Here is a 56,833-nt window from a genome sequence, read left to right on the forward strand (position 1 = left end):
CCCGCCGCGGGCCTGACCTGCTGACTTCCCGAAAGGTTTGCGGCGCGTCTCGTTCTGGACTGAGTGGAGCGGGGGAGCGAAGCGGAGGAGCGGAGGGAGGGAAGAACGAGACCTCCAGCGCCGCAAATCCCGCCCGGAGCGAAGCGGAGGGCAATTAAACAGAGCACTCGCCGCGCCTGCTGACGTTTATGTAACACGGATTTAACTCCCGGCCCCTACAGTCGCGGACATGGACCGTCAGAAGGAATTCGTCCTCCGTACGCTCGAAGAGCGCGATATCCGCTTCGTGCGACTGTGGTTCACCGATGTCCTGGGCTATCTGAAGTCTGTCGCGATCGCGCCCGCCGAGCTGGAGGGCGCGTTCGAGGAAGGCATCGGCTTCGACGGATCGGCCATCGAAGGGTTTGCCCGAGTGTCCGAGGCGGACATGGTGGCCAAGCCGGACCCCTCCACCTTCCAGGTGCTGCCGTGGTCCACGTCGAAGGGGCATCAGCACTCGGCGCGCATGTTCTGCGACATCGCCATGCCGGACGGTTCGCCGTCCTGGGCGGACCCGCGGCACGTGCTGCGGCGGCAGCTGAACAAGGCCGCCGACCTCGGTTTCAGCTGCTATGTGCACCCCGAGATCGAGTTCTTCCTGCTGAAGCCGGGCCCGCACGACGGCTCCCAGCCCGTCCCGGCCGATAATGGCGGCTTCTTCGACCAGGCCGTGCACGACGAGGCCCCGAACTTCCGCCGCCACGCCATCGACTCGCTCGAATCCATGGGCATCTCCGTGGAATTCAGCCACCACGAGGGCGCGCCGGGCCAGCAGGAGATCGACCTGCGCTACGCGGACGCGCTGTCCATGGCCGACAACGTCATGACCTTCCGCTACCTGATCAAGGAAGTCGCCATCGACGAGGGCGTGCGGGCGTCGTTCATGCCCAAGCCGTTCGCCGAGCACCCGGGTTCGGCCATGCACACCCACATGTCGCTGTTCGAGGGTGAGCAGAACGCCTTCGCCGACCCGGATGATCCGGACAACCTGTCGGAGACGGCGCGCGCCTTCATCGCGGGAATCCTCGAGCACGCGCCCGAGATCAGCGCCATCACCAACCAGTGGGTGAACTCCTACAAGCGCCTCGTGCACGGCGGCGAGGCCCCGACGGCCGCGTCCTGGGGCCGCTCGAATCGTTCTGCCCTGGTTCGGGTTCCGATGTACACCCCGAACAAGGCGTCCTCGCGGCGGGTCGAGATCCGCAGCCCCGACAGCGCCTGCAACCCGTACCTGACCTTCGCCGTGCTGCTGGCGGCCGGTCTGCGCGGCATCGAGAAGGGCTACACGCTGCCGCCGGAGGCCGAGGACGACGTGTGGTCGCTGACCTCCGCCGAGCGTCGCGCCATGGGCTTCCGCGAGCTGCCCGCGTCGCTGGACGAGGCGCTGAAGAACATGGAGAAGTCCGAGCTGGTCGCCGAAACCCTCGGCGAGCACGTCTTCGACTTCTTCCTGCGCAACAAGCGCCGCGAATGGGCGGGCTATCGCAACCAGGTGACGCCCTACGAGCTCAAGGAATACCTCGGGCTGTAATCGCTTCGACCCGGACGGGCCGCGAACACCTCGGTGCTCGCGGCCCGTCCGCGTTCCGGTGCGCGACCCGGTTCATTCGAGCGGACGGAAGCGCTCCATCAGGTGGACGTGGCGGGGTTCGAGCTCCTCGACCGAGCCGACCCCGAGCAGTCGCATCGTCCGCACCAGCTGCGTGCGCAGGATCTCGATGGCCCGGTCCACACCGGCCTCGCCGCCCGCCATGAGGCCGTAGAGGTAGGCGCGGCCGATGAGGGTGAAGCGCGCGCCGAGCGCGAGGGCGGCGGCGATGTCCGCGCCGTGCAGGATGCCGGTGTCGAGGTGGATCTCCAGGTCGTCGCCGACCTCCCGGACCACCTGCGGCAGCAGGTGCAGCGGCACCGGGGCCCGATCGAGTTGGCGGCCACCGTGATTGGACAGCACGATGCCGTCCACGCCCAGCCCGGCCAGCCGTTTGGCGTCGGCGACGGTCTGGACGCCCTTCACCAGCACCCGCCCGGGCCACTGCTCGCGCACCCAGGCCAGATCGTCGAAGTCGACGGTGGGGTCGAACATGGAGTCCAGCAGTTCGGCGACGGTGCCGGACCAGCGGTCCAGGGAGGCGAAGGCGAGCGGCTCGGTGGTCAGGAAATCCCACCACCACCAAGGTTTCCGGAGCGCGTCGAGCGCGCCGGTGACGGTGATCGACGGCGGCACGGTCATGCCGTTGCGGACATCGCGCAGCCGATTGCCCGCCACCGGGACGTCGACCGTGACGACCAGGGTGTCGAATCCGGCCTTCGCGGCCCGCTCGACCAGGGCGATGGAACGGTCGCGGTCCTTCCACATGTAGAGCTGGAACCAGTTGCGCGCGCCGGAACCCGTTGCTGCCGCGACGTCTTCGATGGCGGTGGTGCCCATGGTGGACAGCGTGAAGGGGATGCCCGCCCGTTGCGCGGCGCGCGCGCCCGCGATCTCGCCCGCGGTGTGCATCATGCGGGTGAAGCCGGTGGGGGCGATGCCGAACGGCAGCCGCGCCTGTTCGCCCAGGACGGTGACGGCGGTGTCGGTGTCGGCCACATTGCGCAGGATCTCCGGGCGGAATTCGATGTCGCGGAACGCCTGCCGGGCTCTCGCCAGGGACAGTTCGGCGTCGGCGGCCCCGTCGGTGTAGTCGAAGGCGACCTTCGGGGTGCGCTTGCGGGCGAGCTCGCGCAGGTCCCAGATGGTCTGCGCCCGTGCGAGTTTGCGGTCCCGCCCGCCGAACGGCCGATCGAACTTCAGCAGCGGGGCCAGGTCTCGGGGCTTGGGGATTCTGCGCTCGGTCACCGTTCGATACTTTCCACGGTCTCGGGGGCGCGCAAGCGCAGCGAATGCATGCCGCCGTCCACCTCCAACATCGTTCCGGCGGTGGAGGATGCGCGGGGGCTGACCAGATAGAGCACGGCGGCGGCGACCTCCTCGGCGGTGACCAGCCGCCTGTGGGGCTGGCGGGCGCGCAGGGCGGCCAGTTCGGCGGCGGGATCGTCGGCGGCGGCGAGCAGCCTTTGCACCCACGGCGTGTCGACGGTACCGGGGTTGACGCAATTGACGCGGATGCCCTCGGCCAGGTGGTCGGCGGCCATGGCGCGGGTGAGAGCCAGGATCGCGCCCTTGCTGGCGCTGTAGGCGACGCGGTTGGGCAGGCCGGTGGTGGCGGCGATGGAGCAGGTGTGCACGATGGCCGCGGCGGGGGAGCGGCGCAGGTGCGGCAGCGCGGCCCGCGAAACCCGCACCGCGCCCAGCACATTCACCTCGAGGACCTGCCGCCATTCGGCGTCGGTGGTCTCCTCGACGGTGCCCTGTGCCCCGATGCCGGCGTTGTTGACCACGATGTCGAGGCGGCCGAAGGCGTCCACGGCGGCGGCGACGGCGGCGCGCACCGAATCATCGTCGGCCACATCGCAGTTCAGGGCGGGGCCGTCGGGCCGGGCGGGACCGGGGTTCAGGTCGAGGACCGCGACGCGTGCGCCCGCCGCGCGCAGGGCGGCGGTGACGGCCCGGCCGATGCCCGATCCCCCTCCGGTCACGACCGCGGCGAGTCCGTCCAGCTCGGGGTGTTGCATAGCCACCTCACGCTATTGATCCGATGTTTGGCTTCCCGAAGGTAGCACTGCGGGCGAGGGGATCGCTTGAATATTGCTCGGATTAGCCAAGACTCGGGGATTTGCCAAACCCATTGCGCTTCTAGACATCGGATGTATAGTCGTGATCCAGATCACTGGCAGATGGGAAACCGCATGGTACGTATCACCGCGTTGGACACCTACGATGTCCGGTTCCCCACGTCGGCGCAACTAGATGGCTCGGACGCGATGAATCCGGATCCGGACTATTCGGCCGCCTACGCGATCTTGCGCACCGACGACCGGGGCGGGCCCGAGGGGCACGGTTTCGTGTTCACCATCGGCCGCGGCAACGAGGTGCAGCAGGTCGCCATCGAGGCGCTCGCGCACCACGTGGTGGGCCGCCGGGTCGACGAGATCATCGGCGATCTGGGCGGATTCGCGCGCGAGCTCACCGGCGATTCCCAATTGCGCTGGCTGGGGCCGGAAAAGGGCGTCATGCACATGGCGATCGGCGCGGTCGTCAACGCCGCCTGGGACCTCGCCGCGAAATACGCCGGAAAGCCAGTGTGGCAGTTGATCTCCGAGATGTCACCGGAGCAGATCGTCGACCTGGTCGACTTCCGCTACCTCACCGACGCGCTGTCACCGGCGGAGGCCCTCGACATCCTGCGCCGCGCCGAATCCGGCCGCGCCGAGCGCACCGCCCAGCTGCTGGCCGCCGGATACCCGGCCTACACCACCTCGGCGGGCTGGCTCGGCTACTCCGACGACAAGCTCGCCCGGCTCGCCCGCGATGCCGTGGCCGACGGCTTCCGCACCATCAAGATCAAGGTGGGTCGCGATGTGGACGAGGACCTGCGCCGGGTGAAGATCGCCCGCGACGCCGTCGGCCCCGGCATCGGGCTGGCCGTGGACGCCAACCAGCGCTGGGGCGTCGACGAAGCGGCGGAATGGATTTCGCGGCTCGCGCCCGCCGGGCTGGCCTGGGTCGAGGAGCCCACCAGCCCCGACGACATCCTGGGCCACGCGGAGATCCGCCGCCGCGTCGCCGGGACGCCCATCTCCACCGGCGAGCACGGGCAGAACCGGATCCTGTTCAAGCAGCTGCTGCAGGCGGGCGCGGTGGACATCCTGCAGATCGACGCCACCCGGGTCGCGGGCGTCAACGAGAATCTGGCGATCCTGTTGCTGGCGGCCAAGTTCGGCGTCCCGGTCGTCCCGCACGCGGGCGGGGTCGGGCTGTGCGAACTGGTGCAGCATCTCGCGATGATCGACTTCGTCGCCATCTCCGGCACCATGGCCGAGCGCGCCATCGAATTCGTCGACCACCTGCACGAGCACTTCCGCGATCCGGTGCGGGTGGCCGACGGCCGCTATCTCGCGCCGCGCGCACCGGGTTTCAGCGCCGAGATGCTGCCCGAGACCCTGCGCGATTACCGCTATCCCACCGGCGCGGCCTGGCGGTCCCCGGTCGAACTCGCACCCACAGCCCAGGTTTCGGCAAAGGAGCTCGAAAACTCATGAACACCAGAATCATCGGCGCGGCGCTGGCCGCCGCGCTCGTCGTGGCCGCGGCGGCGGCCTGTTCCCGCGAATCGACCGGCGGCTCCGGCGCGCCCGCCGCCGTCAACGTCGGCAGCGGAGCCGCCGACGGCGTCCTGGTCGGGGCCGATCAGCCCCGCTCGGACACCGACTTCTGGAGCGCCTACGCCGGATACCTCGGACCGAAGGCCGCCGCGGCCGGGGTGAAGCTCGAGAACACCAGCTCCGACAACGACGCCAACCGGCTCAAATCGAATGTGGACACGCTGCTGGCCAAGAACGTGAAGGCCGTCATCATGGCCCCGCAGGACACCGCGGCGGTGAAGCCCGCGCTGTCGGCGGCCGCCGCCAAGCACGTGCCGGTGGTCAGCGTCGACACCCGGCCCGACTCGGGCGGGGCCTACATGGTGGTGCGCGCGGACAACCGCGCCTACGGCACCAACGCGTGCGTCTATCTCGGCGAAACACTGCACGGCAGCGGCAAAGTCGTGGAATTCCAGGGTGATCTGAGCTCGATCAACGGTCGCGACCGCTCCCAGGCGTTCGCCGACTGCATGCGCACGCGGTACTCGGGCATCAAGGTGATCGAGATCCCCACCGAGTGGAAGGGCGACCGCGCGGTCTCGGGCCTGCAGGACAAGCTGCTCACCGATCCCGATATCAACGGCATCTACATGCAGGCGGGCGGCGCGTTCCTGCAACCCACGCTCGCGCTGCTCGAGCGCACCAACAAACTGGTGAAAGCCGGTCAGCCGGGCCACATCACGATCGTCTCCAATGATGGCATCAAGGCCGAGCTGGACGCCATCGACAACGGCGATATCGATGCCACCGTGTCCCAGCCCGCCGATCTCTACGCGCAGTACGCGGTCTTCTACGCCAAGGCGGCGACCGAGGGCCGCAAGTTCACGCCCGGACCGACCGACCACGGCTCGGTCATCGTCGACGCCGGCAACGGCCAGCTCGAGGATCAGCTGCCCGCGCCGGTGGTGACCAAGAGCGGCGGCAAGGTGGGTGAGCTGAACACCCTCGCCAGCACCGATCCCGCGCTGTGGGGCCGGGGTCACTGACCGGCACCGGGTGGAAGCGGTCTTACCGATGACGGAAACAACAGTGCCGGACCTGGAAACCTCAGTGCCGGACCATGATTCGACGGTGGCCGAGGCGATCGGCGTGTCCAAGCGCTTCGGCCGCACCACCGCCCTGGATCGGGTCGGGCTGCGGGTGACCGCGGGCCGCACCCACGCCCTGGTCGGCCGCAACGGCGCGGGCAAATCGACGCTGGTGTCGATCCTGACCGGACTCGCAGCTCCTGATGAGGGGGAGGTGCGCTTCGCGGGCAGGCCCGCGCCGCCGACCGCCGACCGCGACGCCTGGCGGTCCCGCGTGGCATGCGTCTACCAGCATTCGACGATCATTCCGGACCTGACCGTGGCGGAGAACCTGTTCATCAACCGGCAGGGCTTCGGCGGCCCGATCGTGCGGTGGCGCGCGGTGCGCGCCCGCGCGCGGGAACTGCTCGACACCTGGTCGGTGCCGGTCGCGGAAGACACACCGGCGCGGGAGCTTTCGGTCGAGCACCGGCAGCTGGTGGAGATCGCGCGGTCGCTGTCGTACGGGGCCCGCTTCATCATTCTGGACGAGCCGACCGCGCAGCTCGACGGTGCGGCAATCCGGCGGCTGTTCGAACGCATGCGGGACCTGCAGGCGCAGGGCGTGACCTTTCTGTTCATCTCCCACCATCTGGACGAGACCTACGAAATCTGTTCCGATGTCACGGTTTTCCGCGATGCCCGGCACATCGTCACCGCACCGGTGGCCGAGCTCGGCAAACGCGAGCTGATCGCCGCCATGACCGGCGATTCCACCGAACTGGAACAAGCGGTCCCGCGCCTGCCCGCCGACCCGCACGCGCGGCCGGTGCTACGGGTGGAGAAGCTCACCCGGCCCGGCGAATTCGGCGCGGTGACTTTCGACGTGCGGCCCGGAGAGCTGGTCGGGCTGGCGGGCGGCGGCTCCAGCGGCCGCGTCGAGGTGGCCGAGACGATCGTCGGATTACGCCGCGCCGCAAGCGGAACCGTGCACGTCGGCGAGCGTGAGTTACGCGGTGGCGGCGTGCCCGCCGCGCGGGACGCCGGGATCAGCTTCGTCCCCCGCGACCGTCACGACGAGGGGCTGGTCCTGACCATGAGCGTGGCCGACAACGCCACCCTCACCGTGCCGCGTCGGCTCGGCCGCTTCGGCCTGCTCTCGCGCCGTACCCGGGATGCGCTGGCCCGCACCGCGATCGCGGATCTGGACATCAAGGTCGACGGACCCGAGCAGGGCGTCGCCGAACTCTCCGGCGGCAACCAGCAGAAGGTGGTGTTCGCCCGCGCCCTGGCCACCGGACCCTCCGTGCTGATCCTCATCACCCCGACCGCCGGCGTGGACGTCCGTTCCAAGGAGACCCTGCGCGCCGTGGTGCGTACCGCCGCCGATCGCGGCACGGCGGTCCTGGTGGTCTCCGACGAACTCGACGACCTGCGCGACTGTGACCGGGTGCTGGTCATGGTGCAGGGCGCGGTGACCGGCGCATACGAGAAGGGCTGGGCAGACGGGGAACTCGTCGCCGCCATGGAAGGACTGACATGAGCACGGCCGGAACCGAACCGGTGACCGCCGCGACACAGGCACTGCGCGCCGCGGCCGCCCGCGGCACGGGGATCCTGGCGGCCTCGGATGAACTCGACGATCCGCGTGATTGCGACCGGGTGCCGGTCGTGGTGACCGCTGAATGCGGAAATGGCTGGGACGACCGGGAACTCGTCCCCGCCATGGGAGGACTGACATGAGCACGACCGGAACCGAGCCGATGACCGCCGCGACCGATGCGGCGGAGCCCGCGGGCGTGGCAGTGCGGCGGACGCGAATACCAGTGCGCTGGAGCTCATTACGTGACTTCCTATTGGTGCCGCCGATCCTGCTGGTGCTGGTGGTCGGCTACTTCATCAACACCAGCTTCGTCTCGGCGGACAACCTGGTGAACGTGCTCACCACCATGAGCGGCATCTCGCTGCTGGTGCTGGCCGAGGTGCTGGTGCTGGTGGTGGGTCGGATGGATCTGTCGCTGGAGTCCACGTTCGGTCTCGCTCCGGGAGTGGCCATCTGGGTGACCATGGGGACATCCAAGGTCGGGGCGTTCACCTGGGCCTCACCGTGGATGGCCATACCCATCGCGTTGCTCACGGGTCTGGTGGTGGGGTTGGTCAACGGGCTGCTGATCGTGCGGTTCGGGCTCAACGGGTTCATCGTCACGCTGGCCATGCTGATCGCGCTGCGCGGGCTGCTGACCTTCCTCACCGGCGGCTTCACCCTCACCAAGATTCCGGACGCGGTGGCATGGCTGGGCAATGCGCGGGTGCTCGACGTACCGGTGAACATCATTGTGTGCCTGCTGCTCTTCGCGGCCGGCTATCTGGTGCTGAACTACACCACAGCCGGTCGAGCCCTGTACGCCGTGGGCGGCAACGAGGCCGCGGCGCGGGCCGCGGGCATCCGCACCGATCGGGTGGTCATCACGGTGCTGGTGATCGCCGGGGTGCTGGCGGCGGTGGGCGGGCTGATCTATACCGGGCAGTTCGCCAGCGTCCAGGTCAGCCAGGGCGACGGGATGATCTTCAATGTCTTCGCCGCCTGCGTGATCGGCGGGGTCTCGCTCAATGGCGGGCGCGGGTCGGTGCTGGGCGCCTTCTTCGGCATCGCGATCCTCACGCTCATCCAGAAGCTGCTGTCCTACGGCGGGGTCAGCGCCGACTCACTGAAGTTCATCAATGGCGCACTCATCCTGGTGGCGCTCGTCATCACCCGGATCGCCGGTGGCCGCCGACAGGAGTGACATGCGAATCGCCTTGCACACCAAGCTGAAACCCGGCGCCGAAGCCGACTACGAGGCCGCCCACCGGCAGGTGCCCGCGGAACTGGTCGCCGCGATTCGCGCGGCCGGGGCCACCGACTGGACGATCTGGCGCAGCGGGCTGAACCTGTTCCACGTCATCGACTGCGAGAGCTACGACAAGCTGCTCGGGGAACTCGCCGGACTGCCGGTGAACATCGAGTGGCAGCGCTACATGGGGGCGTTTCTGGCAGTGCCGCACGACTATTCGGACGGTAACGCCGAACTGCCGGTGGTCTGGGATCTCGCGGGGGAGCGCGGCGATGCTTAGCCGATCCGCTGCCCGGCCGCAGCCGCTCACCTTGCCCGGCCTGCCCGGGGTCGTCCTCGGCGGCGCGGGATACGCCGGGCTGTTCCGGCCGGTGGGCGCCGCGGCCGCCCGCGAGGCGCTGAACAATGCCTGGCAGACGGGAATTCGCGCCTTCGACACCGCGCCGCACTACGGTGCGGGACAGGGGGAGGAACGGCTGCGGCCGTTCCTGCGCGGCCGCGAGCGCACCGACTACTGGGTGTGCACCAAGGTCGGCAGGCTGCTGCGCGAGGATCCGCTGGCCGTCGACGGCACGGACGGGTTCTACGGAGCGCCGAAACGGTCACGGCGCAGGGACTATTCGGCGCTGGGCGTGCGCAGATCCCTCGCAGATTCGCTGGCGCGGCTCGGCCTCGACCACGTGGACATGCTGCTCGTGCACGATCCCGAGGACCACCTGGAGCAGGCGCTGCGCTCGGCCGTGCCGGAAATGGTCCGCATGCGCGAGCAGGGGCTGACCGCGGGGATCGGCGTGGGCGTCAACACGGTCGAGACCGCTCTGCGTTTCGCGCGCGAAGCCCCGATCGACTGCGTGCTCATCGCCGGTCGCTACACCCTGCTGGACCGGCGCGCCGAGGCCGAACTCCTCCCCGAATGCGCACGCCGCGGCATCGCCGTTCTGGTCGGCGGTGTGCTCAACAGCGGGATCCTCGCGGATCCGTTGCGCCGCACCACCTTCGACTACGAGACCGCCGATTTCCAGGTGCTCGCCCGGGCCCGGGACATGGCCCGCGTCTGCGCCGATTACGGTGTCCCGCTCCGCGCCGCCGCCCTGCAATTCCCCCGGCGGCACTCCGCCGTCACCGCCACCGTGCTCGGTGCCGGCACCGCCGCGGAGATCGCCGACAGCTTCGAGATGCTGAACACGCCCGTGCCGGAACGACTCTGGCACGACCTCGGATGCGCGTGACAACCAGCGTGGGCTCGGGTGGCGCGCCGGGTTCAACCGGTTACGCGGGCCTCACCGGGCGCGTGGGTTCAGCGGGTGGTGCGGGCTCAATCGGCCGCGTGGACTCATTCGGCGGAGCAGGCTCCATCGGGCGTGTGGGTTCAGCGGGTGGTGGGGGCTCGGTCGGCCGCGTGGACTCATTCGGCGGGGCGGGCTTCATCGGGCGCGTGGGTTCAGCGGGTGGTGGGGGCTCGGTCGGCCGCGTGGACTCAACCGGCGGGGCAGGCTCAACCGGCCGCGCGGGCCAGCCATTCCATGACGCCCGCGACGTGGGCGAGGGCGCGGGCGTGGGCGAGTTCGGGATCGTGGGCGGCGATGGCGTCGCAGATGGCGCGGTGCTCGGCGACGGTGCGCTCGAACGCGCCCTCCTCGGTGACGCCGCGCCAGATGCGGGCCCGGGTGGTGGGCATGGACAGCGAATCCAGCAGGGAGGCCAGGACTTTGTTGCCGGAGGCGGTGGCGATGGCCGCGTGGAAGCTCAGGTCCAGGGCCAGCAGGTCGGTGACCGAGGAGCTGGGCGGGGGCTCGGCCAGCGCGCGCAGGTGCTCGATCTCGGCCTCGGACATGCGCTGGGCGGCCAGCGCCGTTGCGGCGGGTTCCAGGATGCGGCGCACCCCGAGGATGTCGAGCACCGAATCGTCCTGGTGGAATTCGAGCAGGAAGCTCATGGCGTCCAGCAGCGAATTCGGTTCCAGGCTGGAGACATACGTGCCGTCGCCCTGACGGACGTCCAGGATGCGCACCAGCGACAGCGCCCGCACCGCCTCCCGCAGCGAATTGCGCGAGACCCCCAGTTCGGCGGCGAGGTCGGCCTCGCGGGGCAGTCTCGAACCCGGCCGCAGATCGCCGGAGACGATCTTGGCCTTGATTCGCGCTATCGCATCGTCGGTGACCGACAAGACCGATTCCCCACTTTCCAGGATGGGACTGCATGCCTCCGATGACTGTAGACGCTCACGTGCATATTTGGGACATCGACGGTGGAAAGTTCGACGTCGAGTACGACTGGCTCGAGAAAACATCGGATGTCTTGTACCGGACCTACACCCTCGACGACCTCGCGCCGCAGCTGTCCGAATTCGAGGTCGGCGCACTCGTGCTGGTGCAGGCCGCCGACTCGCTCGCCGAGACCCGCACCCTGATCGACGCCGCCGAGCGCGCGCCGCTGCCGACCGCCGTCGTCGGCTGGCTGCCGTTGCACGACCCCGCCCGCACCGCCGCGGAACTGGACGGCCCGCCACCCCCGGCGCTGGTCGGCGTCCGGCACCTCATCCACCGCGACCCCGACCCGGTATGGCTGCTGCGCCAAGAGGTTTCGGAGAGCCTGGCGCTGCTCGCGGACGCCGGGCTGGTCTTCGACGCGGTCGCCGAACGACCCGATCTGGTGGCGCAGATTCCGGTGATCGCCGCAGCGCACCCCACGCTCACGATCGTCCTCGACCATCTGGGCAAACCGCCGATCGCCGAACGCGGCTGGCAGCCGTGGGCCGATCTGCTGGCGGAGGCCGCGGCCTGCCCGAACGTGGTGGCCAAGCTCTCCGGCCTGGCGACGGTCTCCGCGCCGGGCTTCACGGCCGCGGACTGGCAGCCCTACGTCGATCACGCGCTGTCGGTGTTCGGGCCGGATCGAATTCTCGCGGGCGGGGACTGGCCGTTCACGCTCACCGCCGCCACGTATCGCAAGGTCTGGCGGACCACCCTCGAAACCCTGACCACACTGTCTCCCGCCGACCGCACCGCGGTGCTGACGGAGACCGCCCGCCGGATCTACCGGCTGCCCTGACCAATTCGACAGAATCCGGAGAACACGAATGAAGCTGCAGCGCGTGGGGGAACCCGGCCGGGAACGGCCGATCCTGCTCGGCGCGGACGGGCAGGCATACGATCTGACGCCCGTGACCGCCGATATCGACGGCCACTTCCTGGCGGGCGGCGGCATCGCGGCCGCCGCCGCGGCGCTCGACGCCGGTCGCCTGCCCCGCATCGACATCACCGGCCGTCGCGTCGGTGCGCCGGTGGCGCGGCCGGGAGCGGTGTGGTGCATCGGCATGAACTATGCCGCGCACGCCGCCGAATCCGGTGCGCTGCCGCCGGAGACGCCCGTCGTCTTCTTCAAGACGCCCAATACCGTGGTGGGCCCGTACGACGAGGTCCTCATCCCGCGCGGTTCGGACCGCACCGACTGGGAGGTGGAGCTCGCGGTGGTGATCGGTTCGCGTGCCCGCTATCTCGACTCGCCCGAGGAGGCATGGAAGTGCATCGCGGGCTACACCATCTCCAACGATGTCTCCGAGCGCCGCTTCCAGCTCGAGGAGTCCGGCGGGCAATGGTCCAAGGGCAAGTGCTGCGAGACCTTCAACCCGCTGGGTCCGGCGCTGGTCCCCGCCGCCGAACTCGATCCCAAGGATCTGCGGCTGCGCTCCTTCGTCAATGGCGAGCCGCGCCAGGACTCCAGCACCGCGGACCTGATCTTCGACGTCGCGTATCTGGTCTGGCACCTGTCCCAGTTCGCGGTGCTCGAACCCGGTGACATCCTCAATACCGGCACCCCCGAGGGGGTCGCGCTGTCCGGCCGCTTCCCCTACCTGCGCCCCGGCGATGTCGTCGAGCTCGAGATCGAGGGCATCGGCCGCATGCGCCAGCGCCTGCGTGCCGCCGACCAGCCCGCGGTCACACCCTGAACGCCGCGGGCTCGCGAAAGAATCGGTGCGGCTGCGGGCGGGCAACAATGTCTGGTTTCGGAGGGTTCGGCCGCATGTCGGATCTGCGTGACATGTAATTTGAAAGAATGGTTCGGCCACCGACTGCTCGTTCCGCTGTGCCCGGTGTTGGACGGCTCGGTTTGCTCGAGCCGTCGGCTGCCGACTCCCTGCGGGAGTTGGCCTGGGACAATGTGGACAGCGTCCCGCTGCTGTGGGCGCTGTCTCGTTCCCCCGACGCCGACCTGGCGCTGCTGACCCTCATCCGGTTGCGGGAGCAGCTCGGGAGCGACTGGGCCGCACTGGATTACGAGCTGCGGCGCAATGCCGCGCTGCGGGGGCGGCTGTTCGCGCTGATCGGGTCGTCGAGCGCGTTCGCCGATCACCTGGTGGCCGATCCGCCGGCGTGGCAGCTGCTGAAACGGCCCACGCTGCCGGGGCGCGCGGAGTTGCTGGCGGATCTGCTGGACTCGGTCAAGGCCGAGCCCGAGAACGGGCCCAACGCCGGGCCCATGCTGTATCGGGCGCAGGTGACGGGGCCGGAGGCGATCGCCTTGCTGCGCAAGCGGTATCGCGATCAGCTCATGCTGCTGGCCGCCATCGACCTGGCCGCCACCGTCGAGAACGAGCCCGTGCTGCCGTATCAGCAGGTGGGGCAGCATCTCACCGATCTGGCCGACACGGCGCTCACCGCGGCGCTGTCGGTGGCGGTGGCGCGGGTGTGCGCCGAACGCGACGTGCCGGTGCGGCTGGCCGTCATCGCCATGGGCAAATGCGGTGCGCGGGAACTCAATTACGTCTCCGACGTGGACGTCATCTTCGTCGCCGAACCCGCCGACACCACCGCCACCCGGCTCGCCGCCGAGATGATGAGCGTGGGCAGCGCGGCCTTCTTCGAGATCGACGCGGCGCTGCGGCCCGAGGGCAAGGCGGGGGCGCTGGTGCGCACCCTGGAATCGCACATCGCCTACTACAAGCGCTGGGCGCGGACCTGGGAGTTCCAGGCGCTGCTCAAGATGCGGCCCGCCAGCGGGGATCTGGAACTGGGCGAGCAGTATCGAGAGGCGCTGATGCCCATGGTGTGGGCGGCCTCCGAGCGGCCCGACTTCGTGGCCGACGTGCAGGCCATGCGGCGGCGGGTCGAGGACCTGGTCCCCGCCGATCTGCGCGAACGCGAGCTCAAACTGGGGCACGGCAGTCTGCGCGACGTCGAATTCGCCGTGCAGCTGCTGCAATTGGTGCACGGCAAGGCCGACGAATCGCTGCACGTGCAGGGCACCGTGGAGGCGCTCACGGCGCTGGCCGCGGGCGGCTACGTGGGCCGCGACGACGCCGCCAACCTCACCGCCTCCTACGAATTCCTGCGCCTGCTCGAACACCGTTTGCAGCTGCAGAAACTCAAGCGCACCCACACCCTGCCCGCCCCCGAGGACGAGGAGGGCATGCGCTGGTTGGCCCGCGCCGCGCACATGCGGCCCGACGGGCGCCAGGACGCGGTCGGGGTGCTGACCAGCGAGATCAAACGCAATGCCATGCGGGTGCGACGCCTGCACGCCAAGCTGTTCTACCGGCCGCTGCTGGAATCGGTGGCGCGGCTCGACGCCGACAATCTGCGGCTCAGCCCCGAGGCGGCGGTGCGGCAGCTGGCCGCGCTCGGTTATGTCGCACCGGAGAACGCGCTCGGGCATCTGAAGGCGCTGACCGGGGAGGTCGGGCGCAAGGGCCGGATTCAGGCGCTGCTGCTGCCCACCCTGCTCGAATGGCTCGGCGAGACACCGAATCCCGACGCGGGCCTGCTCGCCTACCGGCGGGTGTCGGAGGGCCTCGACAACGAGATCTGGTTCCTGCGCGAACTGCGCGACGAAGGGGCCATCGCGCAGCGGCTGATGATCGTGCTCGGGTCGTCGGCGTATCTGCCCGACCTGCTGATCAACGCGCCCGAGACCATCCGCATGTACGCCGACGGGCCGGACGGGCCGCTGCTGCTGGCCACCCAGCCCTCCGATGTGGCGCGTGGAATCCTCTCCGGCGCAAGCCGTTACGACGACCCGAAGCGGGCCGTCGCGACGGCCCGGTCGCTGCGCCGCCACGAACTGGCGCGGGTGGCCTCCGCTGATGTGCTCGGCATGCTCGATGTCGCGCAGGTGTGCGAGGCGCTGTCCTCGGTGTGGATCGCGACCTTGGAAGCCGCGCTGCAGGCCGTGATTCGGGCCAGTGAGGCCGAACTCGGCAGGCCCGCGCCCGCGGATTTCGCGGTCATCGGGATGGGGCGTCTGGGCGGGATGGAACTCGGCTACGGCTCGGACGCCGACGTGATCTTCGTCTGCGACCCGCGCCCGGGCGAGGACGAGACCGTCGCGGTGAAGTGGGCGATCGGCGTCGCCGAACAGGTGCAACGATTGTTGGGCGCACCCAGCACCGATCCGCCGCTGCAGGTCGACGCCGGGCTGCGGCCCGAGGGCCGCAACGGCGCACTGGTCCGCACCCTGGCCGCCTACGCCGCCTACTACGAGAACTGGGCGCAGTCCTGGGAAGTCCAGGCGCTGCTGCGCGCGCATCAGGTGGCGGGCGACCGCGACCTCGGAATCCGCTTCCTGCGCACCATCGATCCCATCCGCTACCCCGAGGGCGGCATGTCCCCCGAGGGCGTGCGCGAGATCCGCCGCATCAAGGCCCGCGTCGACTCCGAACGCCTCCCGCGCGGCGCCAACCCCGCCACCCACACCAAACTGGGCCGCGGCGGCCTCGCCGACATCGAATGGACCGTCCAACTCCTGCAACTGCTGCATGCCAACGAGGTCCCCGCACTCCACAACACCTCCACCCTCGAATCCCTCGACGCCATCGAACGCGCCGAACTCATCGACGCCGCCGACGCCGCCCTCCTCCGCGACGCCTGGCTCACCGCCACCAAGGCCCGCAACGCGCTGGTCCTGGTCCGAGGCAAACCCGCCGACCAACTCCCCGGCCCCGGCACCCTGCTGTCGGCCATCGCCCGGGTGGCGGGCTGGCCCACCGACGACGGCAGCGAATTCCTCGACCACTACATGCGCGTCACCCGCCGCGCGAAAACAGTGGTGGAAAGAGTCTTCGGCGGCGAATAGGGCAAGGTCCACGCGGCGAGCAACCGAGTGGTCGGCCGCGGGCTCATTCGAAGTCGTCCTCGGCAGTCGCTGGCTCGTTTCGGGCCGCGAGGAATTCGGCGCCGATGGTTTGGGGGACGTAGGGGAGGGGGTGGCCGAGTAGTTCGGTGGTGCGGTCGCGGATCAGCCATGTCGGGCTGTAGTGGGCGGCGTCCGAGTCGGGGGTGCTGCGGGTGCCGGGGGTGAACATGCCGGGGGGCATGTTCTGGGTGGAGGGTTCGGGGCCGTTCGGGAGTGAAGGCGACTTCGGTTGTGCGAGCTCAGGGTTCGGTGGGGTGGGGAAGCTGCGGCCGGGGTCTGGGGTTGGCGTCGGTGTGTGTGCGGGGGTCGGGATGGTTGGGCTGCCGGTCGGTGTGGGGGAGACGGGGTCGACGCCCGGGGTTGTGGTGGCGGGCCTGGTTTCGCTCCCGGAGGAAGCAGGGCGGTTTTCGGCTTCCGGGTCCGAGACGCCATGCGAATCAACGAGTGTGCCGGACGCCGGGGTGCGTGGATCGGCGGCAGGCGTCGAGTCATTCGACGGGGCAGGCGACGATGGCACCTCGGTGGGCCCTGTCCGGCGATCGGTGACCGGGTCGGGGGTGTGCGAACCGGCCGGTTGTGTGATCGTGTCCGGGTTCGAATCCGGTGTGCCGCCGGGATCTTCGGCGTTGTATGCCGTGTCGGCTCGGCCGCTTCCCGGAGTTGTGATCGGGAAGAAAGCTGGGATCGACGCGCCTGCGGGCGGGTAGATGGGGACGTAGTTGGCGTCGAGGGCTGCCAAGGCGAGACGGTATTGGTTGTCACGCTCGCCGGCAGAGCCGTGAGCCGGGGGCGGGGGCACGGTTTTTCGGAGGGCCTCCGCGCCGTAGGCGGCGGCGAATATGCGGTGGCCGGTGCCGTGGATGATCTCGGCTACGTCGGTGGCGTCGCGGACGAATTGGCGGGCGGCTGCTTCGGCGGCGTCGGCGAGATGACCTGCCATGCCGTCGGCGAGGGCCGACTGGACGGTGGTGTGCAGGGCAGAGGCGGCTCCGAACAGGCTGTCGGCGATGGTGACCCAGGTTTGGGCGGCGTGTTGCATGTCGCCGGGGCTCATGGCCTGGACGCTGTCATGGATCTGCTCGTGTGCGAGGTCGGGGAAATGCTCCAGGCAGGTGATGTAGTCGGGGTCGAGGCCGCGGTCGGTCAGGCGGGATTGGTCGTGCTCGGCACCCGATTGGCTCAGTCGGGCCCTGCGCCGCAAGGCTTCCGGATCCATCGGCGTCCTCCCATCGTCCGGCCCTCCCGAGGCATCGCTCGGTCTGTGAAGGCTTGGACGCGGGAGGCGGGGCGCGGGTTCCGTCAGGGCTTGCGGGCCTGCAGGGTGAAGGTCAGCGGCAGGCGTTCGCGGTGGTCGGTGAGCCGCCATTCGCCGAGGTCGTCGCAGATCATGCGACCGGGCAACGCCTCCCACGGGGTGCTGTCGTGCTCGACCAGCTGGGTGAGGGTCAGGTCGGATTGCAGGACGGCCTCGACGATCTCGCCGAGGCCGTGATTCCACTCGTTGGTGGTGGTGTGGGTGAGGGCGGAATCGGTGTCCACGTAGGTGGATCCGTCGCTGAAGACCATCGGCTCGGCGGTCTCGAAGTACGGGTAGCCGATGGTGAGGGCGTCGGCGCGGGTCTCGTCGATCGACATGAGCATCGGGTGGCCGTCGCGGATGAACAGGCGCCCGCCGGGGCGCAGCAGGGCGGCGACGGTGTCGGCCCAGCGGCGGATGTCCGGGAGCCAGCACAGCGCGCCGATGCCGGTGTAGACGAGGTCGAATTGCCCCGCGCCCAGGGCGGATACGGCGTCGTAGAGGTCGGATTCGACGAAATCGATGGGCGTGGAGCTGGCCTCGGCGAGCTTGCGGGCCTCGGCGAGGGAGGCCGGGGAGAAGTCGAGGCCGGTCATGGTCGCGCCCAGCCGCGCCAGCGACAGGGTGTCGGTGCCGATGTGGCACTGCAGGTGGACCGCGCGCAGACCGCGGATGTCGCCGAGGCGGGGCAGATCGAAGCGGACCACCCCGCTCAGAAAGGAGGGATCGGACAGGAAGCTGTCCAGGGCGTAGTCGCGCGAGCCGGCGTGCAGGGGTGCGCGGTCGTCCCAGTTGGCGCGGTTGAGGCGGCGGTAGTCGCTCATGATGCTCGACTGTGCCACGGACGCGACGGCCCGCCCAGCAGTTTTCACGGCTGCGTGTCGCGGGCGGCACGCCGGGAGCGGGCATCGCCTTCGCATCGACGTTGCGGGACCGGGGACTTCGCGCGATATCCGGGTGGATACTCGGGGCACGAGCGCGGTGCGGGAGGCGAGATGGGGACGTCGCGGGTGCGGCTGGGGCTGGCCGTCGTGCTCCTGGTGGCGGGGGTGGCGCTCACCGGCTGCTCCGGGATGAGAGCGCCTGCCGCGCAGAATGTTTCGGCCCCGGTGACCACGAATCCGTGGGAACTGACCGGACAGACTTCGGCCGCCGGTCCCAGCGGTCCGCGCGCCGGGGTGCCCGACGCGGATCTGACGGCCGAGAACGGCGACGGCGGCCCGATCGACAAGCTGGCCCTCAATGCCATCTCCGATATCGCCGCCTACTGGAAAGACCAGTACGCCAAGTACTTTCCCGGCACCTTCGCGCCGGTCACGCGCTTCATCTCCTGGGATGCCACCGCCCCGCGCGCCCAGGCCGTCCAGTTCTGCCGCACCAGCACCTTCCAAGAGGTCAATGCCGCCTACTGCAGCCAGGATCAGACCATCGGCTGGGACCGCGGCACCCTGCTGCCGACGCTGGTGAAGAAGTTCGGGCAGATGTCGGTGGTCATGGTGCTGGCACACGAGTACGGGCACTCCGTGCAGGCGCAGGCCAAACTGAACGGCTACTTCACCCCGACCGTGGTTCGCGAACAGCAGGCCGACTGCTTCGCCGGAGTGTTCCTGCGCGCGGTGGCGGAAGGGAATTCGCGCCACTTCACCCTCAACACCACCGACGGGCTGAACGGCGTGCTGGCCGCGGTCATCTCCTTCCGGGACCGCGAACCCGGCGCGTCGCGCGACGAGCACGGCACCGCGTTCGAACGGGTCACCGCCGTGCAGATCGGCTACACCGACGGCGCGAGCGGCTGTAAAGCCATCACCCGCACCGAACTTCAGCAGCGCCGCGGCACCCTGCCCACCAGTTTCCAACCGGGAGACAAGGAACGGCAGCTCCCGGTCGACCAACCCGATCTGGCCCTGGTGGCGAAGTCGCTGGCCGAGAATTATCCGATCACGCCCGAACCGAGCTACGACTACAACGGAGTCACCGGCAACTGTCCGACAGTGACCGCGACCCAGCCGGTTTCGTACTGTCCGAGCACGAACGTCATCGGCACGGATATCCCCACCCTGGCCGAACGCGCGAGCTCGGGTGAGAAGGGCGAGCTGCTCTCGGCCATGGTGAGCGGCGATTACAACGCCTTCGTGGTGTTCGTCTCGCGCTACATGCTCGCCGTCCAGCAGGCCCGCAGGCTCGGTATCACCGGAGCCGACACCGCGGGCCTGCGCGCCGCCTGTTTCTCCGGCGCGTACAGCACCAAGCTGAGTCGGCCCGGCAGCGACTTGCAGCTCTCCGCAACCGATCTCGACGCGGCCATTTCCGGTCTCCTCTCGGACGGCCTGGCCGCCGCCGACGTCGACGGCAATGTGGTGCCCAGCGGCTTCGTGCGCCTCGAGGCCTTCCGAACCGGCGTCCTCGACGGCGAGAACGCCTGTCTGCAGACGTACAAATAGCATCCACACGACTGTCAGCGGGCGTGTCAGGGCGGCGTCAGCGCCGTGTAAGCCGGGGCGGCGATAGTTATCCCATGAGCAGCGGCACCCCGGGGTTGTCCAACAGACATCGCTCAACGGCTGCGCGTAGCGACAATGGCGTCGCGCGCCGGGGTGCCGCCGAATCTGCTCAGGCGGCAGGGATATGGGCTTCGAGCCAGTGGACCAGGTCGGTGAGGACCTTGTCCTGTTCGGGCTCGTTGTAGATCTCGTGGAACAGGCCGTCGTAGCGGATGACGGTCTTGTCCGTGGCGGCGGCGTGCTGCTCGAGCAGGTCGCTGCCGGTGGGGGAGGCGAGCCCGTCGTCGGTGCCGTGCTGGACCAGCAGGGGCGCGGTCAACCGGTCCATGTGCGATTTCACGAACTCGCCCGCGCGCAGCATTTCGCCGGCGGTGCGGGCGGGGACGCCGCCGTGATGGACCAGCGGGTCCTCGTCGTAGGCGCGCACCACCTCGGGGTCGCGGCTGACCAGCTTCGAATCCAGCTTGACCACGGGCAGATTCGGCAGGTACCTCGAGACCAGCGGGGCGGCCAGGCGCTGGACGGCATTGCCCGCCGCGATGTCGATGGCCGGGCCCGACAGCACGATGCCGGTCACCTCCGGCCGGTCGCGCACGGCCAGGTACGCGGTGGTGAGGCCGCCCATGCTGTGGCCGATGAGGAAGCTCGGCAGGCCGGGGTGGCGGCCGGTGGCGGTGGCGAGCAGGGTGCGCACATTGTCGGCGGCGTCGTCGAGTGAGCCGACATTGGCGCGCGGCCCCTCCGACTTGCCGTGCCCGGTGTGGTCGAGGGCGTAGACCGCGATTCCGGACCCGGTCAGCCGCTCGGCCACATGCGCGTACCGGCCGGAGTGCTCGGCGTATCCGTGCACGATCTCGGCCACGGCGCGCGGTTCGCCGTCGGGCAGCCACGACTGCCAGAACACGCGGCCGCCCGCGCCCTGGAATTCACCGGTCTCCGTGCGCGTCATCGCCGTTCCCTTCGAGTCGAGTGGTCACGCTCGGCGGATTCGGGAGAATTCGCCTGCCAGCGGAGCCATTCTCGCTCACCGATCAGGCACGGCGTCAACTACCCGAGGTGGGCGAGACGGTCGATAAGTAGGCGGTTGAACCGGATCAATCGGGCGTAGTCCACCCGGGAGATGCGCTCATCGGTGCCGTGGAATCGCTCCAGATCGGCGGCGTCCATCACGATCGGGGCGAAATTGCAGCGCGTGGCCGCCAGATCGTCGTAGAACCGGGAGTCGGTCGCGCCGGGCACCACACCGACGGTGACGGCGACACCCGGCACGAGTTCGCGGGCCAGGTCGGCGATCAGCTCGAAGTCCGGCCCCGCGGCCGGATCCGGTGACGGTTCCGACGCGGTCCCGTCGAGTTCGATGCTGACCGTCTTGTCGCGCACCACCTTCCGGCAGTGCGTGAGCACATCGGCCACCGAATCACCGGACAGGATACGGAAATTCACGAACGCCTCGGCCCGCTGCGGCAGTACGTTCGGCTTCACCCCGCCGCGGATCATGGTCGGCGCGGTGGTGGTGCGCACCAGCGCCTCGGTCTGCGGCCGGGCCGCCAGCGCCCGCGCCACCAGCGGGCCCGCCGTGGTCGCCAGCCCCATCAGGGTCCGCCGCGGCTCGGAGACGAATTCCCGCACCCGCCGCAGCATGTCGACCGCGACCGGCGTCAGCCGCAGCGGAAACGGATGATCCTGGATCCGCGCCACCGCCCGCGCCAGCCGCCCCACCGCGGTCTCGCGTCCCGGCATGGACGAATGCCCGCCCACATCCGACACCGACAGCCGCACGGTCGCGAAACCCTTCTCGCCCACCATGATCGTGGCCACCGGCACGTCGATGCCGTCGGCCACGCCCGTGGTGATCACGCCGCCCTCGTCCAGCAGCAGCCGGGCCCGCACCTCGGATTCCCGCAGCCGCTGCGCCATTCGCGCCGCACCACCTGTCCCGAAGATCTCCTCGTCGTGCCCGAAGGCCAGATACACGGTCCGCGCCGGGCGCACCCCGTCGCGCAGGGCCTGCTCGACGGCTTCGAAGATGGCCAGCACCCGGCTCTTGTCGTCGATAGCGCCACGGCCCCAGATGAATCGGTCATCCACCTTCCCGGCGAATGGCGGATACGTCCACCCGTCGACATCATCGACGGGCACAACGTCCATGTGCGCCAGCAGAATTGCCGCCGCCTGCTCATGATCCGGGGATTCTGGCCCGGCCGGGGAGGCCGCGACCTCGCTCGGAATCACGCCTCCCGTGCTCCCGTCCGGCGCGCCTGTCGTACCGGCGTGTTCCCGGCCGGCATCCAGATCCGCCGTGCGCGAACCGATCTCGGTGGATTTCAGCGGCGGCCGCGCCGAATCGGTCGCGGCGGGGACCCCCGCATCGGAGCTCGTGGTGCCCGCCCAGCGGTACAACCGGCTGTGGCCGAAGGTTTCCAGCGTCAGGTGGGTGTGGACGAGCGGGAACGAGCGCTCGAGATGTTCGGCGAGCCGGTCGAACTCGGCGAGGTCGATGCGTTCGCGGTCCTCGTAGGAGACGGTGCGGCAGCGCAGGGCGGCTGCCAGGCGTTCGGCGGTGACTTCGTCGACGGCCGGGCCGTCGGGCGGCCTTCCCGCGAAGCGGTTCCGATCGGTGCGGGTCATGGATCTAACCGCCCGACCTGGGAGGGAAGTTCATGGTCACAGTGGCATTGTTCACCACATCGGGGGCCAGGGAGACCGTCTTCTCGTTTCGCCACTTGGGAATCGATTCGCCCGCCTCACCCGGCAGGTCGGGCGTGCGGACGCTGCCGAGCAGGGGCAGGTGCAGCTGGGCCGAGGTGACGGTGACCGGGGCGAAGGCGGGCGAATGCGCCCACACGTCGTCGACCACGTCGGTGACGCGGACCCCGATGCGGTGCCCGGCCGGGATCGGCCAGTCCTGGGCCAGCAGCCGGACCTGTGTGGTCGGCGAGACCGGGGCGATGCCGCGGGTGATGACCGTGGCGCGATTGTCCGGGGCGATGTCGTAGACCTCGAGGGCGACGGTCGCGGTGGCCGGGCCGTCCAGGGCGAGGGTGGCGGTCGGCGCGCCCGCCAGGTGCTGGTCCTGGTCGAGGGGCTGGGAGACGGTCCAGATCTCGCGGTCCGCGCCCGGGGTCAGGCCGCGATCGGTGTAGCGGCCGGTGCGCAGATCGAGGTCGACGGCCCGGCTGTCGGCGGGCGGCCACGCGGTCTCCGAACGCCAGCGGCCGTCGAACTGGCCGACGGTGATGCGCGGTCCCGGCACGGTGACGTCCTTGTCCGCCACGTGCTTGTCGAAGAACGCCAGCAGTTGCGCACCGAAGTCGGTCGCGCCGCATTTCTCCGTGCAGTCCCGGTGCCCCCACTGGCCGAACCACGCCTTGTGATCGCCGGGGCCGAGGCCGTTCCACAGCTGGAAGACCCGATCGGCCTTGGTGTTGTAGTCGACGAAACCCTGGCCCAGGAACAGCGGAATCGTATTGCCGCGCAACTTCTCCACCAGGTCGCGATCGCGCCACCACGCGGAACCGGCGTCATGGTCGGTGGTTTCGGCGAGGTAGTGCGAATAGCACGCCGGATCGATGCTCGACGCGTTCGCCTTGTACTCGGCCGAATCGGTCGGATAGGGGGGCGTGGAGGCGATCAGCAGATGCTCGAAGCCCGCGAAATCGCCCGGCCGGATACCGTTCTCGCTGATCGGCTTGAGCGAGAACTTCCACGCGACGCCCTGCATGTAAAGGTAGGCGTTGGGGTCCACCACCGGTTCGAAGGCGGCCACCGCGGCCAGCCCGGCGGGCCGCTCGGCCAAACCCATGAGCCCGGTCCACGCCTCGTAGGAGACGCCCTCCAACCCGACCTTCCCACTCGACCACGGCTGTCCCACAGCCCATTCCACCGCCGTCTTCACATCCGAGCGCTCGCCGGGCCCGCCGAAATCCGGGCAGCCGTTGGAGCCGCCGAAGCCGCGCAGATCCACGATCACGTAGGTGTATCCGGCCTGCAGGAACATCGAGACCGGCAGATCCTCGGTGGACGGGCCGCCCTTGATCCGAGGTTCGCTCAGGTGCATGAGATGCGCGCGATACGGGCTGACGGTCATGATCACGGGGGTGCGCACGTCGTCGGCCATCCCGGCCGGGCGCAGCACGTCGGCGTGCAGCCGGGTGCCGTCCGCCGACGTGATGAACTCCTCGTGCCACTGATACTGCGGCGTATCGGCCTGCGCCCGTGCGGGCGCGCTCACCGCCCCCACCACCAGCAGCACGCCGATCAGCGCGCGCCACATCACCATCCTCATGATCACCATTCGACCTTGGTGGTTGGGCCCGCCGCGATCCAGCCCCAGGAAACGGGGTGCCCGGGCCGTGTAACGGCCGCTCCGTTAGTCTCGGGATCAGCAATCGACAGCGAGGGGGAGCGCCGGAATGTCCATCGAGACGCGGGCCGATGCGCAGGACGTCACGGAATCGAGTCGGTTCCAGCCGGTTTCCGATCCACGGCCGAACGACTCGGTGTGGCCGGACATGGTGTGGCCGATCCCGGAGGGCACGGTGTTGACCGGTCGGTTCGTCGAGCTGACTCCGACCGACCCGGCGGCCGATGCGGGTGAGTTGTTCCGGGCGCTCGATCACGCCCGGGTGTGGGCGCATGTTCCAGGGCAGCCGGAGGACGCCGCCCAGTTCGAAGAGCGGCTGCGGCAACTGGACTCGCTCCCGGATTGGCAGGTCTGGACGGTGCGAACCCGCCGGGAGATCGGCGGGAATCCGGCCGGGGCGATCATCGGCGTCACCGCCTACCTGGACGTGCATCAGCGGGACGCGCGGCTGGAGATCGGGTTCACCATCTACACCCCGTCGGTGTGGGGCGGCGCGATCAACCCGGAAGCCAAGCTGCTGCTGCTCGAGCACGCGTTCGAGACCCTGCGCGCGGGCCGGGTGCAGCTCAAGACCGATGTCCGCAATCACCGGTCCCAACAGGCGATTTCCCGGCTCGGCGCGGTCTACGAGGGCACCCTGCGCCGACAGTTCCGGCGCGAGGACGGCACGATCCGCGACAGCGTGCTGTTCTCGATCATCGCCGAGGAGTGGCCGATGGTACGCGACCGCCTGGCCCGCCGGCTCGCCGGTTTTGGCGCGTCCTGACCGCACAGCGGCACCTTCTGTCCCCGGCGAAACGGCACGCGGCGCATAGGTTCTATACGAACCACAGCCGCACGACCGAGTTCGAAAGGGCAGCACATGACTCACCAGCCGACTTCCGGACCCGGTGCACTCCCGGCCGGGGCGACCCCACTGCGGGCGCGCACCGGCATGACCCCGTCCTGGCTGGACAGCCCCGGCGGGTCCAGAGACCGGGTGCTGCTGTACGTCCGAGGCGGCGACTTCTCACTGGGATCGCTGCTCAGCCACCACGCACTGGCCGCCCGGGCGGGCTGCGCCACCGGAATGCGGGTGCTGTTCCCCGAGTACGTCGCCGCGCCCGAACCGCCCTACCGGGCCATCGTCGGCGATCTGCTCGCGGTATGGCGGCGGCTGCGTCACGACCACGCGATTCCCGCGGAATCGATTGCGGTGATGGGTGATTCGTCGGGCGGCAACATCATGCACGGCCTCTTCGCCGCCCTGCACCGCTCCGGCGAGGAACTCCCCGGCGCGGCCCTCATGGTCTCTCCCGCACCCGAACTCGGCTTCCGTGGCGCCATCACCGATCAGGACGGCCTGGGCACCCTCTTCAGCGCCGCGGTCGTCCATCGCCTGTTCGCCGGTTACCCGAACGGCTCCGACCCCCGCCATCTCTGGGCCACAACGGGTTCGGCCGCGAACGCGGGACTGCCCTCGATGCTCGTGCAGACCGGCACGGCGGAAACCCTGATCCGCGACTGGCCGCGCTTCACCGCCGAAGCCGCCGCCGCGGCCCTCGCGGCGGCACTGCGGGACGAGGCGGCTACAGCGGCCGCAGGTTGATCATCTTGCGTAGGCGGGCGCGGTCGCGTTCGACGCGGCGGGCCTCGTAGGCGATGGGGAAGTAGCGGATCCGTTCGGGGAGGACGGGGACGGCGCGGCCGATGAACCAGCCCAGGACGCGCAGGGCGCGTTCGTCTTTCGCGGTCCATTCCAGGCCGAGCTTGTCGCGCACGATGTCGGGGGTGGTGCCGACGGTGAAGAAGTACTGCAGGCGGCCGACCGGGTCGGTGAGTGCGCGCCACGCCGGGTGCAGGGGGCGCGGGATCTGCTTGGGCGGAGCGATCTTCCGGATCACCTTCAGATAGTCGTAGGCGACATTCGTGACCTCCAGGTGGTTTTCGACCTGGTCCCGAAACCACGGCTCCCACTCGGCGTAGGTCGCCGGGATCTCCTTGGGCGCCACCGAGAAATTGCGCATGAGCTGCACGGTTTCCTGGTAATACGCCTCTTTGTCGGCGTCGGTGAGCTTGTCGCTGGAGAAGTACTTGTTGCCTTCGGTGAAGGCGAAGACGCCGGTGTGCAGGACCCACGCCCACGGTGCGGAGGACAGGGCGCGGTGCTTGACGCCGTGCGCGTCCGTGGTGTTCAAGGTGGCGTGCATCTTTCGCAGCCGATCGGCCTCGGCCAGCGCCTCGTCGCCGCCGTAGACCCACATCATGACCGAGGCCAGACTGCGCATCGCGCGACCCATGGGGTCGGTGCGGAAGGTCGAGTGCTCGTCCACCACCGCGGCGATGGTCGGTTCCATGGTCTGGAGCAGGAACGCGGATCCGGCGGTCAGGGAGAAGGTGATCAGGCCGGTGTCTTCCCAGAGGCGGGTGTCCGGTCCGAAGGGGCGGCGCTCGGGGCGCGACTCCCGGCCGAGCTCGATGGCGGCGGTCATGGTGGATCTCCTTTGATCAACCGTTCCCGTCGACTGCCACACGCCGACAGGATGAGAGAGTTACTACCAAAGCTTCTCATCCTGTCGGTGTTGTGGCAACCGTCACGCCGGTAGAGATGCGAAAAGCCGGACGGTGTGGACCGACCGGGTAACCCGGTCCACGCCATCCGGCTTCTCTGGCCCGCCGCCGGGTGAGTTCGGCTTCCGGGCGCGCGGCGTGGCATGGGAATGCCGCGCGCGCCGGGTGGCGGGCTTACGTCGTCCGACCTGGATCAAAAATCGGACGGCGGTTCAAGGGTGTGACCAGGTCACGGTGTGCACTGTGACTACGTCACGGCGTGCATTGTGACTACGTCACGATGCGCAGCGGGTGCTCGATGAGCTCCTTCAGCTGCTGCAGGAAACGGGCCGCGACGGCGCCGTCGATGGAGCGGTGATCGGCGGACAGGGTGACGCGAAGGATCTTGCGCGACACCACCTTCTCGCCGTCGAGCTTCAGCTCGTCCTGGGCCGCGCCGACCGCGAGGATCGCGGACTCCGGCGGGTTGATGACGGCGGTGAACTGCTCGATGCCGAACATGCCCAGGTTGGAGATGGTGAAGGTGCCGCCGGACATGTCCTCGCCCTTGAGCTTCCGGTCGCGGGCGCGCCCGGCCTTCTCCTTGCCCTCGGCCGCGATGGCGGACACGGACTTGCGGTCGGCGTCGTGGATGACGGGGACGAACAGGCCCGCGTCGGTGGCCACGGCGATGCCGATATTGATCGACTTGTGCTGCAGCAGCTTGTCGCCCGCGAAGGAGACGTTCACGGCCGGGTCCAGGCGCAGCGCGGTGGCGACCGCCTTCACCAGCAGGTCGTTGACGCTGACCTTGCCGGAGCCGGTCTCCTCCAGGGTCTTGTTGATCTGCGCACGGAAGGCGAGCAGCTCGGTCACATCGATCGCACTGGTGAGATAGATGTGCGGGGCCTGCTGCTTGGACTCGGTGAGACGCTGGGCCGAGACGCGCTGGATGGTGGTCAGCGGGATCTCGTCGTAGTCGCCGGTCGCGGGGGCGACGGCGGCCGGGGCCGCAGCGGGGGCCGGGGCGGCGGCCACGGGGGCGGCCGGAGCGGCTGTGCTGCCCGCGTTTTCGACATCCTGCTTGGTGACGCGGCCGTTGGGGCCGGTGCCGTTCACGGCGTTGATGTCGACACCGAGTTCCTTGGCGACCTTGCGGGCCAGCGGGGAGGTCCGCTTGCGCTCACCGTCGGCGGAAACCGCGGGGGCGCTGCCGTTTCCGGCGGCCGGAGCGGAAACCGCCTGCGCGGCAGCGGGAGCGAGAGCGGCGGTGGGAGCCGGAGCGGCGGCCGGGGCGGGAGCAGCGGCCGGGGCCGCAGCGGCGGACGCGCCGCTGCCGTCACCGAGCATTGCGATCGGCTCGCCGATGGCGACGGTGGTGCCGGGCTCGGCGATGATCGCCTCGAGGATGCCGTCCTCGTACGCCTCGAGCTCCATGAGCGCCTTGTCGGTCTCGATCTCGGCGAGGATCTCGCCGGCCTTGACCTGGTCACCGACCTGCTTCAGCCAGGCCGAGACGACGCCCTCCTCCATGGTGTCGGAGAGCCGGGGCATGGTTACTTCAGACATGGTTCCTTCCGGTTCTCAGCGGCGCTTGCCGACGGCGGCAAGGGTTTCGAGGGCGGCCTTGTAGAGCGAATCGGGCGACGGGAGCGCCAGCTTCTCGAGGGGCTTGGCGTAGGGCAGCGGCACTTCGGCCATGGCCACGCGGCGCACCGGGGCGTCGAGGTAGTCGAACGCGCCGTCGGAGATCGACGCCGCGACCTCCGCACCGATGCCGTAGGTCAGCCAGTCGTCCTCGCCGATGACGGCGCAGCCGGTCTTCTTGACGGAGGCGATGATGGTGTCGCGGTCCAGCGGGCGCAGGCTGCGCAGGTCCACGACCTCGGCCGAGATGCCCTCGGCGGCAAGCTTTTCGGCGACCTGGGTGCACACGGTGGCCATGCGCGAGTAGCCGATCAGCGTGATGTCGGTGCCCTCGCGGGTGACCGCGGCCTTGCCGATCTCGGCGGCCGGAAGATCGTCCGGCACTTCGCCCTTGGTGTTGTAGAGCGACAGGTTCTCCAGGAACAGAACCGGGTCGTCGTCCTCGATGGCGGCCTTCAGCAGCGCCTTCGCATCGGCGGGGGTGGCGGGCGCGACGACCTTGAGGCCCGGCACGAACGCGTAGTACAGCTCGATGTTCTGTGAGTGCGTCGCGCCCAGCTGCTGGCCGCCGCCACCGGGGGTGCGGATGACCATCGGCACCGAGGTCTGACCGCCGAACATGCCGTAGATCTTGGCCGCGTGGTTGACGATCTGGTCCAGCGCCAGCAGCGAGAAGTTGATCGTCATGATCTCGACGACCGGGCGCAGGCCCAGCATGGCCGCGCCGATCGCGGCGCCGACGAAACCCTCTTCGGCGATCGGGGTGTCGCGCACCCGCTTCTCGCCGAACTCCTTCAGCAGGCCCGCGGTGATCTTGTACGAGCCTTCGAAAACGCCGATCTCTTCTCCGATGAGGAAGACATCGTCGTCGCGCTGCATCTCCTCGCGGAGGGTCTCGCGCAGCGCTTCACGGTAAGTCATGACTGCCACGGTGACTCCTAGGCGGTGAAGAGCGGATCACCGGGCAGGCGGTGGGAATCGCCCGCGACCGGGGTCGCGTAGTTGTAATCGAACAGGGTGGCCGGGTCCGGGTGCGGGGACTGGTCGGCGAACTCGACCGCCTCGACGACGCGGGCCTTCACGTCGGCCTCGATGGCGGCGGCGGTGTCCTCGCTCAGCACACCGGCTTCGAGAAGACGGTTGTGCCACAGCACGATCGGGTCGTGCGCGACGGCGGTGGAGACGGCGTCTTCGGCGCGGTACTTGGCCGGGTCGACCACCGAGTGGCCCTTGAGCCGGTAGGAGACGGCCTCGAGCAGGGCGGGCTTGCCCTCGCGGCGGGCGGTCTCGATGAGGTCGGAGGCGACCTCGCGCACGGCCAGCACGTCGGTGCCGTCCACGCGCTCACCACGCATGCGGTAGGAGGAGGCGCGCTTCCACAGATCCGGTTCGGCGGAAGACTTCTCGACGGTGGTGCCCATGCCGGTCTGGTTGTTGATGACCAGGAACACGACGGGCAGGTTCCACAGCGCCGCGATGTTCAGCGACTCGTGGAAGGCGCCGATGTTGGTGGTGCCCTCACCCATCTGGCACACCACGACGTCGTCGCCGCCGCGGTAGTCGATGGCCAGCGCGGCGCCGATGGCCAGCGGAACCTGGCCGCCGACAATGGCGTAACCGCCGAGCAGGCGGGTCGCGGTGTCGTACATGTGCATCGATCCGCCCCAGCCCTTGGAGGTGCCGGTGGAGCGGCCGTACAGCTCGGCCATGACGCGGCCGGGCTCGATGCCCTTGGCCAGCGCGTAACCGTGCTCGCGGTAGTTGGTGAACAGGTAGTCGGTGGGACGCATGGCGCGGCCGACGCCGACGACGGTGGCTTCCTCACCCAGGTTCAGGTGGCAGTAGCCGCCGATCTTGGCCTGCTGGTAGCCCTGCGCCGTGCGCTCCTCGAAACGCCGGATGAACAGCATCTCGGTGTAGAGGGAGAGCAGGTCGTTGGCGTCCGCGCCGCCGAAATCGGCTCCACCGAGCAGGGTTTCGGCATTGTCGGCTGTGCCTTTTTCAAGAGCGACTACGTCGGCCTTGGCGGCCTTGCGCGCCGACTTGCGCGGCGCGGCGGTGGTGGTGGTCACGATGGAACTCCTCAACGCTTCCGGGGCGGCGCGACGTGAACCGGCAGGCCCAGCCCGACCAGGGCGGCCTCCATGCCGATCTCGCCGAGGGTGGGGTGGGCGTGAATGGTCTCGGCCAGCTCGTCCAGGGTCGCCTCCAGCGAGATCGCCAGGGCCCCTTCGGTGATCAGATCACTGGCCGACGGGCCGATGATGTGCACGCCGAGCACCTCGCCGTGCTGCTTGCCGGCGACGATCTTCAGGAAGCCCTCCTGGTCGCCGAAGGACTTGGCCCGGCCCAGTGCCGCGAACGGGAACTTGGCGGCGATGACGTCGTGGCCCGCGGCCTTGGCGGCGTCCTCGGTGAGGCCGACGCTGGCGATCTCCGGGTGCGTGAAGGTCGCGGCCGGGATCACGTTGTAGTCGATGTGGGCGGCGTGGCCCGCGATGGTGTCCGAGGCGACCAGGCCCTGATGCGAGGCGACGTGCGCGAGCAGCGCCTTGCCGGTCACATCGCCGATCGCGTACACGTGCTCGACGCCGGTGCGCAGGTGCTCGTCGACCGGGATGAAACCGCGTGCGTCCGTTTCGATTCCGGCGATCTCGAGACCCAGCTCGGCCGTGTTGGGGCGGCGGCCGACGCCGACCAGCACCACATCGGCGGGCAGCTCCTGCGGCTTCGCGCCGCCGACGGTGACCGACAGGCCGCCCTCGCCCTGCGCGATGCCGGTGACGGTCGCGCCGGTCAGCACCTTGATGCCGCGCTTGGTGAACGACCGCACCAGGGCGGTGCCGATCTCCTTGTCCTCCAACGGAACCAGGCGATCCTGCATCTCCACCACGGTGACATCGCTGCCGAACTCGTGGAACAGGTTGGCCCACTCCGCACCCACCGCGCTGCCGCCGATGACGACCAGGCGCTCGGGGACCTCGGTGAGGCCGAACGCGCCGTCGGAGGTGATCACGCCGGGCAGGTCCGCGCCGGGGATCGGGAGGACGGCCGGGACCGAACCGGTCGCGACGATGATGTCCTTGGCGCTGATGGTGCGGACCGAGGTCGCGGTCGGGGCGGCGGCGTAGCGCGGGCCGCCCTCGAAGATCGGCGACGGTCCGGCCTGGAAGACCTCGACGGTCGTCGCGCTGGTGAACTTCGCGTGGCCCTCGATCTGCGTCACGCCATTGGCCTTGAGCAGGCCCGCGACGCCATCGGTCAGCTCCTTGACGATGCCGTCCTTGCGCTGCCGCACCGCGGCGTAATCGAAGCGGACGTTATCGGCGTAGACGCCGAAGTCGGCCGCGGCCTGCAGGGTGTGGAAGACCTCGGCCGAACGCAGCATCGCCTTGGTCGGGATGCAGCCCCAGTTCAAGCACACGCCGCCGGCGCGTTCCTTCTCCACCAAGCCAACATTCAGGCCCCGCTGAGCGGCGCGGATGGCGGCCACATAACCGCCCGGGCCGCCGCCGATCACCAGAAGATCGAATTCCGGCACTCGTGGTGCTCCTCATCTCGATGTACTCACAGACCCGCCATCGGTTGTGATGCGGGTCATTCCGATCGAGTCTGTCGGTCACCAAATGCACAAACAAGGAACTTTAAGCCCATATATACCTGTTTTTGACTGGGCGCAGAGCACAATTTGTACCCGCTGGTAGCGGGCGTTCGACGGCCCGATTCCGTCCGTGCGGAAGCTCAGACCCGCGGGGTTCCGGGCGTCTCCAGAGCGGCCAGCGCGAGGGAAAGCTCCACGTAGGAGCGCTGCCCCTCCAGCTGCCGGCCGAGCAGCATGGAGATGCGCTGCAGGCGGTTGATCACCGTGTTGCGATGGCAGTGCAGCTTGGGCGCGGCATTGGCCGCCGAGCAGTTCTCGGCCAGCCAGACGGCCAGAGTTTGGAGCAGGATGTCGCGTTCCTTGGGCGGCAGGTCCAGCACCGGGCCGAGGGTGTGGGTCACCAGCAGCGCGGTGAGGTCGGGGGAGCGCAGCAGCAGCGCCTCGGGATAGCGCTCATCCAGGGAGACCAGCAGACCGTGCTCGTCCCCGGGCGCGGTGTCCAGTGCGAGCACCGCCAGACCGTGCCCGGCATCGACGCCCGCCAGGCCCGCGACCACCGGCGAGACGCCCGCCCGGCCGCTGATCAGCGGCCGAAGTTGTTGCAGCACAGCCGAACCGTCGCGATGCTCGAGGGACACCAGGCCGACCGTGGAGTCCTCCCGGTCGTGCCACACCGACCGGATGCCGGAGGCGCCCAGCGCGGCTTCGGTTCCCATGTGCAGCGGCGGTCCGCTCTCGCCCCGCGCGACGACCACCAGATACGCGCCGTTGGGCGGCAGATTCAGCTCGCGCCCGGCCCGCGCCGCGAAGGTGGCGTCGTGCGCGCGGCCCGCCAGCAGATCCTCCATCAGCGAATGCCTGCGCCGCTCGTCACTGCGCACCCGCTCGAGCTCGGTGGTCCGATAGCTCGTGACCAGTGCCGACGACATGCCGTCGACCACCGCCCACATCGCCGAACCCACCTGCCGGATCTCGGTCGGCCCGATGTCATCGGCCTTGTCCAGCAACGCCTCCCAGACGATCTGGCCGCCCAGCCGGAAGGTCCGCAGCATGGCCTCCAGCGGCACGCCCTGCTCGGCGCGCCGCCGCCCGATGGCCGCCGCCACATCGTCGCCGTCCGGATCCGGATCCTGCCGACCCAGCAGATCCAGGATCCGGGTCAGGTACCGCTTGCACCCGTCGCGCAGATCGGCCCGCGGCACCGCGGTGTAGTCGGTCCATTCGGGGTTGTCGGTGGCGATGGCCGCCATCAGCCGCTTGGTCAGCTCCGGCACCTCGGCCTGACACGCCGCGGCCAACCGCTGCGTACCGAGCGTCGGAGCCGGATGCCTGGGAGCCGCCATGCCCACCAACCTACGCCCGCGGGTGCATGTGACCTGGTTAGCGGGTGTCGACCGTGCCCAGGACCGGCTTGATGTCGAGGATGGGCGTGCCGTCGATGGCTTCCAGACCGGCCACGCCGAGCACCTCCGGGGTGACCGTGGTGAGGGTGACCTCGTGCAGGCCGATGGGGTTGGGGCGGTCGGGGGAGCGGGTGGCGAAAACACCGGTGGGTGGGCGGGTGCGGTCGCCACGGGGATACACCGAGAGCGTGTCGCGGCTGCCCGCGTGCAGCCAGGTGAGCAGGATGACGCGCATGCCGGGGTGCAGATCGGCTGCCGCGGCGGCGAATTCGGGGGCCAGCACCACTTCGGCGGCGGGGGCGTCCTCGTCGGGCTGGCGGGGCGCGCCCCGGCGGTCGGCGAGCGGGGAGCGGACCCGGCCCACCGGGCGCACTTCGAAATGATCGGGGCTGCTGGAGAATTCCGAGGACACGATCGTCAATTCCTTCCACGGTGGCAACGCGGTTCACGGTACCGGTCGGCACTGTGACCGCGAGGCCGGGCGGGATGTGACAGCGCTCCGAGAAGTGGCCGCTGAACTGGGGTTCGGCGCGGGCTGTCACATCGGGTGCGGTTGCTCGGTCATGGAGGTGCGGGCCCGGCGCGGGACACGCCCGCCCGGTTCGGATCGACCGACCGGTCGCGACGAAGGAGACTTCGGCAATGGGCAACGGGCACGCCGATCTGGAGCCGGAGCCGCTGGGCTGAACCCGTCAAGGATTCGCCCGAAGGCGTCAGGGATCCGTCAAACGTACCGCCCGGTTGCTCGCTTCGTGATGGTGCGGTGATATTCACGAAAGATTAACGGCCGCAACGTCGCTCGATTGAGAGAATGGTTTGCCGAACGGTCGTGAATATCGCGAGTGTCCGGAAGTCGGAGAAGGAGTGGAATGAGCAGAATGCGCTGGCGGCGTCTTTTCACCACCGATGTGCGGGCCCTGCCGCCGGGTGATTCGCGGGACATCGCTCGCACGCCCCTCGCGATACTCGGCGCCGTCCCGAAGGCCCGGCGATAGCCGCGCACCGGAAATCGCGGCGGTCCTCCAGTCGACACCGCCGCGATTTCCGCTGATAGGACTGTGCTGCAGGATATTTCACGCCGTAATAGATTGGACGGCGTATGATCGGCGGCGATGGGCACCCGGAGTCAAAGCGAGCGCGTGGCGACAACCGACTGGGACGCGTTCGTTCACGCACTGGCCGGCTGTCTCTCCGAACTGCCCTCCCGCGCCACGGTGATCTTGGCCGCCTCCGGTAACCGCTACGTGCAGATCCAGCAGTTCGACATCAAGCTCTCGGCCGAACTCACCGGCAATCACTATCTCGCCGAACCCATTTCCGAGGCCGCCCACCAGCGATTACGCGAGATCGGCTGGAGCGCCCCCGTCCCGCAGCACGACATCGACAACTGGCGCCGCACCATGCTCTGGCCGATCTCCCGCAGTGTTCTCGAAGACCTGGCCCGGTCCGTGGCGGTCGGACTGCACGAGGCCCTCGGCGTCCCCACCCCCGACGACCTCCGCGCCAGCGGCTGGTCCGACGATTCCCGCGACCTGGATCTGTCCGCCCTCGGGGCGATGGCCCGCCGGGCCTAGATCAACAGCAGCGCCATCAGCAGTACGCAGCAACCCATTTCGATCATGCCCACCTGGCCGGGGCGCAATGAACGCCCGGGCAGGAAAACGGCGCGCAACAGAAACAGTGCGAACGCAATCGTGAGAAATGGGTTCAAGAACGCCGAAATCCCCAGCGCAACCACGTGATAGGCGACGGAAATCCGATAGAAGTCGCGATTACCGCGTTCCCGGATCATCGTCTTCACGTAGAACACCGTGCCCGCGAAATACAACAGGCAGGCCACCGCGCCCCGCCAGCCGTCCCCGAGGATCCCGCCGCCCAAATACAGTGATACCAGCAGCATTCCGCACGCCGGGAACACCGCCACCAGGCCGTTGAGCAGGGCCCGCTCGTCATTGCGCCACGCGTACCAGAGATTCACCGCGAAGAACGGCGCCATCGCGACCGCGGCGAGCAACAGCCACGGATGGGCGACGGCCAACCCGCCACCGATGACCACCAGCACCGCACCGAAGGTCACCAGCGGCCGCACATGCCGCCCCGGCGCCTTCGGATTGCGCGAAATGCGACGCAGCCGAAGGTACTGCTCGAGATGGAACGCGGTCATATACCCGAGCAGCCACGCGACCAACAGCGGAACATGCTGCCACGACGGCCGCCCCAGCCACATCCCCACCAGGAACGGCACCGCCAACATCGCCCACGCGCCATGCTGATTCGGCAACCACTTGCGCAGCTGCTTCTTCACGGCCTTCGATCGGGCGGACGCGACAGTGGTGGACTCGACGGACACCCGAAAAGCGTAGGCCGATTCCCGCCGCCCGCGCGTGTGCTTTCAATCCCGCGATACAGCGCCATGTTCGGGGTCACGCGGGGCCTCCCGTCACCGGGAGGCGCCCGCTACGCGTGGATCAGCCCACCAGGTTCTCGTGCAGTCGCAGGATCGTTCCGGCATCCAGGCCGAGACCCTTGCTCAGGTACTTCCCGAAGTCGCCGTACTGCTGCTTCATCTGATCGACGGCCACATCCAGGTACTCGTCACTGACGATCTGCAACGGAATGAGCAGATCCGGATTCTGCATGATCCCCGCCGCCTTCAACTGTGCCCGCAGCGCGGCGTCCGAGGCGGCCCGATACTGGTTCGACAACAGATAATCCTGCCGCGCAACACTCTCCGGCACCCCCACCGCCTGCAACAGCACATACGTCATCCACCCGGTGCGGTCCTTGCCCGACGTGCAGTGGTACAGAATCGCCCCCGGTGCCGCCGCCACGTCCTTGATGGTCTGCGCGAACTTCGCCGTCGCATCCGCACCCAGAAAGTTGGTGTACGCCGTCTTCATGATCTGCTCGGCCTTACCGTCCCCCAGCAGCGCCTGCTGCTGCACCGGATCCTTCGACCCGATCGCCTGCGCCGTCTTCAAGTAGATGCCACCATCATCGATCGGCCGCGACACCGCGCTCACCCCGGCAGGCAACTTGTCCGCCCCCAAACCCTGCACCTCGGCGGGCGTCCGGAAGTCGACCACGGTCTGTATCCCCAGCGTCCCGAGCTTCTGCACATCGGCATCGGTCAACTTCCCTAGCGCATCGGACCGAATCACCTTCCCCGACTTGGTCGAATCCCCGGTATAGGTCACATACCCACCCACATCCCGAACATTCACCGCCCCCTGCAAGGTGATCTGCGTGGCATCCTGCCGCATGACCGGCACGGCCCCCGCCACCGAAGCCGGCCCGCCAACCCCACCCCCGAGCACGCCCGCCACCGCAGCGGTCACAGCGACAATCGAAATACGAAGCCGTACAAAACGTTTAATTTTCACAGCCCCGCACGCTAGGTCGGCTTACGCCCCCACCGCAGACCTACCCACAGCCCCTCCCACCCACCGAACCTCCCACCCCACCCACCGGGACATCCGCTGGACCGCGATTCCGAATCGCATTTCGGCTCAGTAATTCTCGCGCAATCGGTCCTGCCGACCATACGGCCCGTCTTCTTCCGGGCAGTAGACGTCGAATGTCACCTCGGGCGTCGGCGGGTCTTCCCCGTCGGGTGACCGCTTACCCATCGCACCCCGCCTCCAGATCTGAGATCAGATGGTGGGTCCTGTCGGAGACCCCGCTCGATCCTTTGGCCTTCCCTATTGGTGTCCGGCTGTCAATCTAGTGATGAGTCTCTCGTTGAGTCGCGGTGTTTCCCAGCCGTCGAACTTCACTAATGGTCCGGAATTCGACTTCTGCCAATCGCTATGCGAGTTCCACAGGGATTCGAAGTGTCCGACGAGTTGTGAATATAGCTCTCGAGTGTCGCTCGGAACCTTCAGGACTGCATCGGAATAGCCGCGCCCGCGGCTAGTGTAGAGGCCCCAGTATATTGTTGAATCTGCGTGAAATATTGTGCAGTGCGGACAGGCGTCGATAACCCTGATCTCAAAGCGTCCGGATTTGTCGCGGGCGAGTAATCCAGCGGCCCGAACCTCGTCGTACCGTGCCTTGAGCTGTTGATAGATCAACGCGCTGCGCTCGACGGATGTCTCCAGACTGATCTTGAACGCGGATTCCTCCATGCCCTCTTCCGCCGCTCGGATCCTCGCATACGCCGATCCCGGCGACAGGAATATGAATCTAACCTGAAGTCGCTCGAACAGGACCCTCTCTAGGAACTTGTCAGCGTCATTCGCCAGAATGTCTTCCAGCGCTCCGGTCAGGGCGATTGCGAGAATTGAGATTTCGGAGGCATCTCGCTTCATTACACGATATTGCCGTTCGATTTCCTGCCTGGTTCCAGTGACGACCTGAACGGAGGTCTTATCTCTTGTGCGGCCCGCAATAATCCGCAGGATGACAGATACGATCGCGGCAGTTACCAGCCCGGTGCCCAGCTGTTCCAAGAGGCGGCTGACGATGCGTAGATTGTCGAAAACATCGGACAGCAACACGACGACGATGCCGATCAGCAGGATTAGGATATCCAGTACTTCCAGGAGTGACCCAACAATTACGCTGGCTGAGTTTTCGCTAGCAGCCTTCCATTTCGCCCGTGCGGTCACGCCGATCCTCTTCTCGACAGCAATTTGTCATGGCTGGTGAGTGAACTCCGATCATTGTCCCTCTTCGGTTGTTACCTAGTGGGCCGATCGGATGCACGTCAAAACAATTCTGATTGGTCTGAAAGATTGGGCATGCGGCAAACGGGCGGAGCCCCACCCGCCGAGGCGGATGGGGCTCCGAGAGCGCTTGCGCTGGTTCGACTTAGACGTCGAAGTACAGCTCGAACTCGTAGGGGTGCGGCCGCAGGTTGACGGGCGCGATCTCCTGGGTGCGCTTGAGGTCGATCCAGGTCTCGATGACGTCCTCGGTGAACACGCCGCCCTCGGTGAGGTAGTCGTGGTCCTGCTCGAGGCGGTCGATGACCGACGCCAGCGAGGTGGGGGCCTGCGGGATGTTCTTGGCCTCCTCGGGCGGCAGCTCGTAGAGGTCCTTGTCGACCGGAGCCATCGGCTCGATCTTCTTCTTGATGCCGTCCAGGCCGGCCATCATCATGGCGGCGAAGGCCAGGTACGGGTTACCCGAGGAGTCCGGCGCGCGGAACTCGATGCGCTTGGCCTTCGGGTTCGAGCCGGTGATCGGGATACGGATCGCGGCCGAGCGGTTGCGCTGCGAGTACACCAGGTTGATGGGGGCCTCGTAGCCCGGCACCAGACGGTGGTACGAGTTGACGGTCGGGTTGGTGAACGCCAGCAGCGACGGGGCGTGGTGCAGGATGCCGCCGATGTAGTGACGCGCCAGATCCGACAGGCCCGCGTAGCCGGCCTCGTCGTGGAACAGCGGCTTGCCGTCCTTCCACAGCGACTGGTGGGCGTGCATGCCCGAGCCGTTGTCGCCGAAGAGCGGCTTCGGCATGAAGGTAACGGTCTTACCCTCCTGCCACGCGGTGTTCTTCACGATGTACTTGAACAGCTGCAGGTCGTCAGCGGCGCCCAGCAGGGTGTTGAAGCGGTAGTTGATCTCGGCCTGACCGGCGGTGCCGACCTCGTGGTGGCCGCGCTCCAGCTCGAAGCCCGCGTTCTGCAGGTTGGTCGAGATCTTGTCGCGCAGGTCGACGTAGTGGTCGTACGGGGCAACCGGGAAGTAACCACCCTTGTTGCGGACCTTGTAACCACGGTTCGGGGTGCCGTCGGCGTTGTACTCCGCGCCGGTGTTCCAGGAGCCCGAGATCGAGTCGATCTCGTAGAAGGCGCCGTTCATCGCCGAGTCGTAGCGGATCGAGTCGAAGATGTAGAACTCGGCCTCGGCACCGAAGTAGCAGGTGTCGGCGATACCGGTCGACTTCAAGTACTCCTCGGCCTTACGCGCGATGTTGCGCGGGTCGCGGGAGTAGGCCTCGCGGGTGAACGGGTCGTGCACGAAGAAGTTCAGGTTCAGCGTCTTCGCGGCACGGAACGGGTCGACCCGGGCGGTGCTGAAGTCGGGGAGCAGCAGCATGTCCGACTCGTCGATCGACTGGAAGCCGCGGACGGACGAACCGTCGAACGCGAGACCCTCCTCGGCGAGATCAGCGGTGAACGCCTTCGCCGGGATCGAGAAGTGCTGCTGCACACCGGGGAGGTCGGTGAACCGAACGTCGACGTATTCGACCTCCTCCTCCTTGATGTACTTGATGACCTCGTCGGCCGTGCTGAACGCCACTTAGTACTCCTTACGGATCGGTTCCCAGCCAGTGGTGACTGCATGGGTTCGTCGCGACCACACGGTATGGACGCGGTGTTTCCCTGTAATCAAGGCTGTGTTTCACGAGTGTTACACGCACTGCTGGCCGGGGGTTCGGCGGTGCCCCCGGGTTCGCGAAGACGCCGCAGCGGTCGCCGAGCAATGCTCGACCAGCACCGACATCCTGCCATTGAGCTGCCGGAAGCGGCTGTTAAGACTCTGAAAAGTTAGGGGGCTTACCGGGCATCGGCCGGTCATGGTGAGAATCCTCACCGTCGGGCATACGCCCAGCTACCGGCGATGCCGCGGGGTTGCCCGCCCGGCCCGGACGAGGTCGGCGGCTAGGACGCACCCATATATGTTCCGGTCCTCGAGCCCCGACCGGCAGGGCTGCGAAACCGGCCCGTGGGCGGCGCTTAAGCTGGGCTCATGGCACGTATCACCGGCTCATGGCTGTCCGGACCGAACGCCGAATCCGGAGACAACCCGCTCGGTGACTATCAGGGCAAGGAACTCGGTCTCCCGCAATCCGGCCCCGGCGCGCTCGCCCCCTTCACCCGGCGCGTGCTGGCCATCCTCGCCGACTGGTTCATCTCCATGGGCCTGGCCGCGATCATCGTGCGGCCCGATGCCGCGCACATCATCTCGAAGATGACGATTCCCAAGGGGCAGCAGCCGCCCTCGCACTTCGAGGTGATCACGCAGGCGCTGTCGACGCCGACGCTGGGTGTCTGGTTCGTGCTGGGCATCGCGGCGGTCACGCTGTTCGGTTTCACGCCCGGCCAGTACTTCCTGAAGCTGCGGGTGACCCGGGTGGACGCGGACGCGCCGGTCGGCTTTGTCCGGGCGCTGGCCCGGCAGGTCATCCTGCTGTTCGTCATCCCCGCGCTGTTCACCGACTCCGACGGCCGCGGCATGCACGACCGCGCCACCGGCACCGCCCTGGTCTACAGCCGCTGATCCCGGGCCGCCCGGCTCACGAAAACCTCACGGCCGTTGTTATGGAATTTCCGCGCGGGCCGATTCGAATACACGGGCCACGCCGAGTCGGCGCGGATTCCAGCCGTTACCTGCGATGCTGTTGGTGAAGCGTGTGGCAAGGTGTTGCCGAATGTTCACCACTGTTTGCTTTCGATCGGTATGGTGGCAGCGATTTGCCGCGATCTACCGATAGGTCGGTACCGCGGCAGGTAGCTGTTGATGTGCTGATGGAGGATTGGATGGTCGAGGACTACCGGGCGGCCGCGCGGAGATTCAGCCGGCGGTCCCTGTTCGCGACCACGGGACTGATCGGTCTGGCCGCGGCCGGGGCGGCGGTGAGCGCGGGCGTCAACGCCGCGGTCGACGCCGACGACGCGAAGGGCGCCCTGCGCACCGAGAACATCGGGCAGACCGCCGCCGGCCTCAGCCCGGTCATCCGCACCGAACGCGTCTACTCGAAGGCCCGCGGCCGCGAAGTGGACCTGGTCACCATCCTGCCGCCGGGCGTCCCCACCGAGAACCTGCCCGTCTCGCTGCTGCTGCACGGCCTGCACGGCACCGCGCGCACCGCCGCCGTCGGCAATATCGCCACCCTCCTCGCCGCGGGGGTGGCGGCCCGGCTGTCCCCGGCGTTCGGCTTCGTCGCCCTCGACGGCGGCGACAACTACTGGCACGACCACGGCACCGGCGACGATCCGATGTCCATGCTGCTCAACGAGGTTCCCGGCTGGCTGGCCCAACGCCGCCTGGGCGGCCCCGACGGCCTGCCCAGCGCCGTCACCGGCACCTCCATGGGCGGCTTCGGCGCGTTCGTCTACGCACGCCGCCGCTTCGAACAGGGCCGACCGGTCAACGCGGTAGCCACCATGTCGCCCGGTCTGCTCACCTCGTGGACCGAAATGGCCAAGCGCAACGCCTTCATCAATGCCGACCAGTGGGCCGCGCTGGACCCGCTGCGCAACCTCGACAAGCTCGGCCCCGCCCCGATCGGCCTGTGGTGCGGCGACCGGGATCGCTTCATCGAGGGTTGCCGCCGCTTCATCGCCACCGCCCACCCGGAGGTCGGCCTGATCACCCCCGGCGGGCACACCGACGAATACTGGAGCACCGTCACCCCTGATGTCGTGCGCTTCCTCTCCCGCCACATCGCCTGAAGTGTCTCCCGGCGTGCTTCCGGCCGGGATCCACAGCTGCCCGAAAGGCCCGGTTCGGTGATCATGCGGGCGGTAGGCTGACCCGCAGTGCGTTTCGCGGCTGTCACAGCGAAGGGAGTGGTCGGATGACTGGCTTCTCGCCCGGGTTCCAAGGACGTCCACGTCCGAAGAGCGATCGATTACCGCCGGGGCAGTACCTCGTCGACGACTTCCCGGTGCTGTCCGCGGGACCGACGCCGCGGGTCGATCTCGCGCGCTGGCAGTTCACCATCACCAACGAGACCGGCCGCCAATACATTTGGAGCTGGCCGCAAATGATGTCGCTGCCGCAGGAACGCCCGCACGTCGACATCCACTGCGTCACACGCTGGTCCAAGCTGGACACCGACTGGCAGGGCATCTCCCTGGACAGCTTGCTCGAAAACGTCGAAACCCAAGCCGAATACGCGCTGATCTCGAGTTACGGCGGCTACACCACGAACCTGCCGCTCGAGGACCTCATGGACGGGCGCGCCTGGATCGTGCACACCTACGACGGCCAAGACCTGCACCCCGAACACGGCGGCCCCGCACGGCTTCTCGTCCCGCACCTCTACTTCTGGAAATCGGCCAAGTGGGTCAAGGGAATCCGCCTCCTCGACACCGACGAACCCGGCTTCTGGGAGGCCGCCGGCTACCACAGCTACGGCGACCCCTGGCGTGAACAGCGCTACCAGGACGACTGATGCGCTGGCAGCCCGCCGAACTCCTCGCCACCCGCGCCGAATCCGCCTTGGCCCGCACCCTCATCCTGCGCGTCAACGCCTGGCCCGGCCACCGCCCCGGCCAGCACGTCGACGTCCGCCTCACCGCCCCCGACGGCTACCACGCCGAACGCAGCTACTCCCTGGCCGCCCCCGCCGACGGCGACCACATCGAAATCACCGTCCAGCGAGTCGACGACGGCGAGGTTTCGCCCTACCTGGTCGACGTGTTCCCCGTCGGCGCCTTCATCGAAGTCCGAGGCCCCGTCGGCGGCTGGTTCGTCTGGACCCCCGACACCGGGGGAGCGGCCGTCCTCATCGCGGGCGGTTCCGGCATCGTCCCCCTCGCCTCGATGCTGCGCGCCCGCCGAAAATCCGCCAACCCCAGCCCTTTCCGCCTCCTGTACTCCGTCCGAACCCCCGCCGACCTCCTCTACGCCGACGAACTCGCCGAACTCCGCCGCGCACACCTGGTCCCGCCCGACGACCAGTCCGGCCGAGTCTGTCTACTCGACGAAGTCCCTGGCGGCGACTTCGGCGGCCGCACGGGCGGGAAGCTCGGCGGTGGCACGCGCGGGAACCTTCGCAGTGGCGTCGGCGGAAGCCTTGCCGGTGGCACGCGCGAGAACCTTGCCGGTGGTGCGGGCGGGAGTCTCGGTGGTGGTTCGGCTGGAGAGTTCGGGGGTGGCATGGCCGACGAAGGTATCGAATTCTTCCTCGCCCACACCCGCACCGCGCCCGACGGCGATCCCCGCCCGCCCGGCCGCCTCACCCGCACCGAGATAGCCCGCCTCGCCCTCCCGCCGTCCCCAGCGGTGACCTGCTACGTCTGCGGCCCCACCCCTTTCGTCGAATTCGCCGCCGACGCCTTGGTCTCCGCCGGCCACGCCCCCGCCATGATCCGCACCGAACGCTTCGGCCCCACGGGAGGACGGCCATGACAACCCCGTACACCTACGCCACCACCACCCCCGACGACCGCTATCTCGACGGCAACGCCCTCGCGGGCATCCTCTCCAACCTCCTCCCCGGCGACCCCACCCTTCACGAATGCCGCTGCGGCACCTGCCATTCCACCGAACCCCTGGCCCGAGCCCTCGTCTACCTCGACTGCCCCGGCACAGTAATCCGCTGCCCCCACTGCTCCGCCGTCATGCTCCAACTGACCACCACCCCCACCGGCACCTATCTCACCGTCACCGCTGATACAACCCTCCGCTTCCCATCGAAGCCGTAATCCGCTCCACGTCACCCGTCCGCACTAATCGCCGCACTCAACGATTGGGTGGGGGTGGAAATGGAGAAGCCCGCGTCGGGGGACGCGGGCTTCGGGGTGTTCGGGTGGGTCAGCGGCGGCGGATCGAGCGCTGGACGCCGCGCATTTTCGCGCCGGAGGGGAGGGGGCCCTTGGGGAGGGCGGGGCCGCCGCGGGTGGCGAGGGCGGCGAGGCGGCCCTCGATGAGGTCCATGCGCTTGGCGTCGATATTGCGGGGGAGTTTGGTGAGGTAGCGCTGGAGGTCCTTGATGGCGACCTGGTCGGACTCGTTGCCGATGACGATGTCGTAGATCGGGGTGTCGCCGACCAGGCGGGAGACCTTCTTCTTCTCCTGGGCGAGCAGCGACTTCACGCGCTGCGGGGAGCCCTCGGCGACCAGGATGACGCCGGGGAGGCCGACCACGCGGTGCACGGCGTCGAGCTGGGTGGTGGCGGCGACGCCGGGGGTGACGCGCCACTTGCCCTGGAGGTTGTCGAGCACCCAGGCGGCCGCGCCGGCCTGGCCCTCGGCCTTGGCGTACACGTTCTTCTGGACGCGGCGGCCGAAGAGGATGAACGCGGCGAGCGCGCCCAGCAGCAGGCCGATCGGCAGCAGGAACCACTGCATGCCGAAGATGAACCCGATCACCAGGAACAACACGGTCACGCCGACGAAAGCGCCGATCATCAGCGGCAGCAGGAGTTTGTCTTCCTTGCGCTGCATCTGGAACGCCTGCCAGAGCTGCTGACGACGCTCCTTCGACGCCTGCCTGCGCGCCGCCTTCGCCGCGGCCTTCGCTTCCTTCGACGGATTACCGCCCTTGCCTGCTGCCATGACGTCCAGCTTAATGGCCGGGACCGCCCGGTTCGCGACGGGATCACCGGCGTCGCGAGCGGGGTGGTTTGTGTAAGCCCGCTTGGATCTGTTCTGCTGGTAATAACCAGTGCCGAGTGAAGGGAACCCGGAAGGACATGCGGTCGACGGACCACAGGCCCGCCTCCGCCGGTCTCCGCACACGGCTTCCGGGCGCGGTCGCGCTGCTCGTGGGCGCGCTCACCCTCATGGCCTGCACCTCCCACGGCCTGGCCGCCGACAATCTGCCGCCGAGCGAGTCGGCGAACGTCGCGGCGCAATCGCTGCCGCGGGCGGCGGCGCTGGCGTTCACGCAGGCCACCGCCCTGTCCCCGGCCGATGCCCGGGCCGTCCTCGACACCCTCCCGGTGAAGGGCCGCGCCCCGAAGACCGGCTACGCCCGAAACCAGTTCGGCGAGAACTGGACCGACGACGTCGATGTCGCCGGCGGCCGCAACGGCTGCGACACCCGCAACGACATCCTCGGCCGCGACCTCACCGACCCGGCCTTCAAGCCCGGCACCCGCGACTGCGTGGTTCTCAACGGCACCCTGTCCGATCCGTACACCGGCAAGGACATCGATTTCGTGCGCGGCTCGGGCACCTCGAACGCGGTCCAGGTCGACCACGTGGTCGCCCTGTCCGACGCCTGGCAGAAGGGCGCACAGCAGCTCACCCCGCGCGAGCGCGCCAACTTCGCCAACGACCCTCGCAACCTGCTCGCGGTCGACGGCCCGGCCAATCAGCGCAAGGGCGCGAGCGACGCCGCCTCCTGGCTGCCGCCCAACAAATCCTTCCGCTGCGCCTATGTGGCGAAGCAGATCGAAGTGAAAGCCGCCTACCACCTGTGGGTGACCCAGGCCGAGAAGGACGCCATGCTGCGTGTCCTCGACGGCTGCGATTCCTGAACATCGCAGCGGCACAACCATCCCCGAGTAAGAAACTGGAGTGAGAAGTATGAAAAAGGCCCTGGCCACCCTCGGCCTGACCGCCACCGCCGCCGCCCTGCTCGCGGTGACCGCCGCCCCCGCCACCGCGGAAACCCTTGCCGCCCCGGCGATCCCGATGCAATTCCACGCCGCCCCGGCCGAGATCCCCGCGGTCCAGCCCCAGCCCGCCGCTCCGGCCGAGATCCCGGCCGTCCCCGCCCCGGCCGCCGCGCGTGACCTCCTCGACGACTCCGGCCTCGTCGTCCGGGTCTCCGACGACGTCTACTTCAAGAACTGCACCGAGGCCCGCAACGCCGGCGCCGCCCCGATCCTGAACGGCGAGCCCGGCTACCGCCCCGCCCTCGACCGCGACAACGACGGCGTGGCCTGCGAGTAACGCCCGTCCGCCGCCCGATCTGCGAGAGCTGTTCGACGCGAGATCAGTTGGCAGTCTTCATCTTCTCTCGCATGGAGTCGGCCAGCTGGGCGGGCATGGCTTCGTGGCGGGCGTAGGCGCGGGTGAAGGTGGCCGCGCCGTGGGCCAGTGAGCGCAGGTCCACGGCGTAGCGGCTGAGTTCCAGCTCCGGTACCTCGGCGCGAATCACGGTGCGCCCCAGTCCTACCGGTTCGGTGCCCAGTACGCGGCCGCGGCGGCTGGACAGGTCGCCCAGCACAGGGCCCACGTACTCATCCGAAACCACCACGCGCACTTCGGATATCGGCTCCAGCAAATTGATGCGCGCCGTCCCGGCAGCCTCGCGCAGGGCCAGCGCGCCCGCCATCTGGAAGGCGGCGTCGGAGGAGTCGACCGAGTGGGCCTTCCCGTCGAACAATGTCACCCGGACATCCACCAGCGGGTATCCGGCGACCACGCCCCGGACGGCCTGGGCACGCACCCCCTTCTCCACCGACGGAATGAACTGGCGCGGAACGACTCCGCCCACCACCTTGTCGACGAATTCGATACCGGATCCTTCCGGCAGCGGTGCGACCTCGATCTCGCAGATGGCGTACTGCCCGTGCCCACCGGACTGCTTCACGTGCCGCCCCTTGGCCGAGGCCGAGGTGGCGAAGGTCTCACGCAACGCGACCTTGTGGTCGACGACGTCCACCTGCACGCCGAAGCGGGACCGCAATCGCTCCAGCGCCACTTCACGATGCGCCTCGCCCAGACACCACAGCACCAGCTGATGGGTGTCGGGATTCTGTTCCAGCCGCACCGTCGGATCCTCGGCGACCAGCCGCGACAGCCCTTGGGAGAGCTTGTCCTCATCGGCCTTGCTGTGCGCCTTGATCGCCACCGGCAGCAGCGGATCCGGCATCGACCAGGGTTCGATGATGAGCGGGCAGTCCTTGGCGGACAACGTGTCCCCGGTCTCGGCCCGCGACAGCTTGGTCACGCACACGATGTCCCCGGCGATGGCCTGGGGCAGCGGCCGCTGCTGTTTGCCGAACGGCGCGGACACCCCGCCGACGCGTTCGTCGGCATCGTGATCGGCGGTCTCGCCGACGCCGTGCCCGCACACGTGCACGGTGTCGTCGGCGTGCAGCGTGCCGGAGAACAGGCGCACCAGCGACATTCGGCCCACATACGGGTCGGAGGCGGTGCGGATGACCTCGGCGGCCAGCGGCGCGGCGGGATCGCAGGCGAGCGCGGAGGACTTCCCGCCCGACCCGGTCGCGGAGACGGGATGCTCGGCGGGCGTGGGGAATCCGCGCGTGATCAGGTCGAGGATCTCCACGGTCCCCAGCCCCTGCCGCGCGCCTTCCGGCGGCGGCGCGGCGATCAGCACCGGATGGAAACTCCCTCGTGCCACGGCCTTTTCGAGATCGGCGACCAGCGTCGTGAGATCGATCTCCTCGCCGCTGATGTAGCGGTCCATGAGGGTCTCGTCCTCGCTCTCGGCGATGATCCCCTCGATGAGCCGGTTGCGCGCCTCATCCATCTGCTCGCGCTGTTCCTCGGAGGCAGGCGTTTCGACGCGTTCCCCGGTCACGTAGTCGTAGACGTGCTGGGTGAGCAGATCGATCAGCCCGGTCACCGGCCGATGCCCGTCGGCCCCCTTGTCTCCGTACACCGGAAGATGCAGCGGCAGCATGCTTTCCGACCGCCCGCCGCCGAGAATCTCCCGGCAGGTCTCGGTCATGTCCTCGAAATCGGCACGCGCGGTGTCCAAATGGGTGAGCACGATGGCGCGCGGCATTCCGACACTCGCGCATTCGTCCCAGAGCGCCAATGTCGGCCCGCTCACGCCTTCCACCCCGGCGGCGGCCGAGAGTACGAAAAGGGCCGCGTCCGCTGCTCGCAGACCGGCCCTGAGTTCCCCGACGAAATCCGCGTATCCGGGGGTATCGAGGAGATTGACCTTGATGTGGTCCCACCCCATCGGCACCACCGACAGCTGAACCGACCTATGTTGTCGCTGCTCGATGTCGTCGTAGTCCGAGACGCAGGTGCCGTCCTCCACCCGTCCGGCCCGCGGCACCGCGCCCGCCGCCACGGCGAGCGCCTCCACCAGCGTGGTCTTGCCCGACCCGCTGTGGCCGACCAGCACCACATTCCGTATGTCGTCGGGCCTTTCGGCCACGACTACCCTGCCGTTGACACCTTGCGACGACGTCGTTCGCTCGACCATGGCTCGCTCCGGGGGTCGATGAAAGCGGTCCTTCGAGCTTCCCACCAGCGGCGCGCGCTCGTCCACGAATCGACCGAACCGATTTGTACGGCACGCCGACACCGGGCGTTCACCTCAGTGGACACGCCATGAGCTGATCAGCAGGGTGTACATCGACAGCATGCTGTCGGCCTGGAAATCCGTCGGGACAAGATCTCGTCCGGTCAAGCGGAGCCGGGCCGAGCGGAAAGGCCCGGACGTTTCCGTCCGGGCCTTTCCTGTTCATCTGTGCTGCCGCGGACGGCAGGTGAATCGGCTTACGCCCCCGAGGAGCCGAAACGGGCCAGCACGCTGTTGGCCTCCTGTGCGGCCGAGCCTTCCTCGGCCAGGTGCTGCATCTCGGGGGAGATCTCGCGGCCGTGGTGGCGCATGGCCTGCGCGTAGAGACGACCGGCCCGGTAGGACGAGCGAACCAGCGGGCCCGCCATGACACCGGCGAAGCCCATCTCCTCGGCGGCCTTGGAGTGCTCCACGAACTCCTCCGGCTTCACCCACCGGTCGACCGGGTGGTGGCGGGGGGAGGGCCGCAGGTACTGGGTGATCGTGATGATGTCGGTGCCCGCCTCGTGCAGGTCGCGCAGCGCCTGGGTCACTTCCTCGGGCGTCTCGCCCATGCCCAGGATGAGGTTGGACTTGGTGACCAGACCCGCCTCACGCGCCGCGGTGATGACCGCCAGCGACCGCTCGTACCGGAACGCGGGCCGGATGCGCTTGAACACGCGCGGCACCGTCTCCAGGTTGTGCGCCAGCACCTCGGGCCGCGACGCGAACACCTCGGCCAGCTGCTCGGGCACCGCGTTGAAGTCCGGGATCAGCAACTCGACACCCGTGTGCGGGTTGAGCCGCTTGATGGCGCGCACGGTCTCCGCGTACAGCCACGCGCCGCCGTCCTCGAGATCGTCGCGCGCGACACCGGTGATGGTCGAGTAGCGCAGCCCCATGGCCTGCACGCTCTCGGCCACGCGCCGCGGCTCGTCGCGGTCCAGCGCGGCCGGCTTGCCGGTGTCGATCTGGCAGAAGTCGCAGCGCCGCGTGCACTGCTCGCCGCCGATCAGGAAGGTGGCCTCGCGGTCTTCCCAGCATTCGAAGATGTTGGGACACCCGGCTTCCTCGCAGACCGTGTGCAGCCCTTCGCGTTTCACCAAGCCCTTGAGTTCGGTGTACTCGGGGCCCATGGTCGCGCGGGTGCGGATCCAGGAGGGTTTGCGCTCGATCGGGGTCTCGGCGTTGCGCGCCTCGATGCGGAGCAGCTTGCGGCCATTGGGTGCGGCCGAGTTATCGGATGCCGGGGTATCGACAGAGGTCACTTTGTTCACCCTACGCTCATGATCTTTCGACCCTGGAGGGTCATTGGGCCTGGGCGGGCACGGCTTCGGGCACCACCACGGGGAGTTGATCGGTCGTCGACGCGGGCAGCGGTTCGGGGCATTCGGCGGATGCCTTCGCGCACCGGGAGACGACGTGGTCGGTCACCTTCAGGTCGCCGTCGAGAGCGCGCGCGATCGCGTCGGCGACCAGCGGCCGCACCTCGTCGACGGTCACTTCGCGCCCGAGCTCACGGCTCAGCGTGGTGACCCCGGCGTCGCGGATCCCGCACGGCACGATCGCGTCGAACCCGTCCAGGCTGGAGTTGCAGTTGAGCGAGACGCCGTGCAGCGTCACCCCGCGCTGGACGCGCACGCCGATGGCCGCGACCTTGCGTTCGGGCTGGAACTCCGACTCCGGCACCCACACGCCCGAACGGCCTTCCACGCGTCCGGCTTCCAGGCCGAGCTGGGCGCAGACGGAGATGAGAGCCTCTTCCAGCCGCCGCACGTACATGACCACATCGACCGGTTCCGCCAGCCGGATGATCGGGTAGCCCACGAGTTGCCCCGGACCGTGCCAGGTGATCTTGCCGCCGCGGTCCACCTCGATCACCGGGCTGCCGTCCATGGGCAGGTCCTGGGGTTCGGTGCGCCGTCCGGCGGTGAAGACGAAGGGGTGTTCCAGCAGGAGCAGCCGGTCGTGGCCGATGCCCTCGGCCCGTTCCGCCGCGATCGTCCGCTGCAGGTCCCAGGCGTTGCGGTATTCGATGAGGCCCAGATTCTCGACGACGAGGGGTGTGCCGTCGAAGCGGGCGGATACCGCACGGGGTAACGGTGCGGTGGCCGTACTGCTCTCACTCACGATTGCGACGTTACCCCTTCACCGATGACGCGTTGCATCAGCGTGAGGTCCATCCAACGCCCGAACTTGTGCCCGACTTCGGGCAGCTGGCCCACGATCGCGAACCCGAATTTCTCGTGCAGGGCGATCGACGTGCGGTTACTCGACTCGATCACCGCGATCATGGTGTGCACGTCCGAGTTCTGTGCCCGCGCCAGCAGCTCGGTCATGAGCGCCGTCGCCACTCCGCGCCGGTGGAATATATCTGACACGTACACCGAGTTCTCCACGCAGAAGCGGTAGCCGGACTTAGGCCGGAACTGCCCGTAGCTGGCGTAGCCCGCCACCTGGCCGTCGATCTCGGCCACCAGGATCGGATATCCGGCCCCGGTCCGCGCCGCGAACCACGCCTTGCGCTCGTCCAGATCGGCGAGTTCGGTATCCCAGATGGCCGTGGTTTCGGCGATGGCGTTGTTGTGGATCACCAGGATCTCGGGGAGGTCGCTCTCCCGCGCATCGCGGATCAACAGCTCGGACGATCGATTGGTCACCCTGACACGGTATCGACGACCCCGCTGTGACGCGCGCCGCGTCCACAGGCTCCGTGCGTTCGTCATCCCGGCGCGCTTTCGGCCGGAATCCACCTGCAGCGGCCCGAGATCAACGGCCACATGCGTGCCGGGATGACGAAGGTGGACGGGATGGTCAGTCGGTCGGGAAGGCCGGGGCGGTCAGCCCGCGTGGCCGAGGGTGGCGGTCAGGGCAGCGCCGATGGTCGGGTGCTGGAAGTGGTACCCGGCTTCTTCGAGCACGGTGGGAATCGCCCTGGGGCCGTGCAGGATCGCCTCTTCCGCGAACTCGCCGACCGCCAGCCGCAGCGCGAACGCGGGCACCATCAGGGGAGTGGGCCGGTGCATGACGCGGCCGAGCGCACGGGTGAACTCGGCATTGGTGACCGGTGCTGGTCCGACCATATTGACCGGGCCGGAAAGGTTTTCGTGGGTCAGCGCGTAGATGATCGCGCCCACCTCGTCGTCGAGCGAGATCCACGGCACGTACTGCCGTCCAGTGCCCAGGCGTCCGCCCAGGCCGAGGTAGTACAGCGGATACAGCATGCCGAGCATGCCGCCGTGCCGGGCCAGCACCACGGCCGACCGCAGCAGCACTGTGCGCACGCCGGCGTCGGTGGCCTGCTCGGTGGCGGCCTCCCAGTCGGCGCACAGTTGGGCCAGGAAACCCGTTCCGGCGGGCGAGGTTTCGGTGACGACCCGGTCCTGGCTGTCACCGCCGTAGTAGTGCACGCCGCTGGCATTGATCAGCGTCGGCACGCCCGTGGCGGCGACCGCGGCGGCCAGCACATCGGTCGGCACGATGCGGCTGTCGCGCAGCTCCTGCTTGTAGCTGCCGTTCCAGCGCCGCCGCCCGATGCTCGCGCCGCAGAGGTTCACCACGGCGTCGGCATCGCGCAGCGCGCGCTCGTCGAGATGGGAACGGACGGGGTCCCAGGTGAATTCGTCCCGGGCGTGGACGGGACGGCGCACGAGGCGGGTGACCTCGTGCCCGTCGCGGCGCAGGGCCGCGACGAGCGCCGTCCCGATCAGTCCGGACGAACCGGCGACCACGACCTTCATGCGATTACAGGCCGAGGTCGCCCTCGAACGCCGCCTCTTCCAGGCGGTGCTTGACGGTGGTCAGGAAGCGACCAGCGTCGGCGCCGTCGATGAGGCGGTGATCGTAGGTGAGCGGCAGGTAGGCCATCGAGCGGATGCCGATGAACTCGTTGCCGTCATCACTGATCACCATGGGGCGCTTCACGATCGCGCCGGTGCCCAGCATGGCGGACTGCGGCGGCAGCAGGATCGGGGTGTCGAACAGCGCGCCGTTCGATCCGATGTTCGTGATCGTGAAGGTGCCGTTGGCCAGCTCGTCCGGCTTGAGGCCGCCGGTGCGGGCGCGGTTGGCGATATCGGCGATGGCCCGGGCCAGTCCGGCCAGCGACAGGTCGTTGGCGTTGTGGATGACCGGCGAGAGCAGACCCTGCTCGGTGTCGACCGCGATACCCAGGTTGACCACCGAGTGGTAGGTGATCTCCTTGGTCTCGATGTTGTACGACGCGTTGATGTTCGGGTGCACGGCCAGCGCCTCGATGACGGCCTTGGCGTAGAACGGCAGGAACGTGATGTTCACGCCTTCGCGCTGCTTGAACGCGGCCTTGGCGCGGTTGCGCAGGGACGCGATCTTGGTCATGTCGACCTCGTGCACCTGGGTCAGCTGCGCGGTCGTCTGCAGCGACTCGAGCGTCTTGACCGCGGTGATCTGCCGGATGCGGCTGGCCTTCTGGACCGTGCCGGGCAGGTGCGACAGCGACGGCCGCGGCGCGGCGGCGGCAGCGGCCGGGGCGGCCGGAGCAGCGGCGGCGGGTGCGGCAGCGGCGGGAGCCGGAGCCTTCTTGGCCTCGGCCGCGGCGAGCACATCCTGCTTGCGGATGCGGCCGCCGACACCGGAACCGGAGACGGAGGCGAGGTCGACGTTGTTCTCCGCGGCCAGCTTTCGCACCAGCGGGGTGACGTAGGGGCCGCCGCCGTTGGTGGAGGGCTCCTCGGCCGGGGTGGCCGCGGCCGGGACCACGGCGGGCTTGGGAGCCGGAGCCGGAGCGGGCGCAGGCGCGGGAGCCGCGGCGGCCGGAGCCGGGGCGGGCGCGGGAGCCGGGGCCGGAGCAGCCGGGGCGGGTGCAGGCGCGGGGGCCGGGGCCGGGGCGGCGGCAGGGGAGCCGCTGCCGATGACGCCCAGCTGACCGCCGACCGCGACGACATCGTCCTCGTTCGCGGAGATCTCCAGCAGCGTGCCCGCGACCGGAGACGGGATCTCGGTGTCGACCTTGTCGGTGGAGACCTCGAGCAGCGGCTCGTCGACCGCGACCTGGTCGCCGACCTGCTTCAGCCAGCGGGTGACGGTGCCCTCGGTGACGGACTCACCGAGCTCGGGCATCTTGACCGGGGTGCCGGAGGCGGCAGCGGCCGGAGCGGGCGCGGCGGCGGGTGCCGGGGCCGGAGCGGCGGCAACCGGCTGCGGGGCCGGGGCGGGAGCGGGGGCGGCTTCGGGAGCCGGGGCCGGGGCTGCGGCGGGAGCGGGGTCGGCGGCCGGGGCAGGCGCGGAACCGGCCTCACCGATCACGCCGAGCTCTCCGCCGACCTCGACCACGTCGTCCTCCTGGGCGACGATCTTCACGAGAACGCCTGCGGTGGGGGACGGGATCTCGGTGTCGACCTTGTCGGTGGAGACCTCGAGCAGCGGCTCGTCGACCTCGACCGTGTCTCCTTCCTTCTTCAGCCACCTGGTCACAGTGCCCTCGGTGACGCTCTCACCAAGAGCCGGCATCTGGACGGAGAAGGTCATTTCCGTTGACTCCTCTGACTGCTCGTCGGGTTAAACAGTTCGTCTCTCAGCGGGCGTGGCACCGCGGGTCGCGATGTCGTCCCGACGGCCACCGAACTATCCGTGGCGCCAGAGATCCGTGTTGGTTCTTGTTCCAGCCACCCATCCTTGCACTCGTCGCGGTGCGGCGTGTCACAGGGCGGCGGTTGCGCCGACCTCTCCGTGTCGCGATCCCCCGCGTGAGCGGGAAAGTCCCTGGCGTGCGCCCGGATAAGCGGGATGCCATGACACGTATCACGTTTGCCCTCACCGCGCCCGTCCGGGGTGCCGGTAGCCGGGAGTCAACACGACGGACGCAGCGGTAGCGAGCAGCTAACTGGAACCCCACCCGCACTCCCGCGCTCGGCGGGTTCGGTGCGGCGGGCCGATGCCGCCTGTCGTGTGGCACTCGGTAGTCATCGAAGGTTGGCGCTCGACGCTTCACGGACAGGGCGCGGATCCGTGGCCATGACCCGAATCGAGTTCGGGTGCGATCGCCGTGCGGCGCAGAGGACGGAATCGGGCGAACCGGGTTCGGCGGCGGTCCGCTCGGCAGGTGGGCTGAGGTGCGGCTGAACGGTTTCTGAGGGGGCGCTTAGGAGTTGGACGGGGGAGTGGCGGGCGGGCCCGGAGGTGGGCAGTATCGAAATATCCGGCGGTGTGTATTCCGGTCCGGAGAGGAGGCTTCCGATGGGATTCCTGGATCGGTTCGGACGTAGCGGTTCCGCCCGCCGGGGTGACGTCGACCCCGCCGACATGGCGCACCTCGCCGCCTGGACCCGAAACCACTACGGCGTCGAGGCTTTCGTCGAGCCCCGCACCACGGTCACCGACGTAACGGTCGTCCTGGTAGCCCACGACGGCGAATGGACCCGCCGCGTAGTCGGCGAACGCGGCGCCCACCGCCTCTCCACCACCCTCAACATCCCCGTCTATGACGCCCGCAGAGTCGGCTACCCCCAACGCATGCGCGACTACGAGGCTCGGCGCCGCATCCTCGAACGCCGCACCGCCGAATGGCAATGACACGCTGACGCCCCCGTGCCACAGTGACGATCGGGCAGTCGGGCGAGCACTGAGAGGCACCGCCGCCGATCGGAGCCGCCCCGAACTCCGCGCCGCCCGCAACCGCCTGGTACGTGATCCGTTGGTACAGCCACGTCGGTGTGTGTTCGACGATCCCACATGGCCAATGCTCCGCCACCATGCCCGCGGTGCAGGTGAAGCGCGATCCGATCGCAAAGGCCATCTCCGCGCGCACCGAGTAGGCCGTGACGCCGGGCCGCATCTGCCGACTCAGTCCGGCCGTCTCGTCGAGCAGCACATCCTTGAGGGCATTTGTCCGAATTAGCCTCCAAGACGTGCCGCTCGATGAACTCGCCGGCCGAGGTGGTCGCTGGAATGGCGAACGCCCGCCGCTGCTTCGAGCAGGGCGGGCGTTGTTGTCGGACTGGGCCGTTGGTTATTCGGCGGCGATGTCCTCGAGGGTGGTGATGAGCGTGCGGACCGGGACGCCGGTGCCGCCCTTGCCGATGTAGCCGAAGGGGCCGCCGGTGTTGTAGGCCGGGCCCGCCACGTCGAGGTGAGCCCACTGGACGGACTCGGGGACGAATTCCTTGAGGAAGATGCCCGCGGAGAGCATGCCGCCCCAGCGGTGGGGCGCGACGTTCGCCAGGTCGGCGACCTTGGAGTTGATGTCGGCGCGGAGTTCGGTGGGAAGCGGCATGGCCCAGGCGTTTTCGCCGATCTCCTGGGAGATGCGGGCGACGCGGTCGCGGAAGACGTCGGTACCCATGACGCCCGGGGTGCGGGTGCCGAGGGCGACCATCTGCGCGCCGGTGAGGGTGGCGACGTCGATGAGGTAGTCGGGCTCGTCCTCGCCCGCGCGCACGATCGCGTCGGCGAGGATGAGGCGGCCCTCGGCGTCGGTGTTGATGACCTCGACGGTGGTGCCGCCGTACTGGGTGAGCACGTCGCCCGGCCGCTGCGCGGTGGCCGACGGCATGTTCTCGGCCATGGGCACGGTGGCGATAACGGTGAGCGGCAGGCTCAGTCGCGCCGCGAGGAGCGTGGTGGCGATGACCGCCGCCGCGCCGCCCATGTCGGAGGTCATGTTCTCCATGCCCGCGGCGGGCTTGATGGAGATGCCGCCGGTGTCGAAGGTGATGCCCTTGCCGATGAGCGCCACCTTGGGGTCGCCGCCCGCGTAGATGATGCGGATCAGCCGCGGCGGCCGCGAGGAGCCCTTGCCGACGCCGAGAATGCCGCCGTAGCCCTGGTTTTCGAGTTCCTTCTCGTCGAGGATCTCCACCTGCAGTCCGGCGGCCTTGGCCAGTTCGGCTGCGCGGTTGGCGAATTCGCCCGGGAACAGGTCGCTGGGCGGGGTGTTCACGAAATCCCGTGCGGTGGCGACGGCTTCGGCGATGGCCTGCGCCCGGAACAGCTCCTCTTCACCGAATCCCGGTTCGGGAACCAGGAATTCGACCCGCTTGACCGGCTGATCCTCGGCCTTCGGCGCGGACTTGGCCGACTTGAACGCGGTGAACTGGTACGCGCCCAGGTAGAACCCCTCGGCCGCCGCACCCAGATCCAGCCCGGACAGCGTGGTGACCGCGGTCGCGACCCCGGTCAGCGCCCGCCCGGCCGCACCGGCCGACTTGCGCACCTGCTCGGCGTCGACCTTGTCCGCCGCCCCGAGTCCGACCGCCAGTACGAAGTCCACGCCCAGCCCCGCCGGCGCGGGAACGCGGGTGACTTCCTCGCCCTTGCCCTTGGCCCCGACCGCCCGCAGCGCAGTCAGCAGCGCCGCCCGGGTGTC

51 protein-coding genes (1 of these 51 cut by a window edge) are annotated in these 56,833 nt (G+C 68.8%); 24 read left to right on the top strand and 27 right to left on the bottom strand.

Going from position 1 to position 56,833, the window contains the following annotated elements:
• Positions 1–229: 229 nt before the first annotated feature.
• On the top strand, positions 230–1,570 hold the full coding sequence (glnA, locus tag GPX89_RS43365; protein ID WP_157393629.1) for a type I glutamate--ammonia ligase: 1,341 nt from the start codon (positions 230–232) through the stop codon (positions 1,568–1,570).
• 72 nt (positions 1,571–1,642) lie between these two features.
• Here glnA (GPX89_RS43365) and GPX89_RS43370 read toward each other — a convergent pair whose 3' ends face one another.
• Positions 1,643–2,875, bottom strand: a complete 1,233-nt coding sequence (locus tag GPX89_RS43370; protein WP_328602999.1) for an alpha-hydroxy acid oxidase — start codon at positions 2,873–2,875, stop codon at positions 1,643–1,645.
• Positions 2,872–3,651: an SDR family NAD(P)-dependent oxidoreductase gene (locus GPX89_RS43375; RefSeq protein ID WP_157393630.1), complete on the bottom strand. Its 780-nt coding sequence runs from the start codon at positions 3,649–3,651 to the stop codon at positions 2,872–2,874. The genes GPX89_RS43370 and GPX89_RS43375 overlap by 4 nt, the downstream gene beginning before the upstream one ends.
• Before the next feature lie 174 nt (positions 3,652–3,825).
• Here GPX89_RS43375 and GPX89_RS43380 point away from each other — a divergent pair, with 174 nt between their 5' ends.
• Genes GPX89_RS43380 through GPX89_RS43410 form a run of 7 tightly spaced genes read left to right on the top strand, consistent with a single transcriptional unit; the run spans position 3,826 to position 10,350 of the window.
• Positions 3,826–5,178 carry an enolase C-terminal domain-like protein gene (locus tag GPX89_RS43380; protein ID WP_157393631.1) on the top strand — a complete coding sequence of 451 codons (1,353 nt, stop codon included), beginning with the start codon at positions 3,826–3,828 and terminating at the stop codon, positions 5,176–5,178.
• Entirely contained in the window at positions 5,175–6,266 is a 1,092-nt protein-coding gene (locus tag GPX89_RS43385; protein WP_157393632.1) for a sugar ABC transporter substrate-binding protein, read from the top strand. Before GPX89_RS43380 ends, GPX89_RS43385 begins: the two co-directional genes overlap by 4 nt.
• A 28-nt stretch (positions 6,267–6,294) precedes the next feature.
• On the top strand, positions 6,295–7,830 hold the full coding sequence (locus GPX89_RS43390; RefSeq protein ID WP_157393633.1) for a sugar ABC transporter ATP-binding protein: 1,536 nt from the start codon (positions 6,295–6,297) through the stop codon (positions 7,828–7,830).
• The gene (locus GPX89_RS43395) at positions 7,827–8,030 is read left to right on the top strand and encodes a hypothetical protein (protein WP_157393634.1); all 204 of its coding nucleotides are present in this window, start codon (positions 7,827–7,829) and stop codon (positions 8,028–8,030) included. The genes GPX89_RS43390 and GPX89_RS43395 overlap by 4 nt, the downstream gene beginning before the upstream one ends.
• Positions 8,027–9,073 (top strand): ABC transporter permease, encoded by a 1,047-nt coding sequence (locus GPX89_RS43400; RefSeq protein ID WP_235949422.1) that lies wholly within the window; start codon positions 8,027–8,029, stop codon positions 9,071–9,073. The genes GPX89_RS43395 and GPX89_RS43400 overlap by 4 nt, the downstream gene beginning before the upstream one ends.
• Before the next feature lies 1 nt (position 9,074).
• Positions 9,075–9,401 carry an L-rhamnose mutarotase gene (locus GPX89_RS43405; RefSeq protein WP_157393635.1) on the top strand — a complete coding sequence of 109 codons (327 nt, stop codon included), beginning with the start codon at positions 9,075–9,077 and terminating at the stop codon, positions 9,399–9,401.
• The gene (locus GPX89_RS43410; RefSeq protein WP_157393636.1) at positions 9,394–10,350 is read left to right on the top strand and encodes an aldo/keto reductase; all 957 of its coding nucleotides are present in this window, start codon (positions 9,394–9,396) and stop codon (positions 10,348–10,350) included. Before GPX89_RS43405 ends, GPX89_RS43410 begins: the two co-directional genes overlap by 8 nt.
• A 266-nt stretch (positions 10,351–10,616) precedes the next feature.
• Here GPX89_RS43410 and GPX89_RS43415 read toward each other — a convergent pair whose 3' ends face one another.
• Positions 10,617–11,288, bottom strand: a complete 672-nt coding sequence (locus tag GPX89_RS43415) for a FadR/GntR family transcriptional regulator (protein ID WP_157393637.1) — start codon at positions 11,286–11,288, stop codon at positions 10,617–10,619.
• 41 nt (positions 11,289–11,329) lie between these two features.
• On the opposite strand from GPX89_RS43415, the gene GPX89_RS43420 reads away from it, so the two are divergent.
• The 3 genes from GPX89_RS43420 (at position 11,330) to GPX89_RS43430 (ending at position 16,192) form a co-directional block, all read left to right on the top strand.
• Positions 11,330–12,172, top strand: coding sequence for an amidohydrolase family protein (locus GPX89_RS43420; RefSeq protein WP_157393638.1), 843 nt, complete (start codon positions 11,330–11,332; stop codon positions 12,170–12,172).
• Between the two features lie 28 nt (positions 12,173–12,200).
• Complete coding sequence (locus GPX89_RS43425; RefSeq protein ID WP_157393639.1) at positions 12,201–13,070, top strand: fumarylacetoacetate hydrolase family protein; 870 nt, start codon at positions 12,201–12,203, stop codon at positions 13,068–13,070.
• Between the two features lie 107 nt (positions 13,071–13,177).
• Positions 13,178–16,192 carry a bifunctional [glutamine synthetase] adenylyltransferase/[glutamine synthetase]-adenylyl-L-tyrosine phosphorylase gene (locus tag GPX89_RS43430; RefSeq protein WP_157393640.1) on the top strand — a complete coding sequence of 1,005 codons (3,015 nt, stop codon included), beginning with the start codon at positions 13,178–13,180 and terminating at the stop codon, positions 16,190–16,192.
• Between the two features lie 43 nt (positions 16,193–16,235).
• Here GPX89_RS43430 and GPX89_RS43435 read toward each other — a convergent pair whose 3' ends face one another.
• Positions 16,236–17,468, bottom strand: coding sequence for a hypothetical protein (locus tag GPX89_RS43435; protein WP_157393641.1), 1,233 nt, complete (start codon positions 17,466–17,468; stop codon positions 16,236–16,238).
• A gap of 83 nt (positions 17,469–17,551) precedes the next feature.
• Positions 17,552–18,373: a class I SAM-dependent methyltransferase gene (locus GPX89_RS43440; RefSeq protein ID WP_157393642.1), complete on the bottom strand. Its 822-nt coding sequence runs from the start codon at positions 18,371–18,373 to the stop codon at positions 17,552–17,554.
• A gap of 171 nt (positions 18,374–18,544) precedes the next feature.
• Here GPX89_RS43440 and GPX89_RS43445 point away from each other — a divergent pair, with 171 nt between their 5' ends.
• Entirely contained in the window at positions 18,545–19,990 is a 1,446-nt protein-coding gene (locus GPX89_RS43445) for a neutral zinc metallopeptidase (RefSeq protein ID WP_157393643.1), read from the top strand.
• 169 nt (positions 19,991–20,159) lie between these two features.
• Here GPX89_RS43445 and GPX89_RS43450 read toward each other — a convergent pair whose 3' ends face one another.
• The 3 genes from GPX89_RS43450 to GPX89_RS43465 form a co-directional block, all read right to left on the bottom strand.
• Positions 20,160–20,999 carry an alpha/beta hydrolase gene (locus GPX89_RS43450; RefSeq protein WP_157393644.1) on the bottom strand — a complete coding sequence of 280 codons (840 nt, stop codon included), beginning with the start codon at positions 20,997–20,999 and terminating at the stop codon, positions 20,160–20,162.
• Between the two features lie 98 nt (positions 21,000–21,097).
• Positions 21,098–22,678: a M20/M25/M40 family metallo-hydrolase gene (locus GPX89_RS43455; RefSeq protein WP_235949424.1), complete on the bottom strand. Its 1,581-nt coding sequence runs from the start codon at positions 22,676–22,678 to the stop codon at positions 21,098–21,100.
• Between the two features lie 4 nt (positions 22,679–22,682).
• Entirely contained in the window at positions 22,683–24,335 is a 1,653-nt protein-coding gene (locus GPX89_RS43465) for a CocE/NonD family hydrolase (RefSeq protein ID WP_235949427.1), read from the bottom strand.
• 127 nt (positions 24,336–24,462) lie between these two features.
• On the opposite strand from GPX89_RS43465, the gene GPX89_RS43470 reads away from it, so the two are divergent.
• Complete coding sequence (locus GPX89_RS43470; RefSeq protein WP_157393646.1) at positions 24,463–25,179, top strand: GNAT family N-acetyltransferase; 717 nt, start codon at positions 24,463–24,465, stop codon at positions 25,177–25,179.
• Between the two features lie 96 nt (positions 25,180–25,275).
• Complete coding sequence (locus tag GPX89_RS43475; RefSeq protein WP_157393647.1) at positions 25,276–26,001, top strand: alpha/beta hydrolase fold domain-containing protein; 726 nt, start codon at positions 25,276–25,278, stop codon at positions 25,999–26,001.
• On the opposite strand, the gene GPX89_RS43480 is transcribed toward GPX89_RS43475, so the two are convergent.
• The 7 genes from GPX89_RS43480 to tsaA form a co-directional block, all read right to left on the bottom strand.
• The gene (locus tag GPX89_RS43480) at positions 25,982–26,884 is read right to left on the bottom strand and encodes an oxygenase MpaB family protein (protein WP_157393648.1); all 903 of its coding nucleotides are present in this window, start codon (positions 26,882–26,884) and stop codon (positions 25,982–25,984) included. The genes GPX89_RS43475 and GPX89_RS43480 overlap by 20 nt on opposite strands.
• 349 nt (positions 26,885–27,233) lie before the next feature.
• Positions 27,234–28,511 (bottom strand): dihydrolipoamide acetyltransferase family protein, encoded by a 1,278-nt coding sequence (locus tag GPX89_RS43485; RefSeq protein ID WP_198347864.1) that lies wholly within the window; start codon positions 28,509–28,511, stop codon positions 27,234–27,236.
• Between the two features lie 15 nt (positions 28,512–28,526).
• Positions 28,527–29,510, bottom strand: a complete 984-nt coding sequence (locus GPX89_RS43490) for an alpha-ketoacid dehydrogenase subunit beta (protein WP_157393649.1) — start codon at positions 29,508–29,510, stop codon at positions 28,527–28,529.
• A 17-nt stretch (positions 29,511–29,527) separates the two neighbouring features.
• Complete coding sequence (gene pdhA / locus GPX89_RS43495) at positions 29,528–30,661, bottom strand: pyruvate dehydrogenase (acetyl-transferring) E1 component subunit alpha (protein ID WP_328603000.1); 1,134 nt, start codon at positions 30,659–30,661, stop codon at positions 29,528–29,530.
• Positions 30,662–30,672: 11 nt separating this feature from the next.
• Positions 30,673–32,130, bottom strand: a complete 1,458-nt coding sequence (gene lpdA / locus GPX89_RS43500; RefSeq protein WP_328603001.1) for a dihydrolipoyl dehydrogenase — start codon at positions 32,128–32,130, stop codon at positions 30,673–30,675.
• 200 nt (positions 32,131–32,330) lie between these two features.
• Positions 32,331–33,533, bottom strand: coding sequence for a PucR family transcriptional regulator (locus tag GPX89_RS43505; RefSeq protein WP_157393651.1), 1,203 nt, complete (start codon positions 33,531–33,533; stop codon positions 32,331–32,333).
• A gap of 37 nt (positions 33,534–33,570) precedes the next feature.
• Positions 33,571–34,005 (bottom strand): tRNA (N6-threonylcarbamoyladenosine(37)-N6)-methyltransferase TrmO, encoded by a 435-nt coding sequence (tsaA, locus tag GPX89_RS43510; protein ID WP_328603002.1) that lies wholly within the window; start codon positions 34,003–34,005, stop codon positions 33,571–33,573.
• A 457-nt stretch (positions 34,006–34,462) separates the two neighbouring features.
• On the opposite strand from tsaA, the gene GPX89_RS45715 reads away from it, so the two are divergent.
• Both GPX89_RS45715 and GPX89_RS43515 read left to right on the top strand, forming a co-directional pair.
• Positions 34,463–34,588, top strand: a complete 126-nt coding sequence (locus GPX89_RS45715; RefSeq protein WP_268893472.1) for a hypothetical protein — start codon at positions 34,463–34,465, stop codon at positions 34,586–34,588.
• A gap of 144 nt (positions 34,589–34,732) precedes the next feature.
• On the top strand, positions 34,733–35,167 hold the full coding sequence (locus GPX89_RS43515; RefSeq protein ID WP_157393653.1) for a TY-Chap domain-containing protein: 435 nt from the start codon (positions 34,733–34,735) through the stop codon (positions 35,165–35,167).
• Here GPX89_RS43515 and GPX89_RS43520 read toward each other — a convergent pair.
• The 4 genes from GPX89_RS43520 to glnA (GPX89_RS43535) form a co-directional block, all read right to left on the bottom strand.
• Positions 35,164–35,943 carry a YwiC-like family protein gene (locus GPX89_RS43520; protein WP_198347865.1) on the bottom strand — a complete coding sequence of 260 codons (780 nt, stop codon included), beginning with the start codon at positions 35,941–35,943 and terminating at the stop codon, positions 35,164–35,166. The genes GPX89_RS43515 and GPX89_RS43520 overlap by 4 nt on opposite strands.
• A gap of 118 nt (positions 35,944–36,061) precedes the next feature.
• On the bottom strand, positions 36,062–36,919 hold the full coding sequence (locus GPX89_RS43525; protein ID WP_328603003.1) for a tyrosine-protein phosphatase: 858 nt from the start codon (positions 36,917–36,919) through the stop codon (positions 36,062–36,064).
• A gap of 375 nt (positions 36,920–37,294) precedes the next feature.
• Positions 37,295–38,203 (bottom strand): hypothetical protein, encoded by a 909-nt coding sequence (locus tag GPX89_RS43530; protein ID WP_157393654.1) that lies wholly within the window; start codon positions 38,201–38,203, stop codon positions 37,295–37,297.
• Positions 38,204–38,405: 202 nt separating this feature from the next.
• Positions 38,406–39,842 (bottom strand): type I glutamate--ammonia ligase, encoded by a 1,437-nt coding sequence (glnA, locus tag GPX89_RS43535; RefSeq protein ID WP_328603004.1) that lies wholly within the window; start codon positions 39,840–39,842, stop codon positions 38,406–38,408.
• A gap of 450 nt (positions 39,843–40,292) precedes the next feature.
• Here glnA (GPX89_RS43535) and GPX89_RS43540 point away from each other — a divergent pair, with 450 nt between their 5' ends.
• The 5 genes from GPX89_RS43540 to GPX89_RS43565 all read left to right on the top strand — a co-directional run bounded on the left by GPX89_RS43540 (position 40,293) and on the right by GPX89_RS43565 (position 43,978).
• On the top strand, positions 40,293–40,823 hold the full coding sequence (locus GPX89_RS43540) for an RDD family protein (protein WP_157393655.1): 531 nt from the start codon (positions 40,293–40,295) through the stop codon (positions 40,821–40,823).
• Between the two features lie 260 nt (positions 40,824–41,083).
• Positions 41,084–41,998: an alpha/beta hydrolase gene (locus GPX89_RS43545; RefSeq protein ID WP_157393656.1), complete on the top strand. Its 915-nt coding sequence runs from the start codon at positions 41,084–41,086 to the stop codon at positions 41,996–41,998.
• A gap of 125 nt (positions 41,999–42,123) precedes the next feature.
• On the top strand, positions 42,124–42,723 hold the full coding sequence (locus tag GPX89_RS43550) for a sulfite oxidase-like oxidoreductase (protein ID WP_157393657.1): 600 nt from the start codon (positions 42,124–42,126) through the stop codon (positions 42,721–42,723).
• Positions 42,723–43,682 carry an FAD-binding oxidoreductase gene (locus GPX89_RS45240; protein WP_235949429.1) on the top strand — a complete coding sequence of 320 codons (960 nt, stop codon included), beginning with the start codon at positions 42,723–42,725 and terminating at the stop codon, positions 43,680–43,682. Before GPX89_RS43550 ends, GPX89_RS45240 begins: the two co-directional genes overlap by 1 nt.
• Positions 43,679–43,978, top strand: a complete 300-nt coding sequence (locus GPX89_RS43565) for a DUF6510 family protein (RefSeq protein ID WP_157393658.1) — start codon at positions 43,679–43,681, stop codon at positions 43,976–43,978. Before GPX89_RS45240 ends, GPX89_RS43565 begins: the two co-directional genes overlap by 4 nt.
• 109 nt (positions 43,979–44,087) lie before the next feature.
• On the opposite strand, the gene GPX89_RS43570 is transcribed toward GPX89_RS43565, so the two are convergent.
• Positions 44,088–44,831 (bottom strand): DUF4191 domain-containing protein, encoded by a 744-nt coding sequence (locus GPX89_RS43570; RefSeq protein WP_157393659.1) that lies wholly within the window; start codon positions 44,829–44,831, stop codon positions 44,088–44,090.
• 137 nt (positions 44,832–44,968) lie between these two features.
• Between GPX89_RS43570 and GPX89_RS43575 the strand changes: the two genes are divergently transcribed.
• Entirely contained in the window at positions 44,969–45,757 is a 789-nt protein-coding gene (locus GPX89_RS43575; RefSeq protein ID WP_157393660.1) for an HNH endonuclease family protein, read from the top strand.
• 49 nt (positions 45,758–45,806) lie between these two features.
• Entirely contained in the window at positions 45,807–46,175 is a 369-nt protein-coding gene (locus GPX89_RS43580; RefSeq protein WP_157393674.1) for an excalibur calcium-binding domain-containing protein, read from the top strand.
• Between the two features lie 43 nt (positions 46,176–46,218).
• Here GPX89_RS43580 and GPX89_RS43585 read toward each other — a convergent pair whose 3' ends face one another.
• The 6 genes from GPX89_RS43585 to sucB all read right to left on the bottom strand — a co-directional run bounded on the left by GPX89_RS43585 (position 46,219) and on the right by sucB (position 53,997).
• Positions 46,219–48,414, bottom strand: a complete 2,196-nt coding sequence (locus GPX89_RS43585; protein WP_157393661.1) for an elongation factor G-like protein EF-G2 — start codon at positions 48,412–48,414, stop codon at positions 46,219–46,221.
• 296 nt (positions 48,415–48,710) lie between these two features.
• A complete protein-coding gene (gene lipA, locus GPX89_RS43590; RefSeq protein ID WP_328603005.1) occupies positions 48,711–49,760 on the bottom strand; it encodes a lipoyl synthase in 1,050 nt (349 codons plus the stop codon).
• A gap of 40 nt (positions 49,761–49,800) precedes the next feature.
• A complete protein-coding gene (lipB, locus tag GPX89_RS43595; RefSeq protein WP_407939582.1) occupies positions 49,801–50,625 on the bottom strand; it encodes a lipoyl(octanoyl) transferase LipB in 825 nt (274 codons plus the stop codon).
• Positions 50,619–51,131 carry a GNAT family N-acetyltransferase gene (locus GPX89_RS43600; protein WP_157393677.1) on the bottom strand — a complete coding sequence of 171 codons (513 nt, stop codon included), beginning with the start codon at positions 51,129–51,131 and terminating at the stop codon, positions 50,619–50,621. The genes lipB and GPX89_RS43600 overlap by 7 nt, the downstream gene beginning before the upstream one ends.
• A 201-nt stretch (positions 51,132–51,332) precedes the next feature.
• On the bottom strand, positions 51,333–52,232 hold the full coding sequence (locus GPX89_RS43605; RefSeq protein WP_157393662.1) for a TIGR01777 family oxidoreductase: 900 nt from the start codon (positions 52,230–52,232) through the stop codon (positions 51,333–51,335).
• 4 nt (positions 52,233–52,236) lie between these two features.
• Positions 52,237–53,997 (bottom strand): 2-oxoglutarate dehydrogenase, E2 component, dihydrolipoamide succinyltransferase, encoded by a 1,761-nt coding sequence (sucB, locus tag GPX89_RS43610; protein WP_157393663.1) that lies wholly within the window; start codon positions 53,995–53,997, stop codon positions 52,237–52,239.
• Between the two features lie 708 nt (positions 53,998–54,705).
• Here sucB and GPX89_RS43615 point away from each other — a divergent pair.
• On the top strand, positions 54,706–55,041 hold the full coding sequence (locus GPX89_RS43615; protein WP_157393664.1) for an oxidoreductase: 336 nt from the start codon (positions 54,706–54,708) through the stop codon (positions 55,039–55,041).
• 436 nt (positions 55,042–55,477) lie between these two features.
• On the opposite strand, the gene GPX89_RS43620 is transcribed toward GPX89_RS43615, so the two are convergent.
• On the bottom strand, positions 55,478–56,833 hold the 3' portion of the coding sequence (locus GPX89_RS43620; protein ID WP_157393665.1) for a leucyl aminopeptidase. It continues 150 nt past the right edge of the window; 1,356 of the gene's 1,506 nt are visible here — the last part of the coding sequence; the start codon falls outside the window, past its right edge — the gene reads right to left on this strand; it ends in the stop codon at positions 55,478–55,480.

It is taken from the genome of Nocardia terrae (genome assembly GCF_009760405.1).
GTDB classification, from domain to species: domain Bacteria; phylum Actinomycetota; class Actinomycetes; order Mycobacteriales; family Mycobacteriaceae; genus Nocardia; species Nocardia terrae.

Coding starts and splice junctions, on each gene's coding strand:
- glnA (WP_157393629.1), top strand. CDS start 230: ATGGACCGTCAGAAGGAATTCGTCCTCCGTACGCTCGAAGAGCGCGAT.
- GPX89_RS43375 (WP_157393630.1), bottom strand. CDS start 3,651: ATGCAACACCCCGAGCTGGACGGACTCGCCGCGGTCGTGACCGGAGGG.
- GPX89_RS43380 (WP_157393631.1), top strand. CDS start 3,826: ATGGTACGTATCACCGCGTTGGACACCTACGATGTCCGGTTCCCCACG.
- GPX89_RS43385 (WP_157393632.1), top strand. CDS start 5,175: ATGAACACCAGAATCATCGGCGCGGCGCTGGCCGCCGCGCTCGTCGTG.
- GPX89_RS43390 (WP_157393633.1), top strand. CDS start 6,295: ATGACGGAAACAACAGTGCCGGACCTGGAAACCTCAGTGCCGGACCAT.
- GPX89_RS43395 (WP_157393634.1), top strand. CDS start 7,827: ATGAGCACGGCCGGAACCGAACCGGTGACCGCCGCGACACAGGCACTG.
- GPX89_RS43400 (WP_235949422.1), top strand. CDS start 8,027: ATGAGCACGACCGGAACCGAGCCGATGACCGCCGCGACCGATGCGGCG.
- GPX89_RS43405 (WP_157393635.1), top strand. CDS start 9,075: ATGCGAATCGCCTTGCACACCAAGCTGAAACCCGGCGCCGAAGCCGAC.
- GPX89_RS43410 (WP_157393636.1), top strand. CDS start 9,394: ATGCTTAGCCGATCCGCTGCCCGGCCGCAGCCGCTCACCTTGCCCGGC.
- GPX89_RS43420 (WP_157393638.1), top strand. CDS start 11,330: ATGACTGTAGACGCTCACGTGCATATTTGGGACATCGACGGTGGAAAG.
- GPX89_RS43425 (WP_157393639.1), top strand. CDS start 12,201: ATGAAGCTGCAGCGCGTGGGGGAACCCGGCCGGGAACGGCCGATCCTG.
- GPX89_RS43430 (WP_157393640.1), top strand. CDS start 13,178: ATGGTTCGGCCACCGACTGCTCGTTCCGCTGTGCCCGGTGTTGGACGG.
- GPX89_RS43435 (WP_157393641.1), bottom strand. CDS start 17,468: ATGGATCCGGAAGCCTTGCGGCGCAGGGCCCGACTGAGCCAATCGGGT.
- GPX89_RS43440 (WP_157393642.1), bottom strand. CDS start 18,373: ATGAGCGACTACCGCCGCCTCAACCGCGCCAACTGGGACGACCGCGCA.
- GPX89_RS43445 (WP_157393643.1), top strand. CDS start 18,545: ATGGGGACGTCGCGGGTGCGGCTGGGGCTGGCCGTCGTGCTCCTGGTG.
- GPX89_RS43450 (WP_157393644.1), bottom strand. CDS start 20,999: ATGACGCGCACGGAGACCGGTGAATTCCAGGGCGCGGGCGGCCGCGTG.
- GPX89_RS43455 (WP_235949424.1), bottom strand. CDS start 22,678: ATGACCCGCACCGATCGGAACCGCTTCGCGGGAAGGCCGCCCGACGGC.
- GPX89_RS43465 (WP_235949427.1), bottom strand. CDS start 24,335: ATGAGGATGGTGATGTGGCGCGCGCTGATCGGCGTGCTGCTGGTGGTG.
- GPX89_RS43470 (WP_157393646.1), top strand. CDS start 24,463: ATGTCCATCGAGACGCGGGCCGATGCGCAGGACGTCACGGAATCGAGT.
- GPX89_RS43475 (WP_157393647.1), top strand. CDS start 25,276: ATGACTCACCAGCCGACTTCCGGACCCGGTGCACTCCCGGCCGGGGCG.
- GPX89_RS43480 (WP_157393648.1), bottom strand. CDS start 26,884: ATGACCGCCGCCATCGAGCTCGGCCGGGAGTCGCGCCCCGAGCGCCGC.
- GPX89_RS43485 (WP_198347864.1), bottom strand. CDS start 28,511: ATGTCTGAAGTAACCATGCCCCGGCTCTCCGACACCATGGAGGAGGGC.
- GPX89_RS43490 (WP_157393649.1), bottom strand. CDS start 29,510: ATGACTTACCGTGAAGCGCTGCGCGAGACCCTCCGCGAGGAGATGCAG.
- GPX89_RS43505 (WP_157393651.1), bottom strand. CDS start 33,533: ATGGCGGCTCCCAGGCATCCGGCTCCGACGCTCGGTACGCAGCGGTTG.
- GPX89_RS45715 (WP_268893472.1), top strand. CDS start 34,463: ATGAGCAGAATGCGCTGGCGGCGTCTTTTCACCACCGATGTGCGGGCC.
- GPX89_RS43540 (WP_157393655.1), top strand. CDS start 40,293: ATGGCACGTATCACCGGCTCATGGCTGTCCGGACCGAACGCCGAATCC.
- GPX89_RS43545 (WP_157393656.1), top strand. CDS start 41,084: ATGGTCGAGGACTACCGGGCGGCCGCGCGGAGATTCAGCCGGCGGTCC.
- GPX89_RS43550 (WP_157393657.1), top strand. CDS start 42,124: ATGACTGGCTTCTCGCCCGGGTTCCAAGGACGTCCACGTCCGAAGAGC.
- GPX89_RS45240 (WP_235949429.1), top strand. CDS start 42,723: ATGCGCTGGCAGCCCGCCGAACTCCTCGCCACCCGCGCCGAATCCGCC.
- GPX89_RS43565 (WP_157393658.1), top strand. CDS start 43,679: ATGACAACCCCGTACACCTACGCCACCACCACCCCCGACGACCGCTAT.
- GPX89_RS43570 (WP_157393659.1), bottom strand. CDS start 44,831: ATGGCAGCAGGCAAGGGCGGTAATCCGTCGAAGGAAGCGAAGGCCGCG.
- GPX89_RS43575 (WP_157393660.1), top strand. CDS start 44,969: ATGCGGTCGACGGACCACAGGCCCGCCTCCGCCGGTCTCCGCACACGG.
- GPX89_RS43580 (WP_157393674.1), top strand. CDS start 45,807: ATGAAAAAGGCCCTGGCCACCCTCGGCCTGACCGCCACCGCCGCCGCC.
- GPX89_RS43585 (WP_157393661.1), bottom strand. CDS start 48,414: ATGGTCGAGCGAACGACGTCGTCGCAAGGTGTCAACGGCAGGGTAGTC.
- GPX89_RS43605 (WP_157393662.1), bottom strand. CDS start 52,232: ATGAAGGTCGTGGTCGCCGGTTCGTCCGGACTGATCGGGACGGCGCTC.
- sucB (WP_157393663.1), bottom strand. CDS start 53,997: ATGACCTTCTCCGTCCAGATGCCGGCTCTTGGTGAGAGCGTCACCGAG.
- GPX89_RS43615 (WP_157393664.1), top strand. CDS start 54,706: ATGGGATTCCTGGATCGGTTCGGACGTAGCGGTTCCGCCCGCCGGGGT.